General features: G+C 60.4%; 46 protein-coding genes, 7 tRNA genes and 1 riboswitch. Of the genes, 8 read left to right on the top strand and 45 right to left on the bottom strand.

The genetic code is table 11. The annotated features are described in order from the left end of the window. Positions 1-232 precede the first annotated feature (232 nt). From AAAX77_RS08470 to AAAX77_RS08460, 3 genes are all read left to right on the top strand, one after another. Positions 233-1,000, top strand: coding sequence for a mechanosensitive ion channel domain-containing protein (locus tag AAAX77_RS08470; RefSeq protein ID WP_215694680.1), 768 nt, complete (start codon positions 233-235; stop codon positions 998-1,000). 94 nt (positions 1,001-1,094) lie between these two features. Next, complete coding sequence (locus AAAX77_RS08465; RefSeq protein WP_349105814.1) at positions 1,095-3,011, top strand: BMP family ABC transporter substrate-binding protein; 1,917 nt, start codon at positions 1,095-1,097, stop codon at positions 3,009-3,011. Continuing rightward, complete coding sequence (locus tag AAAX77_RS08460; RefSeq protein ID WP_006234987.1) at positions 3,008-3,718, top strand: metallophosphoesterase; 711 nt, start codon at positions 3,008-3,010, stop codon at positions 3,716-3,718. Before AAAX77_RS08465 ends, AAAX77_RS08460 begins: the two co-directional genes overlap by 4 nt. 127 nt (positions 3,719-3,845) lie before the next feature. Here the strand turns inward: AAAX77_RS08460 and rplA are convergent, their stop codons facing one another. The 11 genes from rplA to AAAX77_RS08405 all read right to left on the bottom strand — a co-directional run bounded on the left by rplA (position 3,846) and on the right by AAAX77_RS08405 (position 9,115). After that, positions 3,846-4,553: a 50S ribosomal protein L1 gene (rplA, locus tag AAAX77_RS08455; RefSeq protein ID WP_022093892.1), complete on the bottom strand. Its 708-nt coding sequence runs from the start codon at positions 4,551-4,553 to the stop codon at positions 3,846-3,848. A gap of 117 nt (positions 4,554-4,670) precedes the next feature. After that, positions 4,671-5,099 carry a 50S ribosomal protein L11 gene (gene rplK / locus AAAX77_RS08450; protein ID WP_022093893.1) on the bottom strand — a complete coding sequence of 143 codons (429 nt, stop codon included), beginning with the start codon at positions 5,097-5,099 and terminating at the stop codon, positions 4,671-4,673. A gap of 120 nt (positions 5,100-5,219) precedes the next feature. Next, on the bottom strand, positions 5,220-5,756 hold the full coding sequence (gene nusG / locus AAAX77_RS08445; RefSeq protein ID WP_006234984.1) for a transcription termination/antitermination protein NusG: 537 nt from the start codon (positions 5,754-5,756) through the stop codon (positions 5,220-5,222). 3 nt (positions 5,757-5,759) lie between these two features. Then, positions 5,760-6,098 (bottom strand): preprotein translocase subunit SecE, encoded by a 339-nt coding sequence (gene secE, locus AAAX77_RS08440; RefSeq protein ID WP_022093894.1) that lies wholly within the window; start codon positions 6,096-6,098, stop codon positions 5,760-5,762. Between the two features lie 76 nt (positions 6,099-6,174). After that, positions 6,175-6,250: transfer RNA gene (locus AAAX77_RS08435), tRNA-Trp, on the bottom strand. Positions 6,251-6,263: 13 nt separating this feature from the next. Further along, the gene (gene rpmG, locus AAAX77_RS08430; RefSeq protein WP_022093895.1) at positions 6,264-6,413 is read right to left on the bottom strand and encodes a 50S ribosomal protein L33; all 150 of its coding nucleotides are present in this window, start codon (positions 6,411-6,413) and stop codon (positions 6,264-6,266) included. A 279-nt stretch (positions 6,414-6,692) separates the two neighbouring features. Continuing rightward, entirely contained in the window at positions 6,693-7,883 is a 1,191-nt protein-coding gene (gene tuf / locus AAAX77_RS08425) for an elongation factor Tu (protein WP_035137538.1), read from the bottom strand. Positions 7,884-7,979: 96 nt separating this feature from the next. Further along, positions 7,980-8,056, bottom strand: a tRNA-Met gene (locus AAAX77_RS08420). Between the two features lie 3 nt (positions 8,057-8,059). Next, a tRNA-Thr gene (locus AAAX77_RS08415) sits at positions 8,060-8,135 on the bottom strand. Positions 8,136-8,145: 10 nt separating this feature from the next. Then, a tRNA-Tyr gene (locus AAAX77_RS08410) sits at positions 8,146-8,227 on the bottom strand. Positions 8,228-9,040: 813 nt separating this feature from the next. After that, positions 9,041-9,115: transfer RNA gene (locus AAAX77_RS08405), tRNA-Thr, on the bottom strand. A gap of 224 nt (positions 9,116-9,339) precedes the next feature. On the opposite strand from AAAX77_RS08405, the gene AAAX77_RS08400 reads away from it, so the two are divergent. Beyond that, positions 9,340-10,680 carry a DNA-binding protein gene (locus AAAX77_RS08400; protein ID WP_349105810.1) on the top strand — a complete coding sequence of 447 codons (1,341 nt, stop codon included), beginning with the start codon at positions 9,340-9,342 and terminating at the stop codon, positions 10,678-10,680. Between the two features lie 27 nt (positions 10,681-10,707). Here the strand turns inward: AAAX77_RS08400 and AAAX77_RS08395 are convergent, their stop codons facing one another. The 6 genes from AAAX77_RS08395 to disA all read right to left on the bottom strand — a co-directional run bounded on the left by AAAX77_RS08395 (position 10,708) and on the right by disA (position 16,202). Continuing rightward, positions 10,708-11,385 (bottom strand): NYN domain-containing protein, encoded by a 678-nt coding sequence (locus AAAX77_RS08395; protein WP_055309418.1) that lies wholly within the window; start codon positions 11,383-11,385, stop codon positions 10,708-10,710. A gap of 3 nt (positions 11,386-11,388) precedes the next feature. Further along, the gene (rlmB, locus tag AAAX77_RS08390; RefSeq protein ID WP_349105808.1) at positions 11,389-12,309 is read right to left on the bottom strand and encodes a 23S rRNA (guanosine(2251)-2'-O)-methyltransferase RlmB; all 921 of its coding nucleotides are present in this window, start codon (positions 12,307-12,309) and stop codon (positions 11,389-11,391) included. Between the two features lie 143 nt (positions 12,310-12,452). Beyond that, positions 12,453-13,919 carry a cysteine--tRNA ligase gene (cysS, locus tag AAAX77_RS08385; protein ID WP_349105805.1) on the bottom strand — a complete coding sequence of 489 codons (1,467 nt, stop codon included), beginning with the start codon at positions 13,917-13,919 and terminating at the stop codon, positions 12,453-12,455. Positions 13,920-13,922: 3 nt separating this feature from the next. Continuing rightward, a complete protein-coding gene (ispF, locus tag AAAX77_RS08380) occupies positions 13,923-14,417 on the bottom strand; it encodes a 2-C-methyl-D-erythritol 2,4-cyclodiphosphate synthase (protein ID WP_006234975.1) in 495 nt (164 codons plus the stop codon). Further along, positions 14,407-15,135: a 2-C-methyl-D-erythritol 4-phosphate cytidylyltransferase gene (gene ispD, locus AAAX77_RS08375; RefSeq protein ID WP_349105803.1), complete on the bottom strand. Its 729-nt coding sequence runs from the start codon at positions 15,133-15,135 to the stop codon at positions 14,407-14,409. The genes ispF and ispD overlap by 11 nt, the downstream gene beginning before the upstream one ends. Next, a complete protein-coding gene (gene disA, locus AAAX77_RS08370; protein WP_022093923.1) occupies positions 15,135-16,202 on the bottom strand; it encodes a DNA integrity scanning diadenylate cyclase DisA in 1,068 nt (355 codons plus the stop codon). The genes ispD and disA overlap by 1 nt, the downstream gene beginning before the upstream one ends. A 346-nt stretch (positions 16,203-16,548) precedes the next feature. Between disA and AAAX77_RS08365 the strand changes: the two genes are divergently transcribed. The 3 genes from AAAX77_RS08365 (at position 16,549) to AAAX77_RS08355 (ending at position 18,992) form a co-directional block, all read left to right on the top strand. Beyond that, entirely contained in the window at positions 16,549-17,127 is a 579-nt protein-coding gene (locus AAAX77_RS08365) for a manganese efflux pump MntP family protein (RefSeq protein WP_349105802.1), read from the top strand. A 128-nt stretch (positions 17,128-17,255) separates the two neighbouring features. Continuing rightward, positions 17,256-17,687, top strand: a complete 432-nt coding sequence (locus AAAX77_RS08360; RefSeq protein ID WP_347479544.1) for a helix-turn-helix domain-containing protein — start codon at positions 17,256-17,258, stop codon at positions 17,685-17,687. After that, a complete protein-coding gene (locus tag AAAX77_RS08355) occupies positions 17,688-18,992 on the top strand; it encodes a type II toxin-antitoxin system HipA family toxin (protein WP_349105799.1) in 1,305 nt (434 codons plus the stop codon). A 125-nt stretch (positions 18,993-19,117) separates the two neighbouring features. Here the strand turns inward: AAAX77_RS08355 and AAAX77_RS08350 are convergent, their stop codons facing one another. From AAAX77_RS08350 to asnB, 19 genes are all read right to left on the bottom strand, one after another. After that, positions 19,118-20,575, bottom strand: coding sequence for an aminoacyl-histidine dipeptidase (locus tag AAAX77_RS08350; protein WP_349105797.1), 1,458 nt, complete (start codon positions 20,573-20,575; stop codon positions 19,118-19,120). A 214-nt stretch (positions 20,576-20,789) separates the two neighbouring features. Next, on the bottom strand, positions 20,790-23,432 hold the full coding sequence (locus AAAX77_RS08345; RefSeq protein WP_349105794.1) for an ATP-dependent Clp protease ATP-binding subunit: 2,643 nt from the start codon (positions 23,430-23,432) through the stop codon (positions 20,790-20,792). A gap of 192 nt (positions 23,433-23,624) precedes the next feature. Beyond that, positions 23,625-24,314 carry a TetR/AcrR family transcriptional regulator gene (locus tag AAAX77_RS08340; RefSeq protein ID WP_055309426.1) on the bottom strand — a complete coding sequence of 230 codons (690 nt, stop codon included), beginning with the start codon at positions 24,312-24,314 and terminating at the stop codon, positions 23,625-23,627. Beyond that, on the bottom strand, positions 24,298-28,737 hold the full coding sequence (locus tag AAAX77_RS08335; protein WP_349105793.1) for an acyl-CoA dehydratase activase: 4,440 nt from the start codon (positions 28,735-28,737) through the stop codon (positions 24,298-24,300). The genes AAAX77_RS08340 and AAAX77_RS08335 overlap by 17 nt, the downstream gene beginning before the upstream one ends. A 281-nt stretch (positions 28,738-29,018) precedes the next feature. Further along, complete coding sequence (locus AAAX77_RS08330; protein ID WP_349105790.1) at positions 29,019-29,567, bottom strand: DUF2798 domain-containing protein; 549 nt, start codon at positions 29,565-29,567, stop codon at positions 29,019-29,021. A 311-nt stretch (positions 29,568-29,878) separates the two neighbouring features. Further along, entirely contained in the window at positions 29,879-31,447 is a 1,569-nt protein-coding gene (locus AAAX77_RS08325; protein WP_349105789.1) for a threonine/serine exporter family protein, read from the bottom strand. Between the two features lie 428 nt (positions 31,448-31,875). Further along, positions 31,876-33,840, bottom strand: coding sequence for a lysine--tRNA ligase (gene lysS / locus AAAX77_RS08320; protein WP_349105787.1), 1,965 nt, complete (start codon positions 33,838-33,840; stop codon positions 31,876-31,878). A gap of 79 nt (positions 33,841-33,919) precedes the next feature. Continuing rightward, positions 33,920-34,390: a transcription elongation factor GreA gene (greA, locus tag AAAX77_RS08315; RefSeq protein WP_006234960.1), complete on the bottom strand. Its 471-nt coding sequence runs from the start codon at positions 34,388-34,390 to the stop codon at positions 33,920-33,922. Positions 34,391-34,496: 106 nt separating this feature from the next. After that, positions 34,497-34,772 (bottom strand): twin-arginine translocase TatA/TatE family subunit, encoded by a 276-nt coding sequence (tatA, locus tag AAAX77_RS08310; RefSeq protein WP_022094895.1) that lies wholly within the window; start codon positions 34,770-34,772, stop codon positions 34,497-34,499. A 112-nt stretch (positions 34,773-34,884) separates the two neighbouring features. After that, a tRNA-Pro gene (locus AAAX77_RS08305) sits at positions 34,885-34,961 on the bottom strand. Positions 34,962-35,010: 49 nt separating this feature from the next. Continuing rightward, complete coding sequence (gene ispE / locus AAAX77_RS08300) at positions 35,011-35,907, bottom strand: 4-(cytidine 5'-diphospho)-2-C-methyl-D-erythritol kinase (RefSeq protein ID WP_349105786.1); 897 nt, start codon at positions 35,905-35,907, stop codon at positions 35,011-35,013. 2 nt (positions 35,908-35,909) lie between these two features. Continuing rightward, positions 35,910-36,206 carry a Veg family protein gene (locus AAAX77_RS08295; protein ID WP_006234957.1) on the bottom strand — a complete coding sequence of 99 codons (297 nt, stop codon included), beginning with the start codon at positions 36,204-36,206 and terminating at the stop codon, positions 35,910-35,912. A 183-nt stretch (positions 36,207-36,389) separates the two neighbouring features. Next, on the bottom strand, positions 36,390-36,836 hold the full coding sequence (dtd, locus tag AAAX77_RS08290) for a D-aminoacyl-tRNA deacylase (protein ID WP_055286755.1): 447 nt from the start codon (positions 36,834-36,836) through the stop codon (positions 36,390-36,392). A 3-nt stretch (positions 36,837-36,839) separates the two neighbouring features. After that, positions 36,840-37,481 carry an RdgB/HAM1 family non-canonical purine NTP pyrophosphatase gene (gene rdgB / locus AAAX77_RS08285; protein ID WP_022094898.1) on the bottom strand — a complete coding sequence of 214 codons (642 nt, stop codon included), beginning with the start codon at positions 37,479-37,481 and terminating at the stop codon, positions 36,840-36,842. A 143-nt stretch (positions 37,482-37,624) separates the two neighbouring features. Further along, positions 37,625-38,350: a ribonuclease PH gene (rph, locus tag AAAX77_RS08280; protein WP_349105785.1), complete on the bottom strand. Its 726-nt coding sequence runs from the start codon at positions 38,348-38,350 to the stop codon at positions 37,625-37,627. A 54-nt stretch (positions 38,351-38,404) separates the two neighbouring features. Beyond that, positions 38,405-39,289: a glutamate racemase gene (murI, locus tag AAAX77_RS08275; RefSeq protein ID WP_035137557.1), complete on the bottom strand. Its 885-nt coding sequence runs from the start codon at positions 39,287-39,289 to the stop codon at positions 38,405-38,407. A gap of 51 nt (positions 39,290-39,340) precedes the next feature. Continuing rightward, on the bottom strand, positions 39,341-40,252 hold the full coding sequence (locus AAAX77_RS08270) for an HAD-IIB family hydrolase (protein ID WP_195569163.1): 912 nt from the start codon (positions 40,250-40,252) through the stop codon (positions 39,341-39,343). Positions 40,253-40,359: 107 nt separating this feature from the next. Next, complete coding sequence (locus AAAX77_RS08265; protein WP_349105784.1) at positions 40,360-41,922, bottom strand: UDP-N-acetylmuramoyl-L-alanyl-D-glutamate--2,6-diaminopimelate ligase; 1,563 nt, start codon at positions 41,920-41,922, stop codon at positions 40,360-40,362. Positions 41,923-42,034: 112 nt separating this feature from the next. After that, positions 42,035-43,915 (bottom strand): asparagine synthase (glutamine-hydrolyzing), encoded by a 1,881-nt coding sequence (gene asnB, locus AAAX77_RS08260; RefSeq protein ID WP_349105783.1) that lies wholly within the window; start codon positions 43,913-43,915, stop codon positions 42,035-42,037. A 187-nt stretch (positions 43,916-44,102) separates the two neighbouring features. Between asnB and AAAX77_RS08255 the strand changes: the two genes are divergently transcribed. After that, positions 44,103-44,178, top strand: a tRNA-Val gene (locus tag AAAX77_RS08255). Positions 44,179-44,793: 615 nt separating this feature from the next. Here AAAX77_RS08255 and AAAX77_RS08250 read toward each other — a convergent pair. The 9 genes from AAAX77_RS08250 to AAAX77_RS08210 all read right to left on the bottom strand — a co-directional run bounded on the left by AAAX77_RS08250 (position 44,794) and on the right by AAAX77_RS08210 (position 54,163). Continuing rightward, positions 44,794-46,077, bottom strand: a complete 1,284-nt coding sequence (locus AAAX77_RS08250) for an aminotransferase class III-fold pyridoxal phosphate-dependent enzyme (RefSeq protein WP_349105781.1) — start codon at positions 46,075-46,077, stop codon at positions 44,794-44,796. 69 nt (positions 46,078-46,146) lie between these two features. Beyond that, positions 46,147-47,127 (bottom strand): acetylglutamate kinase, encoded by a 981-nt coding sequence (gene argB / locus AAAX77_RS08245; protein ID WP_055252306.1) that lies wholly within the window; start codon positions 47,125-47,127, stop codon positions 46,147-46,149. 81 nt (positions 47,128-47,208) lie between these two features. After that, complete coding sequence (argJ, locus tag AAAX77_RS08240) at positions 47,209-48,477, bottom strand: bifunctional glutamate N-acetyltransferase/amino-acid acetyltransferase ArgJ (RefSeq protein WP_349105779.1); 1,269 nt, start codon at positions 48,475-48,477, stop codon at positions 47,209-47,211. 134 nt (positions 48,478-48,611) lie between these two features. Beyond that, the gene (gene argC / locus AAAX77_RS08235; protein WP_349105778.1) at positions 48,612-49,682 is read right to left on the bottom strand and encodes an N-acetyl-gamma-glutamyl-phosphate reductase; all 1,071 of its coding nucleotides are present in this window, start codon (positions 49,680-49,682) and stop codon (positions 48,612-48,614) included. Between the two features lie 257 nt (positions 49,683-49,939). Further along, entirely contained in the window at positions 49,940-50,350 is a 411-nt protein-coding gene (locus AAAX77_RS08230) for a pyridoxamine 5'-phosphate oxidase family protein (RefSeq protein WP_099432117.1), read from the bottom strand. A 44-nt stretch (positions 50,351-50,394) separates the two neighbouring features. Further along, positions 50,395-50,841: a pyridoxamine 5'-phosphate oxidase family protein gene (locus AAAX77_RS08225; RefSeq protein WP_117648255.1), complete on the bottom strand. Its 447-nt coding sequence runs from the start codon at positions 50,839-50,841 to the stop codon at positions 50,395-50,397. Positions 50,842-50,871: 30 nt separating this feature from the next. Further along, positions 50,872-51,672, bottom strand: a complete 801-nt coding sequence (locus AAAX77_RS08220) for an energy-coupling factor transporter transmembrane component T (protein WP_349105776.1) — start codon at positions 51,670-51,672, stop codon at positions 50,872-50,874. After that, complete coding sequence (locus AAAX77_RS08215) at positions 51,672-53,576, bottom strand: energy-coupling factor transporter ATPase (protein ID WP_349105773.1); 1,905 nt, start codon at positions 53,574-53,576, stop codon at positions 51,672-51,674. The genes AAAX77_RS08220 and AAAX77_RS08215 overlap by 1 nt, the downstream gene beginning before the upstream one ends. Next, positions 53,573-54,163: an ECF transporter S component gene (locus tag AAAX77_RS08210; protein WP_349105772.1), complete on the bottom strand. Its 591-nt coding sequence runs from the start codon at positions 54,161-54,163 to the stop codon at positions 53,573-53,575. Before AAAX77_RS08210 ends, AAAX77_RS08215 begins: the two co-directional genes overlap by 4 nt. A gap of 5 nt (positions 54,164-54,168) precedes the next feature. Next, a riboswitch (FMN riboswitch) is annotated at positions 54,169-54,361 on the bottom strand. Positions 54,362-54,723: the final 362 nt, after the last annotated feature.

Here is a 54,723-nt window from a genome sequence, read left to right as displayed (position 1 = left end):
CATAGAGCTCTATTACAATAGGGTGCGCATGCATTCCACCCTGGGCTACATGTCTCCAGTGGAATACGAGCGGCAATACGCTTGAGGATCCTTAAAAGAAAGTCCAGTTTATCCTTCCCACTCCAAAAGCCTCCCATTTCTCATGTCCAAGAAATGGGAGGCAGTTCAATTTGATCGGACGGGCTTCTTGGTGGGTATCATGGTTGGACGATCATTAGGAGGTTTTCCCTACATGGAATTGTTTGAGCCGATTCTTCATTTCTTTGAGCAACGGTGGGTCCACAACATCATCTGGGCCGTCATCTTGGCGATAGGCACCGCCGTCGCCGCCAAGGTCGTATCCAAGACCCTGAACCATCTGCTTAACCGAGACGATAACCCGCTTCCGGCATCGAGTATCTTCATCAACATCGCGCGCGCCGTCATCTGGATGATTGGCGGCAGCTTTATCCTCGACAACTGCTTTGGCATTAACGCAAACGCGCTCGTCGCCGCTCTTGGCGTCGGCGGCATCGCCATCTCGCTCGGCTTTCAGGACACGCTTTCAAACCTTATCGGTGGCATGCAGGTGACCTTTATGGGCATCATCAAGCCCGGCGATAATATCGAGGTCGGCGGCGTGTCAGGCGTGGTCCAAGACATCACCTGGCGCCATACGACCATCGAGGACGCCTGTGGGCAGACCATCATTGTCCCCAACTCCAACATCTCCAAGAACACGCTCGTGCATTTGATGCCCTTTGGGCGCGTAGCCGTCCCCGTCGCGGTGAAGGACACGTCCAAGTGGGCCTCACTCGACGCACTGGCAGATGAGCTCACCGACGCCACCAAGGCCGCCGTGCTTCCCATCTCGGGCTTTGACAAGGAGCCCTACGTGCTCTTTAGCGAGATCGGCGACTTTGGCATCAAGGGCAAGATCATCTTTATCGTCAGTGACGACAGCACCACCTTTACGGCAGCCGACGCCTGCATCCGCGCCATCGCCCCCATCATCGCCTAAAACCACCACAAAGGGGACAGGCACCTTTGTGGTGGTTCCGCATCGTGGTACCATGGTTCATATCGTTGTTTAAACGACTAAGGGAGCAGACACCATGGAAGAGGCCTATCGTCAAGCACGCAAGCGCGGCGAGCAAGGACGTCGACGCGCCATTAGCCAAAGCGAGCATCCATACCTTACGGACCTCGATAGCTTGGTTGCTCAGCTCCCCTTAGGTCAGCGAGAGAATGTCGGCCTGCGGGATATTCCGCTCGAAATGGTCGTCGGCACGGTCACCAAGGGCCGTCAGTCCGCCTTTTCGTGTAACTTTATGCCCCTGCTTCCGTTTAGCACCGAGTTCGCCCGCAAGTGGTCCAACCTCTACGACATCCAGGTGACCGAGGGCTATCGCGACCCCGTCATCGTCACCGAGTTCATGCATCGGTTCTATGTCCAAGAAGGCAACAAACGCGTCAGTGTCCTCAAATTCCTAGACGCCCCGACGGTTTCGGCCAAGGTCACCCGTCTCTACCCCGGCACATGGGATTCCGTCGAAAGCCGCCTGTACGGCGAGTTCTGCGCGTTTTGGCGCGTCTGCCCCCTATACGAGATTGAGTTCTCGCGTGAGGGAAGCTACGAAACGCTCGCGAAGATGCTCGGTCAGAACCTTATCGAAAAATGGCCGCAGAAAAAGGTCGACTACCTGCGCCACACTTTCCTGCTCTTTAAGCGTGCCTACCTTCGCGCAGGCGGCGATCACCTGGACATTACGCCCGCCGACGCCATGCTCGTCTACCTCAATGTGTACAACCAGGACCGCCTGCTGGATACGCCGACGGATATCGTCGTAAACCGCCTGTGCAAGATCTGGCGCGAGCTGGTCATTGCCGGCAAAAATGACGAGGACAAGGTCGATCTTGTCGAAGCGCCGAGCGTCGACGAGGAGGAGACGCCCGCCAAGTCCACCTCTGGCGTGCTCAACTTCTTTATGGGCAAGACCGTCTACTCGACGGCCAACCCCCTGCGCATCGCCTTTATCCATGAGTTCCCCTGTGCGACGTCGAGCTGGGACAGCCTGCACGACCAAGGGCGTCAGTATCTCGATGAGCACTTTGACGGTATCGTGCACACCGAGGCGTTCGAGGACTGTCACGATCCGGACGTGTTCTACGCCGCCGTGGAAACGGCTGTCAAACATGGGGAAAACGTCATCTTCTCGACCTCGCACCGCCTGATGGAATACACGCTCAGGGCTGCCGTTGAGTATCCCCAGGTTCGGTTCCTCAACTGCTCTATCGGCCTTCCCCATCAAAGCGTCCGTTCGTACTTTGGCAAGATGTACGAGGCCAAGTTCCTCCTGGGCGCCCTTGCCGCCAGCATGGCGGACAACCACCGCATCGGCTACCACGCGTCGGTCTTCGCCTCGGGCGCGCTCAGCGAGATCAACGCCTTTGCGATTGGCGCCTCGCTGCTCGACCCCCGTGCGCAAATTATCCTGACTTGGGGCGATGTGCCCGCCGGAGGCCTTGCCGAGGCCATGTGCCGCGAAGGTGTAAGCGTCATGACCGGCGCCGACATGTCAAAGTCGCTCGAAGACCCTACGGCCTACGGACTCCACCGCCTGGTCGATGGCAAGGTTTCCGGCATCGCCATGCCGGTATGGAACTGGGGCCGTTACTACGAGCTCATCGTTCGCAGCCTTCTGCACGGCACGTGGGACGAGACCAGCGATGACAACCAAGTGCGCGCCGTCAACTACTGGTACGGCATGAGCTCCGGCGTTATCGACATCCGTTACGCTCCGGGCCTACCCTACCAGACGCGCAAACTCGTGCAGTTGCTCCGCAACGGCATTGTCGAGGGATCCATCAACCCCTTTGGCGGCGAGCTCCACAGCCAGAACGGCGTGGTACAGATCGAAGGCTTCCCTCCGCTGCCGAGCACGCAGATTGTCGAGATGAATTGGCTGGCGGATAACGTGGTAGGCACCATTCCGCAGCTCGACGATGAGCCGAAAGTCCCTGCCCTATGAAAATCCTTGCCATAGCCGATACCGAAGAACGATGCCTTTGGGAGTGCTTTCGCAAGGAACGCTTTGAGGGAGTCGACCTGATTTTGTCCGCCGGCGATCTGGACCCGGACTATCTTGAGTTTTTGGTTACGGTCATCAACAAACCGCTCATCTACGTGCGCGGCAATCACGATGACCGCTACGCACGTCATGCACCGGGCGGATGTATCTGCGTAGAAGACAGCGTGTACACGTACCGAGGGATTCGCATTGCGGGCCTTGGCGGGTCCATGCGTTATCGCGACGGCGCCAACATGTACACCGAACGCGAGATGTCCAAGCGCATGCGTAAGTTGTCGCGTAAGGTTAGGATGGTCGGCGGGTGCGACATTCTGCTTACCCATGCGCCCGCCGCCGGTATGGGTGATCTGGACGATCTACCGCATCGAGGGTTTGAGTGCTTTAACACGGCGCTTGAGTCCTGGGGGGCCGACTACATGGTGCATGGGCATGTACACCAAAGCTACGGTTACGATTTTCAGCGCGAGCGGCAGCATGTGTGTGGAACGACGATCATCAACGCCTGCGGCTATACGCAGTTTGAGCTCGACCAGACGCGCTACCCCATCCGTGGCTGGCAGGCAGCCTGGCTCAACTCGCAAACCATGCGCCGCGAGCTCAAACGCCACGATGCTATCGAGTCCTCAACAGCCAGAACACCCTGGTAACCACCTCAAAGGGGACGCTGTCCCCTTTGAGGTGGTTTTGGCACGCGATAGCAAGAAACCCGGTCCTGCACGAGGCAGAACCGGGTTTCTTTAGCAATGCTTGCTTTGCTCAGGCATTAACTAGCAGTTACTCAGCCAGGAAGTCACGCTGGACAGCGGGATCGACCTTGACGCCAGGGCCCATGGTGGAAGACACGGAGATGGACTTGACGTACTTGCCCTTAGCAGAAGAGGGCTTGACGCGCAGGATCTCGGTGTACAGGGCAGCGTAGTTCTCGACGAGCTGCTGCTCAGAGAAGGACTTCTTGCCCAGGGGCACGTGGCAGATGCCGTAGCGGTCGGCGCGGTACTCAACGCGGCCAGCCTTGAGCTCGGAGACCATCTTGGCGACGTCCATGGTCACGGTGCCGAGCTTGGGGTTCGGCATGAGACCACGGGGACCAAGGATCTTACCGATGCGGCCAACCTTGGCCATCATGTTCGGCGTAGCGATAGCGGCGTCGAAGTTGATCTCGCCCTTCTGGATCTGGGCGACGAGCTCGTCGGAACCGATGATGTCGGCGCCGGCAGCCTCGGCCTCGCGGGCCTTCTCGCCCTCGGCGAAGACGGCAACACGAACGGTCTTGCCGGTGCCGTGGGGCAGAGAGATGGAACCACGGATGTTCTGGTCAGCCTTACGAGTATCGATGCCCAAACGGAAGTGGGCCTCGACGGTCTCGTCGAACTTGGCGGTGTCGAGCTCCTTGATGAGCTTGGCAGCCTGAAGGGGGGTGTAGAGCGTGGCGCGGTCGATCTTCTCGGCAGCGGCGTTATAGCTCTTACCATGCTTAGCCATGTGCATTACCTCCTGTGGTTAAACGGGCGTGAGCCCTCCCACATCGTATCGTGTGCCCTATTGCACACATTTAACGGGCACCCCGGTCGGAGCACCCGTCGTTACCATAAGAAATCGCTACTCAGCGATGGTGACGCCCATGGAACGGGCGGTACCGGCGATGATCTTCTTGGCGGCGTCAATGTCGTTGGCATTGAGGTCCGGCATCTTGATCTCGGCGATCTTGGTGAGCTGCTCCTGGGAGAGCTGACCAACCTTGTCGGCCTGGGGCTTAGCGGAACCAGACTTGAGGTTCAGCTCCTTCTTGATGAGGTGAGCCGCCGGCGGGGTCTTGGTGATGAAGGAGAAGGACTTATCCTCGTAGACAGAGATCTCAACGGGGATAATGTCGCCCTTCTTGTCCTGCGTCTCGGCGTTAAAGGCCTGGCAGAACTGCATGATGTTCACGCCAGCAGCGCCCAGGGCGGGGCCGACGGGAGGAGCGGGGTTAGCTGCACCAGCAGGAATCTGGAGCTTAATGACGTTGGCAACCTTCTTCTCAGCCATGGTCATTCCTTTCGAATCACGAGTGTGAAGTACTTGCTATATCGTAAGCACGCACGTGTTAGAAGCACTCCTGAGATGAGCAGTCACAGAAGAAGCACGCTCGCGCGAACGGACGAAAACTTAAGCGATGACAGCGACCTGGTTAAAGTCGAGCTCGACCGGCGTCTCGCGACCAAAGATCATCAGTGTGACCTTGAGCTTGCCGGCCTCGGTGTTAACCTCGGAGACCTTGCCATCAAAGTCGGTAAGCGGGCCATCGGTGACGCGGACGGACGTGCCGACCTGAATATCAACCGAGGTGCGCTTGGGCGAATCGCCCTTACCGGGACGACGAGTCATCTTGTTGTACTCGTCACGGGAAAGCGGAGCGGGCTTACCGTTGCCGCCCAGGAAACCGGTGACGCCGGGCGTGTTGCGAACACACGTCCAAGCATCGTCATCCATCTCCATGCGGACCAGGACATAACCCGGGAAGATCTTGGAATCTTTGGTCTCACGCTTGCCACCCTCTTTAATCTCGGTGACGCGCTCCATAGGAATCTCGATATCAAAGATACGGTCCTGCATGCCCATGGTCTCGATACGATGCTCGAGATCGGACTTTACGCGGTTCTCGTATCCGGAGTAAGTGTGAACGACGTACCAACGCTTAGACATGGTTTAGCCCCTCAATCCAGAGAACAGAGCAAGAGCCTCGCCAAAGCCAGCATCGAGCAGAGCGATGACGACGCCGACGACGACCAGAGAAGCGCAAACGACGACCGAGTAGTTCACGAGCTCCTTCTTATCGGGCCACGTGACACGCTTCATCTCGGACTTGACCGAAGCGAAATACTTCTTGGTGCGGGCGAAGAAACCAGGCTTCTCGTTCTTCTTGGACTTCGCAGCCTTCTCGTTCTTCTTGGCAACGGCCTTCTTGGCCTCAACCTTGGAGTTGGCGGCAGCGCTGTTGGCAGGTGCCGGCTGCTGAGCCTTCTTCTTGTTCTTCTTGTTGGCCATTTGGGTTACCTCCGCGCAATGCGCTTATACATGAGTAAACCGTAAGCCCCCAAGTGGGAGCTTACGGAATAATGACTGGCACGCCAGGAAGGACTCGAACCCTCAACACTCGGTTTTGGAGACCGATGCTCTACCAATTGAACTACTGGCGTATGTGACTAGAGACTAGCGAGTCTCTTTGTGCAGCGTGTGGTGACGGCACCAGGGGCAATACTTCTTGATCTCCATACGATCAGGCATGGTCGACTTGTTCTTGGTGGTCGTATAGTTGCGGCGCTTGCACTCAGTGCACGCAAGAGTAACTAGAGTACGCATGTATCCTGAACCTTTCATTTCCGCCCCGTACGGGCACGAGTTGTTACTTTATCAGCTCCACGTAAGTGCTGTCAATGAAAACCTCGAGTCAATTGGTTCTCGGTGGATCCATTCATATTTGGAACACATCAATGAAGCCATCGAGAGCTAATCGACGGTGCATCCAGGACCATTATCGATCCTCTCGACACCAGCAACGGCTCAATATCCATTGCAGAAAAGAACCCGGCACCCATATAAGTGCCGGGTTCTCTAAGTCAGCTATATCAAAGAGCTAATTTACTCAATGATCGTGGAGACGATGCCCGAACCGACGGTGTGGCCACCCTCGCGGATAGCGAAGCGCAGGCCCTCCTCCATGGCAATCGGGTGGATGAGGTCGCCCTCGATGGTGATGTGGTCACCAGGCATAGCCATCTCGGTGCCCTCGGGGAGCTTGACCGTACCGGTAACGTCGGTGGTACGGAAGTAGAACTGAGGACGATAACCATCGAAGAACGGGGTGTGACGGCCGCCCTCCTCCTTGGTCAGAACGTAGATCTCGCCGGTGAACTTGGTGTGCGGGGTAACCGAACCGGGCTTGCAGAGAACCTGGCCGCGCTCGATGTCCTCGCGCTTGATGCCGCGGAGCAGCAGACCGACGTTGTCGCCAGCCTCGCAGAAGTCCATGGACTTACGGAACATCTCGATACCGGTAACGACGGTGTTCTGGGTATCCTTGATGCCGACGATCTCGACGGGCTCGTTGAGCTTGAGCTCACCGCGCTCGACACGGCCGGTAGCAACGGTACCACGGCCGGAGATGGTCATAACGTCCTCAACGGCCATCAGGAACGGGAGGTCGTTGTTACGAGCAGGCGTCGGGATGTACTCGTCGACGGCCTTCATGAGCTCACGGATAGCGTCCATCCACTTGGCGTCGCCCTCGAGAGCGCCCAGAGCGGAACCACGGATGACGGGGATGTCGTCGCCGGGGAAATCGTACTCGGAGAGGAGCTCACGGGTCTCCATCTCGACGAGGTCGATGAGCTCGTCATCGTCAACCATGTCGCACTTGTTCAGGAAGACGACGATGTAGGGAACGCCGACCTGACGGGCGAGCAGGATGTGCTCGCGAGTCTGAGCCATGGGGCCGTCGGTAGCGGCGATGACCAGGATGGCGCCGTCCATCTGAGCAGCACCGGAGATCATGTTCTTGACGTAGTCAGCGTGGCCCGGGCAGTCAACGTGAGCGTAGTGACGGGCAGCAGTCTCGTACTCGACGTGGGAGACGGAGATCGTAATGCCGCGCTCGCGCTCCTCGGGAGCCTTGTCGATGTTCTCGAACGCAGTGAAGTCAGCCTTGCAGCCCTCGGTCTCGGAGAGAACCTTGGTGATGGCAGCGGTCAGCGTGGTCTTGCCGTGGTCGACGTGACCAATGGTGCCGATGTTAACATGCGGCTTAGTGCGCTCAAACTTCTCTTTGGCCATAAAGCCCTCCTCTAAACAGGTCGTCCCCGGACGGGACTTTGCCTTTATACCATAGTGGCCTCTCAACATACTATTGAGAAGCCACCGTGTTACCTATGGTAGCGGTGACTGGATTCGAACCAGTGACGCCACGGGTATGAACCGTGTGCTCTAACCAACTGAGCTACACCGCCGGATGGAGCCTGCAACCAGACTTGAACTGGTGACCTCTTCGTTACCAACGAAGTGCTCTACCGACTGAGCTATACAGGCACTTGACGGGTGGGAGCTATAGGATTCGAACCTATGTAGGCAGAGCCAACGGGTTTACAGCCCGTCCCCATTAACCACTCGGGCAAACTCCCAATCGTTCAAGTATCCGCAGGTCCTTTGGTCTTTTGGACCGCCGCCCCCGCGAACGAAAAAGATAATACGATGCAACCTTGTGGGCTGTCAACGAAAACCTCTAGATACACGGCCCCGGGCGTATCTATATACCTTTGACCTGCGGTTTTGTTGAGTTTGGATATGAAGGACGGTGGATTTGGATACTGAGCTGACGTTTCCCGAGGTAATACTTTGGTGTAGTAGAGTACACCTTCAGGATCGAACTTCGATAACGGCTTATTTGCACTTATATATAGGTCGAGATCGGGGCTGCCCAGACAGAAGATTGCTCTTCCCAGGCAAAATCGAGCGTGGATTTTCTTCCGTTTGAAATCGAGCGTGGATAATCTCCCACTTTGCCGTGCCATCGAATCCAAAGCGGCAGATTATCCACGCTCATTCACTAGGCGGAAGATTTTCCACGCTCGTGTGTCCGATAATCCACGCTCGATGACGATGACCAACTTCGCCCCGGCCTATGTCTCGACTTGTAACAGTAAGAGGGTTATTCCTCCCCTATCTGTTACAGATCGGGATATTTCGCAGAGACCCCCGCTTACGTCTCATTCTGTAACAGTAAGAACGGTTTTCAGCCTCTTCGTGTTACGGATCGAGATGTTATCGGCCTTCCCTTGGCAATGTCTCGATCTGTAACTATAAGGAGGGTCTTCAGCCCACTCGTGTTACGGATCGAGACAAACCTGATGCTCGGTTGGCGCCAAACACGCTGACTTATCGACATAAATAGAAACGGGCCCTGTCCCACAAGGGAACAGAGCCCGAAACTCTCATGGAGCCAGTGACAGGAATCGAACCTGCAACCCACTGATTACAAATCAGTTGCGCTACCGTTGCGCCACACTGGCACACTTGGCGCTTTCACGCGAAGCCAGTTAAGAATAAAGGAATTGCGGACGGGGCGCAACAGGCCGCACGGCGTTATACAAATATGCAAAATCCAGCAACAACGCGTACCAGGCCCGTTCATTTCTGTCAGTGCGCCCTCAATCTTAAAACCATTCGCCAGAACGAATAGTTTTAATTACAATTGCTATATATAAAACTATTCGTTCTAGCGAAGGGTTTCGTGATGCTTACTACCAAAGAAGCCGCCGAGCTGCTCGGCATCACTCCGCGCAGGGTGCAGGAGCTCATAAAAAACGGAGCACTTGAGGCCCGCAAGGCTTCTGGTGTATGGCTCATCGACAAAGACAGCGTCGACACGCGACTCCGCTCTGTGACCAAAACGGGGGGACGTCCCCGCCGCGGCCACGGTAAGAGCGAGATCGCGTTCACCCTCATGAACCGCACGTACGAAGTCGCTCAGCTGGTCTACAGCACATCGCGAAAAGACTTTACCCACATCGGTGCCGACATCGATTACGCCCACGCCCCTATTGGAGTATTTGGCCCTAATAGCCCCATATCGCTAGACTCCTTCCGCATCTGGTGGCGCGGCCGCGGTATCCCGCTCGCACGCATTGGGCTAGCCTCCCTGCTTGCAGAAGCCGCAGTCGATGTTCCCGATGAACTCGTCCAGCGAAATCTCGGCCTCTCCTTATCCGACCAGTATTGGATTAGGCCCCAAGGTTCCGGTCTCACCTGGGAGGATATCAACTTCTTCAATAACGCCTTTGATGACGTCTCACTGTCCATTGCGCCCTTTGCCCCAGAGGGAAAAGCGGCTGCTGCAAAGCCCGATAACACGTCGGACGGCAATCTTCAAAAGTACTGGACGTGCGAGGGCGAGCGTCGAATTCTGCATAAGGCAGGAGCGCACCTGAACCAGGAACCTTATAACGAGCTGGTGGCGACTGCACTTCACCGTCGCATCCTAAACGCCTGCGATTATGTGCCTTACTCGCTCGAGGGCACGGGCACTTCCGCCCTGAGCATATGCGATGTCTTCTTAACTGATGAAGAAGAGTATGTCCCTGCGTTCTATGTAAACCAGTACGCGAACGCAGATGAACGGCTAACCGACTACGAGCGATATGTAGCAAACTGCGAGGAGCTCGGGGTGACAGGCGTCAAGGATGCCCTTGACCGCGTGATCGTATGCGACGACATCATCGCCAACTATGACCGCCATTGGCGTAACTTTGGCCTCGTGCGAAACGTCAACTCACTGGTCTGCAGACCAGCCCCCATCTTCGATTCAGGCTCATCACTCTGGTGCAACATATCACTAGAGGAGCTTAGGGCGGGAGAGCACAGTTTTACCAGCGCACAATTTCATTCAAGCCCCGCCAAACAAATGTTGCTCGTCGAGGACATGGGCTGGTTTGACGGCGACAAACTCGAAGGCTTCGTTGACGAGGCAATCGAGATTCTTTCCAGAAACGACGCGCTCACGGCAAGGCTGCCATATCTAAAAGAGGCGCTAACGTGGCGCCTCGAAAGAATGATCGACATCGCTGAATGGAGTTAGCGAGGCAGCATTGCCCCGCCAACTTCCCTACCTCCCGCGCAGGGCCTTGAGCTTGGCCAGGGCATCGGGGCTCAGGCGACTGCCCAGAGTCATCTTGATCTGCGGAGCTTCCTCTGCCTCGTGAACGTCGTTGTCGATCTGTTTGATCTCGTCCACCAGCATACGGCTCGAGATGCGCGTAACGCCCTTGCCCATGACGACAGCCTGGATCGTGCCGTCGCTCGATACCACGGAGCACGCACGGCCCTCCTCGCGCGCCTCGATGCAGAGCTTTTGCACCACGGTATCGGCCGATACGCCCGTCGGCGAAAACTCGATACGCACGCCGCGAGCAGGCAGGTTGGGGCGCTCGTTGGAGATATTGCCCGCGCCGTCAAACACGATTACGGCCTCGTAGCGGCCCTGAGCAAAGGCGGCGACGTCGTTGATGAGGGCGGTGCGCGCCATATCGTGGACGTCGCTGGAATACGGATCGTCGGAATGGTCGTACACGAGCTTTTCGTAGCGCGGCGTGCAGTGGATCACGTTGTAACCGTCGACCACCAGCAGCTCGGGCTTGTTGGAGTGCACCGTCGAGACCGGGTCGGCGATGGCCTGCGCAAACGCATTGCCGCCCACGCCGTAGGTCGCGGCCGAAACGATCGGCTTGGCCGAGCCCTCGCCAAAGCGCTTGGCCTTGGACTTGGCACGGTTCTTTTTGGACATGCGCTACTCCTCCCCCATGAGCTCGCCGGCGTTGCGGCGCAGCCACTCAAAGCAGAGGGCCGTAGTCGCCTGTGCCACGTTGAGACTCTCGGTCATGCCGCGCTGGGGAAGCTTGGTCAAGAAGTCGCATTTCTCGAGCACCAGGCGCGAGATGCCGTCGCCCTCGGAGCCCATGACGAGCGCCACGCGGCCCTCGAAGGGAGCATCCCAGCAGCTGCCCTCGACGTGCTCGGAGGCACCGCCCACCCAAAAGCCAGCGGCCTTGAGGTCGTCGAGTGCACGGGCGATATTGGGAACCTGCGCGATAGGCAGATGCATGACGGCGCCGGCGGAAGTCTTGTAGCTGCCAACGGTCACGCCGGCAGCGCGCTTGTTGGCAATGATGACACCGGCCGCGCCCACAACCTCGGCGGAGCGCACGATGGCGCCAAAGTTGCCGTCGTCGGTCACATGGTCGAGCACGATGACGAGCGCCGGACCGTCGCCCGCACGGTCGAGGATATCGGCAACATCGGCATAGGGGAAGTTGCCAACCTCGAGCGCAATGCCCTGGTGAGCGCCATGACTCGACAGCGCATCGAGCTGCGCGCGCGGCACATACTTAATGCGGACGCCCGCGGCGTTGAGGTCGTCGACCAGGCGCGACAAGGCGGCATCGCGCTCGCCGCCCTCGGCGATGAGCGCGCACTTGACGGGAAAGCCGGTACGCAGCGCCTCGGCGGCAGCACGGCGGCCTTCGATAAACTCGCCCTTGGAGACCTGAACGTTGTCGCGGTTGCGATCTCGCTGCGGACGTGCAGCCTGGGCTTGGGAGCGCTCGCGCTGGCCCTTGGGAGCGGCAGCACGGTCGTTGCGGCGACCCGGACGCGAGCCAGAAGCAGCCTGTTTGCCGCCACGAGGCGCACGCTTGCGATTGTCGGCCATAAAGCGGCCTCCTTAAATAGATAACGAACAAGAATCGACCGTCCGAGCCACGGCACCTTGCCTTTCAATCGTCGGGCATGACCACCAGGTCTATGCCCTCCTCTTTCAAGGCAATCTGCCGCACCTCGAACGGTCAACAAATACTAGAGAGTCTTAATACGGGTGCCGGCGGTCGTATCCTCGATGGTGAGGCCCAGGTCCTTGAGCTGGTCGCGAATGGCGTCGGCCAGATCCCAGTTCTTGGCGGCGCGGGCCTCGGCGCGGGCCTCGAGAATCTTGGCAGCAGCCTCGTCCACGTCGTCGCCCGTGTAGGCGACCAGGCCGGCGGCAACGCCTAGCAGACCCAGCGGCAGCTCGACCTTGGGCTCGGGGAGCTCGACGCCAAGCGTATCGAGCAGCTCGGCCAGTGTGTCGGCGGCGGCAAGCGCGGCGGCCTTGTCGGCAGCGTCGCCCGCCTGCTCCAGGTACTGGTTGCACTCGGTCACAAAGCCAAAGACGGCACCCATGGCACCAGCGGTGTTAAAGTCGTCGTCCATGCACTCCTTAAAGGCGGCACGAGTCTCGGCGGCCTTGGCGGCAAACGCCTCGGCGGCAGCCGCATCGGCATCGGCCGTCGCATGGTTCGCGGCCCAGCGCAGGTTCTCGACCGTACCGGTGATACGCGTGAGCGAGTTCTCGGCACCCTCCAGGCGCTCCCAAGAAAAGTCGAGCGGCGAGCGATAGCTCGTCTGCAGCATCAGCAGGCGCAGGGCGGCAGCGGAGTGCTGCTCGAGCACCTCGGCCAGCGTAAAGAAGTTTCCGAGCGACTTGGACATCTTCTCGCCGTCAACCAGCAGCATGCCCGTGTGCATCCAGGTGTTGGAGAAGCCCTGGTGCCAGGCGCAGGTGGCCTGGGCGCACTCGTTCTCGTGATGCGGGAAGGCAAGGTCGGAGCCGCCGCCGTGGATGTCGATCGGGGTGCCCAGGTAGCGATGCACCATGGCAGCGCACTCGGTGTGCCAACCGGGACGGCCCTCGCCCCAGGGACTCGGCCAGCTGGGCTCGCCGGGCTTGGCGGCCTTCCACAGGGCAAAGTCGAGCGGGTCGTTCTTGTCCTCGTTCTCCTCGATACGCGCACCAACCATAAGGTCATCGATGTTGCGGCCCGAGACCTGGCCATAGTTGGGATCGCTGCGCACAGCAAAGTACACGTCGCCGTTATCGGCGGCGTAAGCATGGCCCTGCTCGATGAGCGTCTTGATCATGGCGATCATGGGGCCGATTTCCTTGGTGGCGCGGGGGCGCACATCGGGATCGAGCACGTTGGCGGCGCGCATGACGCCGATGAACTTGTCCGAGAACTCCGTCGCGACCTCGGCGGCCGTGCGGCCCTGCTCGTTGGCGCGCTTGATGATCTTGTCATCGACATCGGTGAGGTTCTGGGCAAACGTGACCTCGTAGCCGCTCGCGATGAGCCAGCGACGAATCACGTCAAAGCTGATGAACGTGCGGGCATTGCCGATGTGGATGTTGTCGTAGACCGTGGGGCCGCACACGTACATGCGGACCTTGCCGGACTCGATGGGCTGGAACTCTTCCTTTTTATGGGTAGCGCTGTTATAGATACGCATTCGTTACTCCTTAACGGTTTTCTGTAGCAGGCAGACGGCCCAGGCGCCGATTCCCTCGCCCTGACCTTCCCAACCGAGCTTTTCGGTCGTAGTGGCGGCGACGCCCACGTTTTCGACGTCAACGCCCAGGGCATGGGCAAGGTTGGCGCGCATGGCATCGCGGTGCGGGGTGATCTTAGGCTGCTGGCAGGCAATGGTGCAATCGGCATCGACAAACTCAAAGCCCAGCTCGCGCGCATAGTCCATCACGCGAGCGAGCAGCACCATCGAATCGGCACCCTCGTAGGCGGGATCGGTATCGGGGAATAGCTTGCCGATGTCTCCCCCGCGGCAGGCGCCCAGAATGGCGTCGGCCAAGGCGTGCGCGAGCACATCGGCATCTGAGTGGCCCAGCAGGCCGCGCTCGTAGGGAATGTCGACCCCGCCGATGATACATCGACGCCCCTCCACCAAACGGTGGACGTCGTAGCCGTGGCCAATGCGCAGGTTACTGAACATGGGGAAGGTCCTCTCCCTCGGCCATGCGGCCAAGCAGAATCGCGGTTACGGGACGCAAGTCCTCGGGCACCGTCACCTTAAGGTTATCGCGCGGGCTCTGGACGCAGCGGACGCGCCCACCCATGCGCTCGACCAGCGACGAATCATCGGTGCCGATAAAGCCCTCGGCAATCGCCGCGGCATGGGCGCGCTTCATGGCGTCGACACTAAAGATCTGCGGAGTCTGCGCAGCCCAATAAAGCTCACGCGGCGGCGTCTCGACGATATTGTCGCCATCGACGATCTTGAGCGTGTCGATCGCGGGCTGGCCGCACACGACACCGTCGAGCGAGCGGTCGCCCACAAGCACGTCGATCGCATAATCGATGGCCTCGGTCGTAATGAGCGGACGAGCGCCATCGTGGATGGCGACATATTCGAAACCCGCCGGCACCGCATGCACGCCGGCACGGGTGGAATCCTGACGGGTATCGCCGGCATCGGCAAAGCTGATGGGCGTGTCATAGTCAAACGGGTCGATGGCCAGGCGGCGCATCTCGGCACGGCGCTCGGCAGGACACACCACCACAATGTGGCCGACCTTGTCGCTACGATCGAACGCGCGGATGGACCAGCTCATGAGCGGACGGCCCGCCACGTTAATGAGCTGCTTGCCGCCGGGATTTCCAAAGCGCTGGCCGCTGCCACCGGCAACGACCACGGCGCATACGGGCGCCATTATGCGTTCCCCTGTTTGGTGCCCTTCATGCGGTACAGCGAGTCCGCAAGAATGGCAGGGTTGTTGACGCCAAAGTCGCCCAGGCGCTCCGGATCCTCGCTAATGTCGTCCATGAGCTCCTGCAGCGAGCCGTACTCGTCGACGATCTTCTCGGCCACGCCGTCGCGCACGACGGACACACGCGAAAGCGTGCGCAGGCCCAGCGGCGTCATGACGGAGTCCTCGTCCAGGTCGTCATAGCCCAGAACTGCCGCCACGTGCTGCGGGTCAGACAGGTCCTTAGGCGTCATGCGGCTCAGCTCGGCGCGGATCTTCTCGGCGTTGGCCTCAGAGGAATCGCTTGCGTAGTCGCGGATCATCAAGTCGTATTCGGTATCCATGCTGGAGCCCGCGAGCTGCTCGAGCTGCATCTGCACGAGCTTGCCCTGGTTGCCCAGCTTGACGATGCAATCCTTAAGCTCGGTCTTTGCCTGTTGCATGATCTCGAAACTCGAGAAGATGCCGGTGATGTCGGCGAGCGTAACGTAGTCGTCGAGCTCAAGGGCCGTCAGGCGCAGCAGGGAGCGATCGAGCGACTGACGGGTGGTCTGAAGCGTGGCGACGAGCTGGTTGACCGAGCTCATGATGGTGGTGACGGGCTGGATCTCGTAGCTCTTGCCGTGAACGTACACGTTAACGACGGCACGACGGGCCGAGACCGAGATCACGATGGCATCGGTGAGCACCGACATGCGAGCGGCGGTGCGGTGACGCATGCCCGTCTCGCTCGTGGCAAGCGAGGGATCGGGATTGAGGTGGAAGTTGGCGCGCAGGATCTGGGTGAGGTCGCCGTCGATGACGATGGCACCGTCCATCTTGGAGAGCTCGAACAGACGGTTCGAGGTGAACGAAATGTTGAGCGGGAAGCCGTCGTTACCGGCAGCGAGCACGTTTTCGGTGTCGCCGACGCAGATAAGGGCGCCCAGGTGACCGGCGATGATCATGTCGAGGGCGGTGCGGATCGGCTGACCAGGTGCCGTCAGGCGGATGGCCTGTTCCATACGCTTTTGCAGCTCGTTCTTATCCAAGGCATCGCTCCCATCGTATACGCTCCATAAACGCTAAATAGTTTCTCACGGTTTGTCCCCGCGGCGCTTGCGAAATACGATGCTTACAGAATGAGCGAACACAGCTGAGAGCCCAACCCAAATGGGCTGCTTATGTGGTAGCATCGGGATTCGCATAAATGAGGGAGTAGTCGCGTGACCGGGTTCGCCTCCGGTGGCGCGGCAAGTCAACATACTGGCCGATGCGGCCTGGCTTGCCTTAATGAACGAGACTCGTGGTTGTGCGCGCAACGCGTACGCCACGGGTCTTTTTTGTTATTCCCCCAAGAGGTACACGCGGGCCCGCCCGCAGAGAGGGAGCCAGACTATGGAACTCGCAGAGCTCGTGTTGCTCGCCGTTGGCCTTTCGATGGACGCCTTTGCCGTTTCCATCTGCAAGGGCCTTGGCATGAAAAAGATCAACCTTAAAGTCGCCGTGGTGCTCGGCCTGTTCTTTGGCGGCTTCCAGGCCGGCATGCCCGTAATCGGATGGGCGCTCGGCAGCCAGTTTATGGGCATCATCGGCCCCATCGACCACTGGATCGCCTTTATCCTGCTCGCCTTCATCGGCAGCAAAATGCTGTGGGAGGCCTTTACCGAGGACGAGGATGAAGGCGACGGCAAGGATGCCGAAAAGATTGACCTGGGCGAGTACCTGATCCTCGCCATCGCCACCTCAATCGACGCCTTAGCCGTGGGCATCTCATTTGCCGCGCTCTCGGTTGACATCGTTCCCGCTGTATCGCTTATCGGCGTCATAACGTTTATCTTCTCCGTCGCCGGCGTAGCGATCGGCCACACCTTTGGCGCGCGCTACGAAAAACCCGCCACCATCGTGGGTGGCGTCGTGCTCATCCTCATTGGGCTTAAGATTTTGCTTGAGCATCTGGGGATTTTGGCGCTGTAACGCCAAACACAATCGCTCAAAACTCAACGCCAGCACAAGGTCTCATGCAGAGTTTTGCATGAGACCTTTTCGTGCAGACTTTTGCATGTCATACTGATATGCAAAAGTCTGCACGTTAGGAGATCGCCGTGGATACCCTTCCCATCACCACACCGCGCCAAGCTGGCATCTACGTGCGCCAGTCACGCGAGTCGCAGGGAATCACCCGTGCGACCCTCGCTAAAAAGGCCGGTGTTTCGGAGCGCCTGCTCGCATCGCTCGAGCTGGGCGACGCCACCGGCATTCGACTCGACAAGTTGCTGACCGTCTTTAACGCACTCGGCATAGGTCTCTTCGCGCAAAGCGATAACGACTCCATCGCATCGCCCTCCGAACATCCGACGACGATAGTGAACCTCCCTATCGCGAACTCGAATACCCTGCCAAAGCCAAGCGTAGGCAGACGACCCACTCGCCAAGGAACGCCATCTTCCTATGGTGCCTTGCTGGCCCAAATCGCAGCCGAGCAAGGCCTTTCCGGCACTTCAAACCTCTCCTTTGGCTGCAAGGTTGTGAAATAAATGGCAGAGATGGAACTCGCGACCCTCATTTGTGGCGAAATCGCCGGCACTCTCCGGCAAGACGAGCATGGACTCTGCAGCTTTGCATACGCCCCAACCTATCGCGGAGCACCGTTATCGCTAACAATGCCGCTTTCCAATCGCACGTATGGCCATAACATCGTCCGCCCGTTCCTATTTGGCCTTTTGCCCGACAGTCAAGAGCAGCGTCGCGCTATTGCCACCGAGCATGATGTTGCATCCAACAACCCCGTCGCCCTCTTGTGCCATATCGGTCTTGACTGCGCGGGGGCCGTTCAGTTTTGTCGAGCCGATCAATTAGACGCCGCCCGCGGCAGGGTCTCGGCATACCGCCCGCTTACCAATACTCAAATCGCTCACAAGCTCAAAGCAATTCGCGATGACGAAAGAGAGACATGGATGGGCTCCAACGAAAGCTGGTCCCTGGGCGGCAATCAAGGCAAATTTGCACTAGCTTGGCATGATGGCCAATGGTGCGAATGTCTAGGATCATCCCCCACTACCCATATCTTCAAAAATGGTGTCGTTGGGTTCAAACATCAGGCCTTAAACGAATTCGTCTGCATGAAAACGGCTCGGCGTGTTGGCATTCCAGCTGCCAACGTCTCCTATTGCACATTTGAAGACGAAGCCGCGCTCGTCGTTGAACGGTACGACAGAATGGTCAATAGCAGCGGAAATATCGAAAGGCTGCATCAGGAGGACTTTTGCCAGGCGCTCGGTGTATTGCCAAGCCAGAAATACACCGCCGACGGAGGACCAACTACACGAGACATCCAAGAACGACTGATTAACACAGTCCCCCACCACATGAATCTTGTGCTTTTTACCTATATGTTGTTCTATAACGCCATTATCGGAGCGCCTGACGCACACGCTAAAAACTACTCGCTCATCCTTGGCAAAGGCACAAACGCGGCGCTCGCACCCATGTACGATGTCGCGTCGGGTTTGGCGTATGAGCGCATGCGCCGCCGGGCGCGCCTTGCCATGGGCGTTGGCGGCGAGAACCGTGTGGGGCGCATCGGACCCAACGCAATTCGCCGATACCACGGTATGGGCGACCCCGCGCTGGAGGCGGCGCTCACCGATGCCGGGCTATCCGAGAAGTTTTGCTTTGCGACCATGATGGACCTCGCCTACGAGGTACCCATTTGCATGGAAGAGGTCATGGACGAATACGCCGACCTGCCCGGCATGGCGGACCTGCGCGAGCATATGCTCGGCCCCGTCCGCGAAAACTGCCAGCGCACCCTCGACCTCATCAAGGCGGATATGGGCTAGACGCCCGCAATTTCCCATTTCCCAAAAGAAGAGAGGGGGCACCTGTCGCAAAGACCGGGTGCCCCCTCTCGTAATGTCATTTGCAATCCGCTAGCACGTGGCTCGAACTGCTGCTAGCGCGACCTTTACGCAGTGAGGCGCTTGAGAACGTCGATGAGCAGCTCGTAGAAGCGCTCGGCAGAAGCGAGCTCCATGCTCTCGTCCGGGGTGTGGACATCGGAGAGCGTCGGGCCCACGGCGATGGCGTCCAGGCCGTGCAGAGCCTCGGCAAACAGGCCGCACTCAAGGCCGGCGTGAATGGACTCGATGCGCAGCTCGGAGCCAAAGAGCTCTCGATAGCTCTCGACAAAGACTTCGCGGACCGGCGAATGCTCGGCATAGCTCCAGCCGGGATACTCAAACTCAAACTTGGCGTCGAAGCCCAGGACATCGGCCAGCGTCTGCAGACGGTCCTTGAACTCGTTCTGCAGCGAGGTGATCGAAGAGCGCGGGGACAGCATAATCTTGACCTCGTCATCGGAGGTGGCGACCACGCCGATGTTGGAGGAAACCTCGACGGAGCCGTCGGTGGCGACGTTACGGCGAATCACGCCGTTAGGGGCAAGGCGCAGGGCGCGGATGAGGGCAAGCGCGGACTTCTGGTCCATGGCCTCAACCTCGGCGTCGTCGGCAATCTCGACGGTGCAAGTAAAGCCGGGGTCGAAGACCTCGAGCTCGGCAGTGACGTCGGCGATGATGCCCTTTGCGATCTGGGCCGCGGCCTCGGCGGCAGCGTGGTCGGCGTAGACCAGAACAGCCTTGCACTCACGGTTGATGGCGTTGTCCTTGGTGCCGCCGTTAAAGCTGACGATGGCGGGCTCGCCGGCGACCATCAGGCGGTCGATGATGCGGGCCATGATAAGGTTGCCGTTGCCGCGCTCCAGGTTGATGTCGGAGCCGGAGTGACCGCCCAGCAGGCCGGAGATGTCGAGCGTGAGGGTGCTACCGGTCTTGTGCTCGCGCGCGATCGGGCACGTGTAGGTAACGACGACGCCGCCGGCGCAGCTGACGGTGGCAACGCCCTCTTCCTCGGAGTCAAGGTTAATCATGGTGCGGGCGCTAATCTGGGACTTGTCGAGCGTCTCGGCGCCGACCAGGCCGGTCTCCTCGTCGGTGGTGAATACGCACTCGAGGGCGGGGTGAGCGATCGAATCGTCATCGAGAACAGTGAGCATCAGAGCAACGGCAATACCGTTGTCGGCGCCCAGAGTGGTGCCGTTAGCGGTGAGGACGCCGTCCTTGACGACCAGGTCGATACCATCAGTCGTAAAGTCGTGCTCAACGGAGCCCAGCTTGTCGCACACCATGTCGATGTGGCCCTGCAGCATCACGGTCGGGGCATTCTCGGCGCCGGCAGATGCGGGCTTGCGAATGATGACGTTGTAGACCTCGTCCTGATACACATCGAGGCCGCGCTCCTTGGCAAACGCAACCAGGAAATCGCTGATGCCCTTCTCGTTGCCAGACCCACGGGGGATCGCGCTGACCTCCTCAAAGAAATGGAACAGCTGGGCGGGCTCGTAGCCGGTAATCTTGTAGTCCATGGTGCCTCCTTGGCGCAACTGGTTAGACAGTAAGACATGCGACTTGTATATTCCCAGACTTTGCGTGCATAAACCAGTCGAAAACGCCGAGCGCCCTTGCATCATCGGCTAACGGTGGACCGTATAGCGTAACGGTCACAACTTCCGCAGCTCTACAAATCGAGGCGCCCTTTTCGGAGCGCCTCGATTGCGCGTATCAAATTGTCGCCACGCCCTACAGCGCGCCGGAACCGGCTTGCATCATGCCGCCGGGGCCCGAGGTCACGCCGCCGCTCACGGGCGCGGCGTTGCCGGTGTGCGGTGCCGCCGGGGCGGTATCGCCACCGAGCGTGCCCGCCGGACGCGGTGCCGGGATCTCGCCCGTGCCGTGGCTAAAGACAAACTTGCCATCGGCCACGTCGCACAGGACGGTATCGCCCTCGCCCCACTCGCCGGCCAGGAGCTCCTCGGACAGCGGGTCCTCGATGAGCTTTTGAATAGCACGGCGCAGCGGACGCGCACCGTTGGTGAGGTCGGTGCCCTCGGCCACGATCTTGTCATAGGCCGCATCGGTGAGCTTGATGTTCATGCCGTTTGCGATCAGGCGCTGGCGCAGGTCGTCCACCAGCAGGTGCGCGATCTTGGTCAGGTTCTCGCCCGAGAGCTTCTGGAACACCACAATATCGTCGATACGGTTGAGCAGCTCAGGGCGGAACAGGCGCTTGAGCTCGCCCATCGCACGGCCCTTGATCTCGCTCGACGTGAGACCCTGCTCACCGGTGGTGCCAAAACCGACGCTCGCATCCTGCGCGATCTCGCGGGCGCCCACGTTGGACGTCATGATGATCACGGTATTGCGGAAGTCGACCGTCTTGCCCTGACTATCAGTCAGGCGGCCCTCCTCCAGCACCTGCAGCAGGATGTTGAAGATGTCGGGGTGCGCCTTCTCGATCTCGTCGAACAGCACGACCGAATACGGGTGACGACGAACGGCCTTGGTAAGCTGACCGCCCTCGTCGTGACCCACGTAACCCGGAGGGCTACCGATGAGCTTGGAGACCTCGAACTCGCTGCCGAACTCCGACATGTCGAAGCTGATGAGCGCGTCCTTGCTGCCAAAGAGGTACTCGGCGAGCGTCTTGGCGAGCTCGGTCTTGCCTGTGCCGGTGGGACCCAGGAAGATAAAGCTGCCGCCGGGGCGACGCGGGTCCTTGAGCGGCGAGCGACTGCGGCGCACGGCCTTGGCAACGGCCTCGACAGCCTCGTCCTGACCGATGATGCGCGTCTTGAGCACGCTTTCGGCTTGCAGCAGGCGACGGCTCTCGCTCTCGGTAAGCGAAGACACCGGCACGCCCGAAGTCACGGACACGATGTCGGCGATCTGGGAGACATCGATGGTGAGCGGGCTGGCGTCGAGCTCGGCGGTCCAGGCGGCCTTGGCCTCGGCGAGCTCAATCTCGGCGGCCTTCTGCTGCTCGGTGATCTCGGCGGCCTTGTTCATGTCGTCGCTCTCGGTGGCCTCCTGCGCGGCGGCCTTAAGCTCCTCCACGCGATGCTCGGCCTCGCGCACCGGCTCGGGCGCGCGGTTGGCGGCGATGCGGGCGCGGGCGCCGGCCTCGTCAATGAGGTCGATGGCCTTATCGGGCAGGAAGCGATCCTGGATGTAGCGGTCGGAGAGGTTCGCGGCGGCCTCGATAGCACCCTGCGTATAGCGCACATGGTGGTGCTCCTCGTAGCGCGGCTTGAGCGCGGTCAGGATCTTGACCGTGTCCTCGACGCTCGGCTCCTCGACATCGATGGTCTGGAAGCGACGCTCGAAGGCCGGGTCCTTGGTGAGGTACTTGCGGAATTCCTCGGCCGTGGTGGCGCCGATAATCTGGAAGGCACCGCGCGCGAGCACGGGCTTGAGCATGGAGCTCGCGTCGATGGAGCCCTCGGCAGAGCCGGCACCGATGATGGTGTGCATCTCGTCAATAAACAGGATGACGTCGTCAGCTTCGGTGGCCTCCTGGATCACGTTCTTGAGGCGCTCCTCAAACTCACCGCGATACTTGGCGCCCGCAACGAGGCCCGGCAGGTCGAGCGTCCAGATGTTCTGGTTCATAAGGTTCTCGGGCACGTTGCCAGCTGCAATCTGCTGAGCCAGGCCCTCGACGATGGCCGTCTTGCCCACGCCGGGGTCGCCCAAGATAAGCGGATTGTTCTTGGTGCGACGCGAAAGGATCTCCATCATACGCTGGACTTCCTTTTCGCGACCAATTACAGGGTCGAGCTCGCCGTCGCGCGCCTTCTGCGTAAGGTTGGTGGCGAACTGCTTAAGCGTATCGGTGCCGCTCCCCTTTTGCTGCGACGCGTCCGAGCCGCTAAAGAACGGCAGGCCCGCACCGGGACGCCCGGCACCGGCGCCGGCGAGCGGACGCTTCTTGTCCTGGTCCTTGGCGGTAAGTTTCTCGATAGCCTTTTTGATGGAGGCGGACGACACACCCAGGCGCATGAGGATGTCCATGGCCATGCCGTTACCCTCTTCGACGATGCCAATCAGCAAGTGCTCGGTCGACACGTAGGTCTGGTTGTTCTCACGTGCCACGCGGAAGGAGCGCTCCATCACGCTAATGACGAGCGGCGTAAAGGCAAGCTTGGCAGCCTCGGTCTCCTCGCTGGGCTCGGGAACCGTGGTCTGGACCTCCTTGAGGGTGTCCATGATGTCGTCGTAGGAGATATCAAGCGAGCGCAGCGCCTCGGCAGCGATGCCCTCGTCCTCCTTGGCGAGTGCGAGCAGCAGGTGCTCGGTGCCCACCTTATTTGAGTGCAGATCGAGCGCCTCCTGTTTGGCCATCGACATGACCTTGCGCGCTCGATCGGTAAATCTATCTAACATGCTCGTTTCCTTACATGAGTTCATCGAAATCAAAACGCCCGCCCGTCGGCGGCGCTTTTGTCTCTTTACCCACAGGTTGTCTATGTTAACAGCTGGAGGAATATCTATAAACCCGGCTCACATGAATGCAGGTTATGACCGCATCGCGGGACTCACCGCGCGATGCGCGACAGGCGCCCCGCAAGAGAAACCCTAGGCGTCTTTCACCACGTCGGGACTCGTCGCACGCGATGCGCGATAGGCATCGGCCTCCTTGGAGACGCGTTCGAGCAGCTCGGATGTATCGACGCCCTCGACTTGCGCGACCGTTTCCACCGTCTGCATGGCGACCGCCCTCAGGTACGCGCACGCGCTGTCCCCCGGCTGCTCGAGGTCTATCTCCTCGCCGCCCTCCCGGGCAAAGCCGACCGCCATCACAAAGCCCATGATGCCCGAGACCAGAAAGCCCACCGCAAAGCTCGAATCTGCCTTGAGCTCTTCTCCGTCGGGGTGGACGATCTCTCTCACGCGGTCGATGATGATCGTATGGATGCCCTGCACGACCTGCTCGGCGGCACCCGCCCTCATGGTGATGACGATGCGCCGCAGCAGGCAGCGGACGTCGCGCCGGTCGAACGCCGAAAGGTCGCCCTCGCTCGAAAAATGCCAGAGGGCATCGGTGATGAGCTCGTTATCCTGCAGCAGCTGGGCTATGGCGATGGCGACGAGTTCATCGAAATCGTGAAAATAGTAGTAAAACGTTCCGCGATTGCACTGGGCGGCGCGGGTCACCTCGCCAACCGACAGCTCGAAGATGCTGTTGTTCTCGATGAGCTCCCAAAACGCCTCGATGATACGGGTGCGTGCATCGGGCGCATCGGCGTCCTTACGCGGTCTCGCCATGCGCCTCACCGCACCCCTGCGCCTTGGCGTTCATGATGAGCATCTGAAGACGGTTCTCCACGTTGGCGAAGCTCACGTCGGGATCGTAGTCGAGCGGCAGGAACTGCGCCGTGGGATACTGCTCCTTGAGCGCATGGATGAGCCCGCGCCCCACGACATGGTTGGGCAGACACCCGAACGGCTGCAGGATCACGAAGTTGCGGCAGCCGCGCTTGGCGTGCTCGAGAATCTCCGCCGGAATCAGCACGCCCTCGCCCGCATCGAACGTATGGTGCAGGATCTTATCGCTCGCGCGCACGAGCTCGGGCATGCGCGTCGGCGGCTCGTAGAGCGGGCTCGCCGCGCCCAGGCGGTCGCAACGGTCGTGCGCGAGCTCGAACAGGTTGTCCGCCGTGGCGTACCAGGCCTTTTCGGGCAGCGACAGGTCGACGTGGAACTCGCGCGACTGCGCATGCTTGTAGAAATAGGTCTTGCGGATCACGTCGGTCATGCGCGCCTCGATGACCTCGAGCCCGTTGTCCTCGAGGTAGCGCTCGATCTCGTGGTTGGCGCCGAGATGGAAATTGAGCAGGTACTCGCCCACGATGAGAACGGTCGGATGCGGGTTCGAGCGGTCGTACGGAACGGCGTCCATGATCGCAAGCGCGCGTTTGAAGCCCGTCGCCTGGCCTCTCAGCCCGGAGCGCTCCATGCCCTCGATAACCTCATCGAGCGCGCGGTCGAACGCAGCGTCCGCCGCGCCCTTCTCGAGCTCGTAGGGACGGATGCGCCTAAGCATGGCCTCGAGGGCATCGATCATGGGAAGACCGTAGGCGATCTGGATGCTCGGGCCAAGGCCGAGCTTGAAGCCCGGATGCGCATTGTGGGCATCGACGTCGTCGTTGGTGAGCACCGGGACATAGTCGTATCCCGCGTCGTCGAGCGCGCGGCGCAGCAGGGGCATGTAGTGCGTCAGGCGGCAGTCGCCGATATACTTGCCAGTCACCACGGCGACGTCGTGCGGGTCGTACTTACCGCTCTCGAGTGCCGCGAGCGCCTCGCCGATCACGATTTGCGCGGGGAAGCAGATGTCGTTGTGCACATAGCGTTTGCCCAGGCGGATGGCATCCTCGCGCCCGATATCAAGGGCCTCGGCGCGCACGCCCTGATTGCGCATCGCCGCGGTCATGAGCCTGCAGAACGCATGGGAGGTGTTGGGGACCAGCGCGATCTTGTCGTGCCGGTCGCGCTTGGTGTACTTGACCTTATACGGGTCGTCGAGCGGATGGACCGCGTGCACCCGGGCGCCCTCGGCACGCTCCTCCGCGCGACGACGGTTGACCGACTCGATAAACGAACGCACGCGAATGCCCATGGGACCGGCGACGTCGCTCTCATCGAGCTTGATCATCATCGGAACCTTGGAGCCCATCTCGCCCATCATGCGCGCGATCTCGTCGGTGAGATACGCATCGTGGCCGCAGCCGAAGCTGCCCATCTGCACGAGCTCGAGCTCGGGCGTCGATGCGACGATGACCGCGCACGACAGCATGCGCGCATGGTAGTTGTTCACGATGTCGATGCGGCTGTTGGAAAGATCGACGTTGCAGACCCCCGGCACCGCATCGGGCGTCAGCACGGGGATGCCGCGCTCAGAGAAGAGCTTGGGCAGCCCGTGGTTGACCAGCGGGTCGTTGTGGTACGGGCGCGAAGCGATCACCACCGCGTAGCCGCCGTCCTCGCGCACGTTCTCGAGCACCTGCCTGCCGCGCAGCTGCAGCTGGTTCTCAAACGTCTCCTGCGCGCGGTCCGCCTGCTCGGTCGCCTTGGCAACCAGGTCGGCATCGATATCGAAGGTCTCCTTGCACCACGCCTTGAGCTGGCGGTTTCGGTCGCCCTCGTCGTACCAGTGGAACAGCGGCGTATCGAACGGAACGCCGAAACGCTCCTCCGGGTTATCGGAATTGCGCATCACGTAGGGGTATCCCTTTACGACGGCGCACATCCACTCGCTGGTAGAGGCGGTGTTTTCGGTGGGCACCGTCGTGATGATGGGCATGAAGATGCGGTCGACGCCGGCGTCGACGAGATTGCGGATGTGCCCGTGGACGAGCTTGGCCGGGAAGCACACGGTGTCGGATGTGACGTGCGCCAGACCGCGCTCGTACATCGCCTTGGTGCTGCGTCCCGAGACGCGCACCTTAAAGCCGAGCGTGCTGAAGAACGTCGACCAGAACGGCATGGTGTCCCAGAACTCGAGCACACGGGGAATGCCGATCGTGACATCGCGCCCCCCGCAGACGGGAACCGTGGGGTACGACTCGAACAGCAGCTCCTCGCGGTCGACAAAGAGATTGGGGGCAGCCGCGGTCCGGTCGCGCCCCGTGCCGGGTGCCTGTGCCTCGCAAGCACCCTGCGGACGCAGCTCCTCCGCCGCGGGAACCTCGCGCACGAGCTCATCCCATGAGATGGCGCCGCCGCGCGGGCAGCGATTGCCCGTGACGTAAAGCGAGCCGTCGCCAAATGCCACGACCGCGCGCTGGCAGCGGTTGTTGCACCGACGGCAGGTAACGCCGCCGAACTCGCGATGCTCGAAGCGCTCCACGGCATCGAGCCCGATAAACGACGTGTCGGCGTCGCCCTTGCGGCATTCCTCGCGCGCGAGCAGGGCGATACCGATAGCGCCCATCAGCCCCGGGTGGGGCGCACGCGTGACGGGTTTGCCCAGATACTGCTCGAATGCGCGCAGCACCGCGTCGTTTCGGAACGTGCCGCCCTGGACGACGACTTTGTCGCCCAGACGGTTGAGATTTGAAACGCGAATGACCTTGGTGAACACGTTCTCGATAATCGAACGGCAGAGACCGGCCATGATGTCGCCCGGACCCTTACCGCGCCGCTGCTCGGAAACGACGCTGCTGTTCATGAACACCGTGCAGCGGCTGCCGAGAACGGCGGGGGCTTTGGACGAAAATGCCTCGGTCGCGATATCCTCAACGGCTATTCCGAGGTTTTTGGCAAAACCCTCGAGGAACGAGCCGCAGCCCGCAGAGCACGCCTCGTTGACGACGATATCGGTCAGCACGCCGTGGTTGAGCCAGATGGCCTTCATATCCTGTCCGCCGATGTCGAGCACGAAGGTCGCATCGGGAACGCATGCGCACGCGGCGCGGGCGTGCGCGACCGTCTCGACCGTATGGTAGTCGGCGTGGAACGCGCGCGCGAAAAGCTCCTCGCCGTATCCCGTGGTGCCCACGGCATCGATCGCAAGCGTGACTCCCGCTGTCTCCCAGCGGTTCTTCAAGCTGACAAGACCCTGTTGGGCGACGTCGAGCGGTCTGCCGTTATTAGACGCGTAGAACGAATCGACAAACTCACCCGCCTCATCGACCAGGGCGAACTTGGTCGTCGTGCTCCCCGAATCGATACCGAGCGCCACACGCACCGTCTCTCCGGGCGCATACGCATCCGGACCCTTTGCCGGCGTCTCTTTGCCATGGCGTGCCGTAAAATCCGCCTGCTCGGCAGGTGTGGCAAAAAAGGGCTGGGCAAGACGTCCCTCCCCGCTTGCGGGCGCGACCGTCTCGAGCTTATCCAGCCGGACAAAAGCGTCGGGAAGGTCGATCGGTTGGGACGATGCGAACATGTCGGTCAGCGACAGGGCGGCACCGCGCGCGACCATGATCTGCGGATCGCGCGGGACGATAACCTGATCGTCCGATAGATTCAGTTGCTCCCGGAACACGCGGACCAGCGTGGGGTTGTAGGCGAGCGTACCGCCCTCGAAGATTACCGGCGGCTCGATGTCGATACCCTGGGCCAGACCGCCGATCGTTTGGCGGGCGACCGCGTGAAGCGCCGAAAGCGCCAGGTCGGTGGTAGGAATGCCCTCGTTGAGCAGCGGCTGGATATCGGTCTTTGCGTACACGCCGCAGCGGCCCGAGACCTCGTGGACGGTCGTTCCCCGGCTTGCGAGCTGCTCGAACTCGCCCGATTCGGTGCCGACCCCCATGAGCTTTGCCATCTCGTCGATAAATGCACCGGTACCGCCTGCGCACGAGCCGTTCATGCGCATGTCGGCAACCTCGATGTCTCCCTTATCGTTGGTGCGGAAGAAGATTATCTTGGCGTCTTGGCCGCCCAGCTCGATGGCGCAGCGCGTCTGCGGATAGAACCTGCTGATCGCGAGCGCGTTGGCGACCACCTCCTGAACGTACGAGGCGCCCAGCGCGGTCGCGATATCGCGCGCACCCGAGCCGGTCACCGCAACGCGCAGCGACTCATGGGGAAAGCGCTCGGCGAGCTCGCCGAGCATGGCGCGCACGCTCGCTGTCTGACACGCCCCGTGGCGGCGATATCCCCACCACGCCTCGGTCATATCCTCGTGCATCGCGTAAACTTTGGTCGTCGTCGACCCTACGTCCAGTCCTACTAGCAACGCCATAATGCTCCGTCTCTCGCATTTTTCCTGCTAGAGATATACCACTCTACGTAATACAACAGACTGTTGTATTTAAACTCCGTATAAAAAGCGGCTGCCGAAACGCTTCAGCAGCCGCCGAATGCACCAACAGATTGTTCTGCGCGCTAGCACGTCGGGCAACGGAGCAGCACGGGCCCTCCGGTCATGCGCACCGCTCACGCCCGCAATGTCGCCGAGAGAGCTATCCACGCTTAGGGCTCCAACCAAGCAAGTCGCCCGCGCTCAGCAGATCCCTAAGCGAGCTACTCGCACTCAGAAGCCATAGCCTGCTCCAAGAGCTCGGCATGCTCCTCCTCGAAAACCGTCCCCACAGGGAAGGCGCGACGGAAGACGAAGTGGGAAATCGGACCGGCTACCAAAAGGTTCCACGGCAGCGCCATCACAAAATTATGCGGGATGTTGATCATCCAGATCGCGGGCACGGAATACAGGTTCGCAAGGATGCCGCCGGGCATGTGCGTCAGACCCTCGCAGGCACCGTACAGCGACATGATGATGACCATGGGAACGACCATGCAGGAGCTGACGGCGAGCGTCATGGCGAGCGGCGAGCTCTTGCCCGGCGCGACCAAGTACTTAAAGGCGAAACCCTTGGCGAGCGGGCTGGCGACGAACCAGTCGCAGCACATGGCAAAAATGTAGGCAACGGGGAAGCCGAGCCACGCAGCGGCAACGACCTCGCCGTTGATGGCCCCGTGCTGCAGGGCAACGTTGTAGATGCTCATCCAGAGCACCATGCAAAAGCACATGATAAAGGTGAACAGCAGGCTCTCTCGTTTGTTGATAGGCATAAAGGGCAGATTCCTCTCTGTGTTGTGCCGCGGCGCCACGCAACAAAAACGGGCGGGCAAGATGGAGCTGTTGGAACTTCATCTCGCCCGCCCGTGGTACGCGCGTCTGCGACTACTTATGTGGTGGAACCAGCCTAGCACGAACGGCGCGCGCTTCGTAAGCGTTGAGTTTGTGGAGATGCAGGGCACCAAAACCCCCGACCCCATAAGTTGCGGTGGAATACGGACTGTTTTGACCCTTTAAGCAACAATTCAGTCCCTATTTCACCGCAACTCATTTGGTGCAAAGTAACCTGTCCCCCTTGCACCAATTAGCTGGTATGGCGCCAGCGAGGGTCGGTGAGGGTTCTCGCCACGCCCAAGCCAACGGGCAGAAACGCCACGATGAGCACTGCGCGCACAAACCAGCCGAGCATGTTGACCGTGTCGAAGGTGCACATGTAATACATAGAGCGATAGAGATACAGACCGGGCACCATAATGACAATCGAAGGCACCGTGAGGGCGATGCGCGGGTAGGTGAGCTTGACTTCGGCCAAGCTTGCCAGCAGACCCGATACCAGCGCGCCGATAAACGCTGCTGCCTCGGGAGGCATTCCCGTGCTGAGGCCCAGGAAGGGAATCATCGTCGGCGCATCGACAAGGGTCAGACGCAGGGTATTGGACACGGCGCCGATCAACCCAGCTGCCGCGGCCATCTTTACCGGGCTGTTGAACATCACCGAGAAGCCGAATACGCCAACGAAGCTCATCACCACGCGCAGGAGCGTAAGGGCAAGCGGCGAAAGGCCCAGTGGGGCAAAGTCGTCCGGCGCCAGGCCAACACACTCGGCAACCATCCAACCTACGAGCGTCGCCATCACAATAATCGATACGGCATATGAAAGGCGCTCGATACCGCTTCGCATGTCGAGCTTGGCGATGTCGAGGCCCGCCGTAATGAGCGGAAAGCCGGGAATCACAAAGAGCATGGCGCCGATATAGCCTTCTTGGTGCGACATTGCCCCCGGTATGACCTGGCCAAGGCCGAGCAATGCCAGCAGATACGAAACGCAAGCGAGCGCAACGCCGGTCGTCAGCGCGCTGAACTGACCAAGGCCTTGCTTGAGAATATGGGAGCGGGCAAAGTTGCCGACACCCGCGCCCACAAACGCGCAGGCCATCTCGATAGGGCCGCCGCCGAGCAAAAAGACGAAGGCGCCGCAAGCACAAGCTGCCGCAAGGCCCTGTTGCCAGGGAGAGTAATCGGGTTTTGAACTCTCAACGGTCTTGAGCATCTCGTGGTATTCGTGCACGGTAAACCGGCGCCCATACGTCTCGATTTCATTTAAGAAGCTCTCCATCATCCAAATGCGATGGGTATTGACTCCCGTTGTGGGCAGGCTGACAACCTCGTTAAAGCAGTGGCCATCTTCGATGCAGGTGCACTCAAACGACAGAAGACTTAAGTCAACGTGGATGGTGACACCGAGTACGGCGGCAACACGATTCATGGTATCGCGCACGCGCCAGGCACCCGTTCCGCTTGCCAGCATAAGCATGCCGGTGCGGCAGATGATGGATGATTTATCGGTGAGCGGCGCATCGACGGCAAGCTCATCGCCTGCCGTCACGATCTGGTGCCAGTCAGTTTTCATATGGAGCGCGCCGGCACGGACACCGTGGTGCATGGGGGCTCTCGAAAGCAGCGAGTCAAGGCGCGAAGGCTGTGAGGGCTCCGCCGATTCGCCCTCGTCCTCGTCGGGCTCTTCATCGACCAGATCAAAGGAATCAAGCGGCGCTGGCTCGCGACGGTCGATCAGCTCCTCGTCCTCATCATCAAAGTAATTGAACTGATCGAGCATGTCCTCTTCGATTGAACGCTCGCTCGCGTCGTCCATATAGACGCTCCCTTCCTACCGACTAACCCCCATCCTAGGCAGCAACGGCTAAAGGAAACATAAAAGAGACGGCTGTCATGCGAGCCATGTGCTCAACAGCCGTTGGGCAGTCGTTTAAGAACGTCCCCAATGACTACATCGATGTTCTAAGTGTCAACCAAGTCAACGCCGCAGGTAGAGGACGGACAGCGAGCGACGTCCAGGGCGACAATTTGTCATTCAAAAGGCAAGGCATAGACCTTCTGGTCATGCCTTGCCTTTTGAATGACAAATTGTCGCCCTGGGCGGCGCGCAGCGTCAACTGGTTACGCGGGTTGGTAAACCCGCGTAACCACCTAGGTCGCGCCCTTGAAGTTGAACGTCAGATTGCCCAAATGCGGACCGCGCAGCGTCGAGCCGTTACGCGGTTCGTAGAACCGCGTAACAAGTTAGTACATCTTTGCGCCGGCGGGGATGGAGGCGTCGAGCTGGATCAGGTTGAGGCGCTCCTCGCCCTCCTCCTCGTGGACAGCGCTGATCAGCATGCCGCAGCTGGGAATACCCATCATCTTGCGCGGAGGCAGGTTGGTGATGGCGAGCAAGGTCTTGCCAACCAGGTCCTCGGGCTCGTAATAAGCGTGAATACCGGAGAGGATGGTGCGGTCGGTGCCGGTGCCGTCGTCGAGCGTAAAGTTCAGCAGCTTCTTGGACTTCTTGACGGCCTCGCATGCCTTGACCTTCACAGCGCGGAAGTCGCTCTTGGAGAAGGTATCAAAGTCGACGAACTCCTCAAACAGCGGCTCAACGGCGATCTTGGAGTAATCGAGCGTGGGCTTAAGCGACTTAACGAATGGGCTCGCGGCGTTGCCGGCCTCGGCAGCCTTGGCGGCAGCGGCACCGGACTGGAAACCTTTCTCGGGCTTCATGTGCGGGAACAGCAGCACGTCGCGGATAGAAGCCTGGTTGGTAAGCAGCATGACCACGCGGTCGATACCAATGCCAATACCGCCCGCGGGAGGCATACCGTACTCGAGGGCGCGCACGTAGTCCTCGTCATACTCCATGGCCTCATCGTCGCCGCCGGCCTTCTCGGCCATCTGGGCGGCAAAGCGCTCGGCCTGGTCGACCGGGTCGTTGAGCTCGGAGAACGCGTTGGCGTACTCGTGGCCGGCAATAACCAGCTCAAAGCGGTGCGTCAGGCGCGGGTCGTCCTCAAAACGCTTGGCAAGCGGGCTGACCTCGATGGGGTAATCGCACACGAAGGTCGGGTTGACGATGGTGTCCTCGCCCAGCTCATCGTAGATCTCGGCGATAATCTTGCCGGCGGTCCACTCGGGCTTAATCTCCAGGCCCTTCTCGCGCGCGGCGGAAGCAAGCTCCTCGACCGGCGTGTCGATGGTGACCTGCTTGCCGAGCACATCGGAGACGATGTCGGTCATGGGACGGCTGGCCCACTCACCAGAAAGGTCGATGGTCTGGCCCTGGTACTCGATGACCTCGGGGTTGCCGATGGCCTTGTTGGCAGCCTTGATGACACCCTGGGCGAGTGCCTTCATGCCCTCGAGGTCGGAGAAGGCACGGTAGGCCTCCATCGTGGTGAACTCGGGGTTGTGGGTAAGGTCCATGCCCTCGTTACGGAAGATGCGGCCGATCTCGAACACGCGCTCAAAACCACCGACAATGCAGCGCTTGAGGTGCAGCTCGGTGGCAATACGCAGGTAGCACTCCTGATCGAGCGCGTTGAAGTGGGTAATGAACGGCTTGGCAGTAGCGCCGCCCTGGATGGTCTGCAGGATGGGGGTCTCGACCTCCATGTAGCCGTCGGACTCCATAAAGCGACGGAAGGTGGAGAGAATCTGCGAACGCTTACGGAAGGTCTCGCGAACGTCGTCGTTGGCGATCAGGTCGACATAGCGCTGGCGATAGCGGGTCTCCTTGTCGGAAAGACCGTGGAACTTCTCGGGCAGCGGACGAACGGCCTTGGCAAGCAGGGTCGCGCTCTTAGGAGCAACGGAAAGCTGGCCGCGCTGGGTGCGCACGACCACGCCGGTCACGCCCAGGATGTCGCCCAGGTCGAGGGCCTTGAGCGTATTCCAGGCAGCCTCGTCCATGTCGTTGATGCGGCAGAACAGTTGAATCTCGGCAGTCGCATCGCGCACGACGATGAACATGATCTTGCCCTGACCGCGCTTGGCGACCACACGGCCGGCGATCTTCACGACATCCTCGGTGTCCTCACCATCGGCAAGATCGGCGTACTTAGTCTCGATATCGGCGACGTAGTCCTCAAGCTCAGAGTGCTCGGGATAGGGGTTCTGGCCCGCCTCGAACAGGGCGGCGCGCTTGGCCAGGCGGGTGGCGCGCTCGTCGTTGAGCGTCGATGCCTGATCGGCGGCGTTCTGGTTCTCTGCCATAAGTTAGCTCCTCAAACTAAAACGCTCCCCAGGATTCGGTCCCAGGGAGCGAAAACACACCTTTACGCGGGACCGTGGTCTAGCGTGCGATCTTGGCGATGGTGTAGACGCGAGTCTTGCCGGAAGGCGTAACGACCTCGACGGAGTCGCCCTCGCCGTGACCGATGATGGCGTGACCGACCGGAGACTCGTTGGAAATCTTGTGCTCGAGCGAGTTGGTCTCGGTGGTACCAACGAGCGTGACTTCCATGACCTCGCCGTTGGGATCAATCAGCGAAACGGTGGAACCGATGGAGACGGTCAGGTCGCCCGTGGTGGCAGCAACCTGAGCGTTGGCGAGGATGGCCTGGATCTCGGCAATACGAGCGGCGTTCTGGGCCTGCTTGTCCTTAGCGGCGTCGTACTCGGAGTTCTCCGAAAGGTCGCCGAACGCGCGGGCTTCCTTGATGTCCTCGACGATCTCCTTGGCGTAATCGCCCTCACGCCAAGCGAGCTCCTCGACGAGCTTCTGGCGGCCCTCAGCGGTCAGTACGATCTGGCTTGCGTCCATACGGATATCTCCCCAACTCTGATCAAACAATCAACTGTCAACAAAACGAAAAAGACCGGCTAGCCTGCGGGCAAGCCGGTCAGGTGCTCACCCCAAAGGGATGGGACTACTCTGCGTCCGCGTCGCTGTCCTCTGCCTGCTTCTTCTTGGCAGCAGCGAGCTTGGCCTCGAGCTCAGCGATCTCCTTGTCCTCCTCGGACTGCTCGACCACGACCTCCTCGGCCTGCTTGGTCTCGGCCTTATCGTCGCCCTCCATACCCTCACGGATATTCTTGACGGTAGAGCCGAGGGACTTGCCGAGCTTCGGCAGGTTCTTGGGCCCGAAGATAATCAGGACAACGACGAGAATAATGATGAGCTCAGGAGCCCTCAGTCCAAACATGTAGACCTCCACAATACAGCGAGACAAGCTCGAATGAGTATACCGCGGGTATCGCGGTATCACAACACTAGCTAAAAAAAGGGACCGCAAGAAGCGGTCCCTCCTCATGCTCTGGTCGGGTTGACTGGATTTGAACCAGCGACCCCTGCGTCCCGAACGCAGTGCTCTACCAAACTGAGCCACAACCCGTTATCTCGACTATAGTAACAAAGATTTTCGCCGCGTGCTAGAGAAATTTTTATTTCTTTGAAGCGTCGATTTGAACCGTGTTGGGAATAAGCTCCGTCGCGCAGGCCCACCAGCCTTTTTGCTGGGCAGCGTCCGCAAGCCTTTCGGCCGTGGCGGCAGTGTCGCAAATGGCAAACGAACAGGCGCCCGATCCGCACACATCTACAGCAACGGTGCCGTCCTGTTTACGCAGCCAATCGAGAACCGTTTGAATCTGCGGCTCCATCTGTGCGGAAATGACACCTAGGTTGTTATGGATGAGCGCATATGCCGTCTCGGCATCACCAGCACGCAAGGCAGAAGCTATCGCGCCGGGCTTGTCCGCAGGCACCGGGGCCTCGTCAAAACGTCGATAGGCTTCAATTGTCGAAACGCTCGCCTCCCGCGGCTTAACCAGCACAACGGGCGTCGTGGGCAGCACGGAGTACTCAGTTGCCAGCACGTCTCCCCCGCCTACGTAGAACGCAGGGCTCGCGTGCAAAAAGAACGGGACGTCAGCACCAATGCCCCGCGCAATATCGTCGAGCGCTGGGTCGGTGCGATCAATGCCCCAGAGCTCCGCCAAGGCGACAATGACCGCGGCCGCATCCGTCGAGGGGCCGCCCAAGCCGGCGCACAATGGAATGCGCTTCTCAATCGTCACGCAGATGTTTGCCTCGCGACCATAATGCTCGGCCATAGCAACCGCAGCCCGATACGCCGTATTCTTTTGCATGGGAAAATCTGATGCCGGAACCGTCTGGACGGTCAGCGCCTGCACCGGCGTGACCGTCACGGTATCGGAAAGACCGACGGCTGCCATCAGGGAATCGACCCTGTGGTAGCCGCGGTCATCGCGCTCGGTATGAACCCCCAGGTAGAGGTTGATCTTTGCCGGCGCGGAAAGAGTCAGGGACCAATCGGTCACCGTTAATGCTCCTCGAGCTGATTGCCGAGCGGGGTAAAGATATGCTCGCCGCTCTCGGGGTCGAACAGCTCGACCTGGCCGGTGAGGACATCGATGTACTGGTAGGACTGACGCGACTTGCGGCCGCGACGCTCGTCAACCTCGACAATGAAGACGGCCGGGTGGACGCTCTTGATGGTGCCCATGCGCTCGACGACGCGGGTACGGCCCATGTTGGCCTTAACCTTGACGCGATCGCCCACCATATCGGTCAGCTTCTCGTGGATGTCGTCGACGTGATTGACTTCCATCTCTTCCATGAACAGGGCCTCCAGAAGGTGCAATTCAAAAAGGGGATAATACCCCTAAGATAGACAAAACTCTAATACTATAGCACCCTGTTGTGGCCATACGCAAGTAGCTAAATAAGCCCGGTCCCAAATACGTACCAGACGACAATCTCGTATGACCAGTTGTTACGCGGTTTGGTAAAACCGCGTAACCTAAAGGTTGTCGGTGTCCAAGACGATGGTGAATGGACCGTCGTTGACCAAGTCGACTTTCATATCGGCGCCAAAAATGCCGTGCGCCACGTGTTCGACATCTTGGCGAACGAGCGTCAGGAAGTACTCGTAGAGCTCGTTGGCAACATCGGGTGCGCCGGCATCCGTAAACGACGGACGGCGACCGTGGCGGCAGTCGGCGAACAGCGTGAACTGCGACACCACGAGCACCTCGCCGTCGACATCGGCAAGCGCCAAGTTGGTCTTGCCGTTCTCGTCCTCGTTGATGCGCAGCCCGCGGAGCTTGCCCCACAGCTTGTCGGCCTCGGCACGCGTATCGCCATGGCCCACACCCAGCAGCACCAGGTAGCCGCGTCCAATGCGGCCCACGCACTCGCCGTCGACCGTCACGCCGGCGTTGAGCACGCGCTGCACCACCGCACGCACGGTCTACTCCTCGCCCGTCAGCTTGGCGGACAGATGCTCGAGCGCGTGGAAACGATGGCTGATGGCGTTCTTCTCGTCAGCCGTCAGCTCGGCCATGGTCTTGCCCGGCGTGTCGACCGGCAGGAACAGCGGGTCGTAGCCAAAGCCGTGATCGCCGCGGCCCTCGTGCGCGATAACGCCCTCGCAGGCGCCCTCGCCATAGGTAACCAGACCATCCGTGTCGATGAGCGCGACGACGCTCATAAAGCGCGCGGTGCGGTCCTCATCTGCCACGCCTTCCAGGTTAACGAGAAGCTTGGCGTTGTTGGCGGCATCGTCGCCGTGCACGCCCGCATAGCGCGCGCTATACACACCGGGCTCACCGTCCAGCGCGTCGACGACCAAGCCCGAATCGTCGGCAATGGCCATAAGGCCCGTCTCCTCAACCGCGGCTTGGGCCTTGATGATGGCGTTCTCCAAAAACGTCGTGCCGTTTTCCTCGGGATCCTCAAAATCACCCAGCTGGCCGAGCGCCACAAAGCGCACCTCGGGCATGACCTTGCCCAAAATGGCCTCGATCTCGGTGAGCTTATGGGCGTTGCCCGTTGCCACGACGATGGTCGCCGCCGGGTCGAGGGTGTCGATGTCAATCTTCTCAAGTGCCATGACTGGCCTCCTTGTCTCTAAAGCAATGCCGAGCCGAGGGCGACGAGGGACTCCGCCTCTCCCCTCTCAATCAACGGCAGTCTTGTGTCCAGACGTCTCCACAGGTAAAACCTACCAAAATAAACCTGTCCCTTTTTGGCAGGTTAGGCGATGGCTTGGCGCTGAAGCTCGATGAGCTCGGCGATACCCTTGTCGCCCAGGTCGAGCAGGGCGTTGAGGCGTTTGCGGTCAAAGGGCGCCTGCTCGCCGGTGCCCTGGAGCTCGATCATCTCGCCGGTGTCGGTGGCGACGAGGTTCATGTCGACCTCGGCATGGCTGTCCTCGGAATAATCGAGGTCAAGCAGCGTATTGCCGTCGACAACGCCCATGGAGATGGCAGCCACCTGGCCGATAAGCGGGATGCGCTCGATCTTGCCCGCCTCGACCCACATGGCGAGGGCGTCGCGCAGCGCCACCCAGGCGCCGGTGATGCTCGCTGTACGCGTGCCGCCATCGGCCTGAATCACATCGCAGTCAACGGTGACGGTGTACTCGCCGAGCGCCTTCATGTTGACGACGGTACGCAGGCTGCGGCCAATGAGGCGCTCGATCTCCATAGAGCGGCCCTTGCGGTTGGCGTGCTCGCGCTTGCAGCGCTTGCCGGTCGACGCCGGCAGCATGGCGTATTCCGCGGTCACCCAGCCGGCCTTAGCTCCCTTTCGCCAGCCCGGCACGCCCTCCTCGATAGTGGCGGCGCACAGCACGCGCGTGTCACCGAACTCGGCCAAACACGAGCCGTGGGCGTGCTTCATGACGCCACGGGTGAGCTTAACGGGGCGCAACTCGTTGGCGGCGCGACCGTTAGCGCGGTTGACCTGCATGTACTCCATAGAAATATCCTTTCGGCAAAATATATGGCGAAGGCTTTGGCGGCTGCCTTACATCTATTTCAGCTCATCGATATCGATATGTTCGATGCTCTTGAGCGGCTGACCAAAGATAAAGCTGCCCGCCACCGCAAACTCGGCAATGTTATCGGCCGTCGTGGCAAAACGATGCTGCGGCTCGGCGGCGTCGCCCGCCAGCTGCTCGCGGCGCGTGAGGATATCGGTCAGCTCGCGCGTGGTCTCCTCGGCGGAACTCACGACGCGCACCCCAGGCCCCAGCGCATGGCGGATAGGTCCCACCAACAGCGGGAAATGCGTACAGCCGAGCACCACGGTATCGATACCGTGGTCGCGCAGCGGCTCAACCGTGGCACCCACCAGCGCACGCACGGCAGGCGTATCGAAGATGTCCTCGTTCTCAAGCCACTGTTCCTGCAGATGTGCACCCGAGGCGAGCTCGTGTTCGACAACCTCGACAAAGCTCGAGGCAGGACAGCCGTATACATCGACGCCGGCATCCAGGTCCTGAATGGCGCGCGTGTAGGCGCCCGAGCGAATAGTGAGGTTGGTGGCGAGCACGCCCACGCGACGCGTACGCGTGCTGTTGATTGCCGCACGGGCACCCGGCGCGATCACACCGATCACGGGAACGTCGAGCACCTGCTGGGCCAGACGCAAGGCCGCAGCGGTCGCCGTGTTGCAGGCGATGACCATAATCTTGACGTCGTGCTTCGAAAGCCAACGACCCGCCTGCAACGCAAACGAGCGCACCTCATCCTCGGTGCGGGTGCCGTAGGGGCAGCGCTTGGTGTCGCCAAAGTAGTAGACGGACTCGTGCGGCAGCGCCGTCGCGATGGCGCGCGCAACCGTCAGACCGCCCAAACCAGAATCGAACACGCCAATCGGGCGCGTGTCGCCTGCCGGATTCTCGATATCGGACATTACCTCACCAGTCTCTCTCGAAAAGACATGTCCACGTGCGGCGGCGGCGCGCTACGAACGCGCCGCGACCAGCAGCTCTGCCGTCGCCGCCCAACCGTCGATAATTTTGCCACGCGTAACGAAAGCGTTCTCGCAAGCAGCCAGGAACTCAGGCGCGCCGGCGCTCGTCAGGCCATTCTCGACCAGGCAGAACGTGCCCACGTGATCGGCCATGTAGAAGTCGGACTCGGAATCGCCGAGCGCGAGCGTCTCCTCGCGCTCGATCCCCAGGTGCTCGCAGAAGCGCGCGATGGCAACGCCCTTGTTGAGACCCGCGGGGTTGATGTTGAATGCGCGACCGTCCTCGACGCGATCGAGCTCGAGCGTCGTCGGCTTGGACAGGTGAGTCAGATGGCCGTTGCAAGCCCAGATCAGACCGCAGCCGGCCTCGTCCAGGATGGCCTGAACCTCATCGTCGGGCACATCGCCGCGCATGCCGACGGTGACCTCGCGGTATTTGTAGCCGGTCGACATGTCGTTGTGATACTCGATCTTGTGCGGCCAGCGGGCGAGGATCTTCTCGCACACGCCGGTCTGCTCGATCACCTGGTGCGGCGTGAGGCCGCAAGAGGAGTCGTAGGGCATGTCGCCGGTCAGATACTCCCAATCGTTGGCTTTGAGGTCGTACATGACCAGGCCGCCCATCTCGCCGATGTAGGAGTTGAGACCGAGCACGCGCGCGTCCTCGTGGATCATGGTACGGTTGCGGCCCGAGGTGGGAACCACCTGAATACCAGCGCGAGCGAGCGCCACGACGGCCTCGACGAGTTTGGTCGAGGGGTTGCCGTCGTTGTCGCGTAGCACGCACGAGCCGGGTGCGAGCATCGTGGCATCCAGGTCGGTAAAGACGTACTTGACCTTGGCCAAGCGCTCGCGCATCTCGCCCGAAAGCTCAGCGACGGTCGGCAGGGTATTGTGGGACATGGTTACTCCGTTTACGTAGAAGGGTTTGGACTTGGACGGCATGTTTTGATTGAGGGAACACGCTTATGGCGACAGCGCACTCAGGGCGCCGCCGCCATCATGGTTCATTAGTCAAACTGGGTAACATCGATTAGGCGATTGGCCAACGAAAGGTCGCTCTCGATGGGCACGAACTCGTCACCCACGTGCATGAGCTCCTCGTCACCCTTTGCCAGCAGCAAGACAATGGTGGGAGCATCGGGGTTGACGTACTCCTCGCGCGCCGCCTTGAACGCCGCATGCACAGCGGCTTCGCGATCGAGGATGATCTTGTTCGGCGTATCGTCGGGAACATGTTCAGCAAGCTCGCGACAGACCTTCATCGGGTCCTCGTGAGCCGGGTCCTCGTTGGCAAAGATCATCAGGTCGGAATATGGTGCGGCCTCGCGCGGAAGCTGCTCGCGGCGCTCCTGCGCCTTGCCGCCGGCAGCGCCAAACACTGCGATGACCGGGCTGGCGGGAAACGCGCGCTTGACCGACGAGAAAAGCGAACGGAACGAAAGCTGGTTGTGCGCATAGTCGACGACGCAGATCACGCGACCGTCCTTCGACTCCACGACCTCCATACGGCCCGGCACACGCAGTTTGGAGAGGCCCTTCTTGATGGCATCGGTACCGATGCCGATCTCGCGCGCAGCGGCGATAGCGACCAGCGCGTTTTCCACGTTAAAGTCTCCCGCGATACCCAGCAGGACCTTCTCCCCCGCCTCGGACTCGTCGGCACACAGGCCATGCAAGTTGAACTCGATGCTAAAGCCGACCATGCGTACGTCGCTCGCCCACAGGCTTGCCTCGGGATGCTCGACCCCAACGGTCACCAAGCGATCGGCCGTCGACGCTGCCTCCAGCACACGGTCGACCTCTTCGGTGCCCAGATTCACCACGGCGGTCTTTGCCTGGTCAAAGATCCTGAGTTTGCTCTCAAAATAATCCTCAAACGTGGGGTGTTCGATCGGCGAGATGTGGTCGCGACCGATGTTGAGGAAGCACGCCACGTCAAACGGCAGATTCTCGACGCGTTGGTACTTGAGCGCCTGGCTCGAGACCTCCATGACCATGGACTGGCGACCGGACGTGCGACAGTTGGCGATATGGCGCCAGATCTCGGGGGCCTCGGGCGTAGTATTGGTGCTCTCGTAGCACTCGATGCCATCGTCGGTACTCACCGAGCCGATCATGCCGCAGGACTCGCCCGCCGCTTTGATAATCGACTGGAGCATAAAAGCGGCCGTGGTCTTTCCCTTGGTGCCGGTGATGCCCACGATCTTGACGTCGTGGTCGGGACGGTCGTAGACCTCCGGCGGCAGCAGGGCCATGGCCGTGCGAACACTATCAACAACCAGCATCGCAGCACCGCTCTCCTGCGCCAGCGGCTCCAGAGACTCGACCAGTGACTCCTCGCACACAAATGCGACGGCGCCCGCATCGAACGCCATGCTCAAAAACGCGGGCTTAAAGGCAGCACCTTTACAGAAGAACACGTCACCTGCCGAGACCGCGCGCGAATCAAACGAGCAACCGGTCACGGCACGCTCGTCAACCTGCTCTGATGCGCGCAGCTCGCCGCACACATCGAGAAGCTTGGCAAGCGTATCGACCGTGGTCACGGTCGCGGAATCCGAATGGTGCATCTTTCACCTTTCTCAGCCATTTGGCAGGGACGGTTTTCATAGTAACTGAAACGTGCTCGCGCAAAAACGGCTCCCGGAGGAGCCGTTACGCGCAGGCATTCGTAAGCCGAGACTAGGCAGCCTGAACAGAAGGCTGGCCCTCGTCGATAAAGAAGCGCTTGTACCACACTAGGAACACGAGCGGCGTATAGATCTTGCGCTGGAAATCGCCCTTGCCCGCAAAGTGCAGATCGAGCAGGTGCATGAGCTCGTCGGTATTGAAGAACTCGCTTGCCCACGGCGCGGTGAAGTACTCCTTGACATAGTCGTACCACTTTTGCTCGCGCAGCCAGTAGACAATCGGCACCGGGAAGCCCACCTTGGGACGGGTGGCCCACTCATCGGGCAGCGACTTGTTGGCAGCGTGGCGGAGTACCTGTTTGTTGCCGTTCTCGTTGATGCGGTAGCGGTCGGGAATGTGCTCGGCGAACTCCATGACTTTGCGGTCCAGGAAGGGCACGCGCAGCTCCAGCGAGTGCGCCATGCACATCTTGTCGGCCTTGAGCAGAATGTCGCCCGGGAGCCACATGTTCATGTCCAGGTACTGCTTCTTGACCAGCTCGGGCTGATCCTTCACGCGTGCGTAGATGGGTGCAGCGAGCTCGAAGGCGCCGTCGCCGGTGTTGTACTCGGGCTTGAGCACGCCGTCGACCTCGCGCTCCGGCCATACCAGAGCCTGTCCCAGGAACGACTTCTCGGGGATCTCGGCACCCTTGACCAGGAAGTTATGTCCCTTGAAGTACGGCATATGCAGCGCCAGGTTACCGAGCGCGCGACGGACGGGCAGCGGCACCATCTTTTTGTACTTGCGCACCGGGACCGTATCCTCGTAGTAGGCGTAGCCGCCAAAGAGTTCGTCGGCGCCTTCGCCCGAAAGCACCACGGTGACGTCCTTGCGGGCCATCTCGGCCAAGAACCACAGCGGCACGGAAGACAGGTTGGACTGCGGCTCGTCCATGTGATACTGGATGTCCTCGAGCGCACCGAAGAACTCGTCGGCGGTAATCATCTTGCGAACGTTTTCGACGCCGAGCTTATCGGAAAGCTCCTTGGCGTAGTTGGTCTCGTTAAAGTTCTTGTAGTCAAAGCCCACCGAGAAGGTCTTGTCGGGCATGAGGCAAGCGGCGATGTAGCTGGAGTCGACGCCACCGGAGAGGAACGACGCGACCTTGACGTCGGCGATACGATGGGCCTCGACACTCTCGTGCACGACCTTGTCCAGCTCATCGACATACTCTTCGAACGGCTTCTCGACGGCAGAGTAATCGCAATCCCAGTAGCGCTCGATGTTCATCTTGCCGGTCGGGATATCGACGGTAAAGTAGTGCGCCGGCGGCAGCTTGTAGACACCCTCGAAGAAGGTCTCCTCGGTTGCCGAATACTGCAGCGTCATGTACGGACGCAGGGCCTTTTTGTTGACCGCCTTGTGGAAGTGCGGGTAGTCCAGGAAGCTCTTGATCTCGGAACCAAAGAGCACGCCCGGAGCGCCGTCGCCCGCATCGGCCATGGGATAGTAGTAGAGCGGCTTGATGCCAAAGATGTCGCGGGCGCCAAAAAGCTTGTTCTTCTTTTTGTCCCAGATGACGAAGGCGTACATACCGCGCAGGCGATCGAGGACGGCCTCGCCCCACTCCTCGTAGCCGTGCAGGAGGCTCTCGGTGTCGGCGCCGCAGTGGAACTTGTAGCCCTTGGCCTCGAGCTCGGAACGGAGTTCTTGGAAGTTGTAGATCTCGCCGTTGAAGACAATGACGACGCTACCGTCCTCGTTGGCCATGGGTTGGGCGCCAGCCTCGGTCAGGTCGAGGATCGACAGGCGGCGGAAGCCGAGGGCAACGCGGCCGTCGATAAACTGACCGCCCATGTCGGGACCGCGATGGACGATGCGGTCCATCATCTTGGTGAGCACCTCGGATTGGTTATCCGTCCCACCGACAAAACCGACAAAACCGCACATATACTATCCCCTCTGCTGTTGCTGGGCATCAAATCGAATCAGTAGCTTTTGAGTATACCCGAGGGCGTAAAGAGGGGCGGAATGTTCAGGCAATCTCAACTGAATCAGCTCCGCTGTGACACGCGCGAGTTACCTTTAATGGATATGAGGTGAATGAGGCGATTGTTTTGCTATACTCTCTCCGCACGGGCGATTGGCGCAACGGTTAGCGCAGGTGCTTTACACGCACAAGGCTGGGGGTTCGAATCCCTCATCGCCCACCACTGAATTGGAAACGGTCCTCGCAAGGGGACCGTTTTTTGTTTGGGCCCAGCGCATGGGATTCGAACCCGACAGGGTGCGGAGCTGAGGAAACGCGAAGCGTTTTCCAGCGCAGCACGCGAGGAGCGAAGCGACGAAGCGGGGCGCGGGCGGCGCCAGCCGCACACGGACATCCCTCATCGCCAACCACTGAATTGTTAGGCCTCCAGCGATGGAGGCCTTTCCTTTTTCGGGCCCATCGCAGAGGGATTCGAACCCGCCAGCACGTCTGTCACAAAGGCTGTGGCCAAAAAATGGCAAAAATGAGTACTGTTACTAATTTTGTAGCAGCGATTTTTGGGTTTCACTGGGTAAATCTAGCCCTGAATCAGCGATTTGAAGCCTTTGCTAGCTGTTTTCCCATTAACATAACTGAACATGTGTGGTCTAACTAATCCTAGATAGTCGGTTTCATATGAGATTCAACTGGTAACAGTACTCATATTTGATGTTTTTTGACCAGCAGGTCTCCCTGCCTTAGCAAATCTAAGGCAAAACGGGCTCCAGACCGCTGAATCATGCCACATAGGGCACGCCCGCAGTCCAGAACCCGGTCCAAATTGAGTTATTGCGCCGCGTTAGACCAAGACACCCGACAGGATCTCGATCAGACTGTCCACGTCGGCTTCCTCGCAGACGAGCGGCGGCAGGAAACGCAGCGTATGGGCACCCGTAGCGTTAATCACGGCACCGGCGGCCAGCGCGCGGGCAACAATATCATGCGCATCGCCCGCAGCATCATCCAAATCACAGCCGAGCATCAAGCCGCGGCCACGCACCTCGGTCACGTGCGGCAGCTTAGCGAGCTTTGCCTCCATATAGGCGCCTACCTTGGCAGCATGGTCGGCATAATCGCCGCGCACGAGCGCGGAGAGCGTCGCGGCACACGCCGTGATGGCCAGGCAGCTACCGCCAAAGGTCGAACCATGATCGCCGGGCTTAAAGACGTCGGCGATTTCCTTCTTTGCCACCACGGCACCCATGGGCACGCCGTCGGCAATGCCCTTGGCAAGGCTCATGATGTCAGGCTCCACGCCATAGGTTTGGAATGCAAACGGCTTGCCGGAGCGGAAGATGCCGCACTGGACCTCGTCGGCGATAAGCACGGCGCCCACTTCGTGTGCCAGGTCGCGCGCCGCCGCCATAAACTCCTCGGTCATGGGGTGCACGCCACTCTCACCTTGGATCGGCTCGAGCATCACGGCGCAAATTTCACTGCCCAGCTGCTTAAAGATCGCACGCAGTTCATCGACATCGTTGGGCGTGCAGGCCACAAAGCCACCCGGCAGTGGGCGGAAGCTGTCCTGCAGCCAATCCTGCATGGTGGCGGCAATGGTCTCGAGCGTACGGCCGTGGAACCCGCCGCGCATGCACACGATGGTGTTGCCGCCATTACCGGCACGCTTGGCGTACAGGCGCGCGAGCTTCATCGAGCCCTCGTTGGCCTCGGCGCCAGAGTTGGCAAAGAAGGTCTCCCAAACCTGCTCATCCGCAGCCGGGGCACCAAGAGCAGCTGCCGTGGTCTCATCGCCGGCGACAACGGCATCGACAAGCACGCGCGCACCATCTACGTCGTCGTTAGCAAGCTTGGACAGCAGCGCCGCGACCTGTCCGCGCTGCTCGATGTAGAAGTAATTGGAGACATGCATGAGCTTTTTGGTCTGTGCCTCGAGCGCCGAGAGCACAGCCGGGTCGCCATGACCTAGGCTGCACACGCCGATGCCGGCAAGAAAGTCGAGGTACTCACGGCCATCGTCGCCGGTGAGCTTCATGCCGTGACCCTCGACAAACTCGACCGGAGAGCGGCCAAAGGTATGCATAACGTAATGGGATTCAAGCGATTGCTGAGCTGCAAGTGACATGGGATGCCTTTCGTTGGGCGCCAGACGGCGCGGGGCTATGGGTGCAGGAATGGGGCGGCTGCGGGTCAGCTAGACCGTCTGAAGCTTCTCGACCTCGTCAAGGTTCTCGGTCAGACGCGCAGCAAACGTCGAAAGCGGATGCGGATGCGTATCGAACTCGTAAGCCGTCTCGGTGGAATGGATCACGGTGCCGACGCCGGCATCGGTCAGCAGCTCCAGGAGCAGCGAATGCGGCGTGGTACCGTTAATGATGTGGGCACGAAATACGCCGCCGGTAAGCGCATCGACGGCCGCACGCAGCTTGGGAATCATGCCCTTATCGACCTCGCCGCCGTAGAGCATTTCGTTGACCTCGTCGAGCGTTAGGTTGGAGATAAGCGAGTCCTTGTCGCTAAAGTCCTTGTACAGGCCATCGACGTCGGTCAAAAAGATTGCCTTATGCGCGTGGAGCGCCGCGGCAACGGCACCGGCGGCGGTATCGGCGTTGATGTTGAAGAAACCGCCGTCCTCCCCCGCCGCGACGGTAGCGATGACGGGGATGTACTCGCTATCGAGTAAGCGCTCGATATAGTCGGTGTTGACGTGCGTCACTTTGCCCACGCGACCGAGCTCGGGGTCGAGCGGCTCGGCGATGAGCGTGCCGGCATCGCTGCCCGACACGCCCACGGCCAGGTTGCCGTGGTGGTTGATGGCAGCAACCAGCTCCTGGTTAACCTTGCCGCCCAGCACCTCGCGCACGATATCCATAGTCGCCGGCGTGGTCACGCGCTGGCCGTTCTTAAACTCGACGGGAATATCGTAATGGCTCAGCGCCTCGTTGATAGCCTTGCCGCCGCCATGCACGATGACGGGGCGCATACCGATGATCTTGAGCAAAACGATATCGCTCATCACGTCGCGGCGCAGCTGCTCATCAACCATGGCGGCTCCGCCATATTTGATAACAACCGTCTTGCCGGTCAGGTTCTTAATCCACGGCAGCGCTTCGAACAGCAGCTGCGCGGTTGCTTCGTTGGATTCGCTCGAACGACAATCGCGTGCGAATTTCATAATCTGCCTCGTCTTTCGTATCGTTATCGCGCCGTGCTCCGCTGTCCGCAATCGCGGCAAGATGCGCAGCGTGCCCGGAATCTAGGAACGGTAGTCGCCGTTGATGGAGATGTACTCATGCGTGAGGTCGCAGGTCCACACGGTCGTTGCCGCGTCGCCTGCGCCCAGGTCGGCCGAGATCACGATCTCGGGCGCCTCGAAACGTCGTAGAACCTCGTCCTCATCAAAGGGAACAGTCAGACCGCCGCGACAGACAGGCATGCCCATCATGTCGATGGAAACGTCTTCCTGATTAAACTTCACGCCGCACTTGCCAAGCGCCATGGCAACACGGCCCCAGTTGCAGTCGTGGCCGGCGATGCAGGTCTTAACGAGCGGCGAGTTGGCAACGGCACGGGCGGCGATATCGGCCTCCTCGTCGTTCACGGCGCCGGTAACGTTGACCGTAACAAGCTTGGATGCGCCCTCACCATCGGCGGCGATATTGCGCGCCAGGCTCTCGCACACCTCGTGCACGGCAAATGCCAACTCGTCGAAGGCATCGGAGCCCTCGACGATAGGCTCGGCATCTGCGGCAGCGGCGCCGGAGGCAAGCATGATGCAGGTGTCGTTGGTCGAGGTGTCGGAATCGACCGTTACCTTGTTAAAGGTCTGCTTGACGGTGGAGAGCAACAGGGCGTGGAGCGCCGCCGGCTCGACGGGGGCATCGGTAGTGATGACCGCGATCATGGTGGCCATGTTGGGCATGATCATGCCCGAGCCCTTGCACATACCGCCCACCGTATAGGCATTGCCTGTGTGTCCCGCAGCCTCGCTGACGTAGGACACGGCGTACTCCTTGGAGTGCGTGTCGGTCGTCATGATGGCGCGAGCGGCATCGGCGCCACCGTGGGCGGAAAGTGCCTCGTAGGCAGCAGGAATGGCGGTCTCAAACGTGTCGATCGGCAGAATCTGGCCAATCACACCCGTGGAGGCAACCAGAATCTGCTGGGGCTCGCAGCCGATGACCTGCGATGCGATGCTGCATGTCTCACGCGCGCATGCAAGGCCGGTCTCACCCGTGGCGGCGTTGGCATTGCCAGAGTTGATCGAAACGCCGGCGATGATACCGTAGCCCTTGTCCGCACCGCCCAGGTTGGCACGGCTCACCTGCACGGGCGCCGCGCAAAAGCGATTGGTAGTAAACACGCCGGCACCGGGACAGGGCTTATCGGGCACAACGAGCGCGTAATCCAGACGCTCGGGATTCTTCCGAAATCCCGCATGGATGCCTGCGGCCTTAAAGCCGGCCGCTGCCGTAACGCCACCCTCGACGGCGCGAATCTTGATATCAAACAGCTCGGTATTCATCGTCTTTATGACTCCTTATGTCAAACAAAAAACGGACATCGGTTGGTGCGCCATGCCAGTCGTAATCATGAGACCAGCTTAAGAGTGGCGCCCCACTCGATGCCCGACTACCAAATCGTTAACAATCGAATGTGCTACACCGGGCACGCCACTGTGGGCAAGCCTCGTCGCTCGTCAAAGCCAAAGACGATATTGGCGCACTGGACCGCTTGGCCCGCAGCGCCCTTGCACAGATTGTCGATGGCGCCCGTCGCCACCAGCACGCCCGCGCGCTTGTTGAGCGCGAGGCCGATCTGGGCGGCGTTGGTGCCGACGACCGAAGCCGTCTTGGGCTGCTGGCCGGCGTCGAGTACGCACACGAAAGTGCGACCAGCGTAGAACTGCTTGTAATAGTCGACAACGTCCTCAAGGGTCAAGGTATCGATAGCCTGCGGCGTAAGCGGCAGCGTCACCGTGGAGAGCAGACCACGCTTGAGCGGTGCCAGGTGCGGGGTAAAGACGACGCGATCGGTCAGGCCAAGGATTTGCTCAATCTCGGGCGTGTGGCGATGCTTGCCCACGCCGTAGGCCTCCAAATTCTCATCGGCGCTGCAAAAATGCGTACGAGCGTTGCAGGACTTACCGGCGCCCGTCACGCCGCTAATGGCATCGACAATCACGGGGCCGTTCTCTGCCACCCAGCCCGCACGCACGGCAGGAGCGGCAGCAAGGCTCGTTGCGGTGGGATAGCAGCCGGCGCAGGCGACCAAAACGGGCTTTCCGGCGGCGTGGCTGGAAGCAGCGGTCTCCAAGTCCTGGCAGAACAGCTCGGGCAGGCCGAAGGCACGTGTCTTGAGTAGCTCGGGGCTCGTGTGCTCGGCGGCATACCATGCCTCAAACACGGCCGGATCGCTCAGGCGGTAATCGGCCGAAAGATCGAAGCAGGAAACGCCTGCGGCAAGGAGCGCGGGCACCTGTGCCATGGCAGCCGTGTGCGGCACGGCAAGAAAAACCGCATCGCAGCTCTTGAGCTCGGGCGCGTCATGCGTGGTGAAAACCAGATCGCTCGCGCCAGCAAAGCTCGGATACACCGCGGACAGCGGCTGGCCGGCATCGGCGTTGGACGTAATGGCAACAAGTTCAAACTCGGGATGGCCGAGCACGAGGCGAATGAGCTCGGCGCCGGCATATCCAGCCGCGCCGACGATTCCAACCTTCAAAGACATATCAGACTCCTTGTCTGCGATTTATGCACCGATGCGCATTTCGCAGCGGTCGTTATGAAGTGGGTTGAAACTTTAGCACCAAAAGATGCATGAACACGTAAATGGCTTGCATATTCATGCATTGAAACATTCCCGACACATTCGCTTGAAGGAATTGACAAATGGAGCGGGCCCCGTATTGACCGGCGCTCCTAACGGCGCCGGGCAATACGGGGCCCGCCCATGCGAAAACCAAGTTGTTAGGATGAGCCAGCTGGCTAGAGCTCGACCGGCACCCATTCGTCGTGATTGCAGATAAAAGCCTCGGGATCCTCGACGCTAAAGAAGACGAGCGTGGGGTCGTTAGGTCCCTCATAGTGCTCGCCCAGGCGCTCTAGATGCTTCCACCCGGCTTCGCGCATTTCGTCTAAAGCCCGGTCATCCAAGCCGGCACGCCCGCGCAAGATGAGCCAGCCATGGCCCGGCCACCAACTCGTGGCCTCAAAGCGCTGATTTTGCAGCAGCTCCTGCCACACATCTTTGGTGCGCGCCGTTACGAACCACAGTTTGCCGTCCTGAATCTGTGCAAACGAGAACGGACGCACATGTGGCTGTCCGTCCACGCTCGTCGCCAGATACCACGCCGGCACCGACGTCAGATACTCCAACACCGTATTCAATCCGTCCACGTTTCCTCCTGTACTAGCTAGTTTGGGAACCTGGTTTGTGCGAGCTAGAGCTCCAGGCGCTCCTCGCTGCCGTCGATATCACAGAAGCGCGCGGCAATATTGCGGACCGAAAAGAAAGCAAGGCGGCCGTCGTTGGCACTCTCGTGTTCCTCGCCAATGCCCACCATGTGCTTAAAACCCGCTTGACGCACCTTGTCGCTCGCAACTGCGTCGTCCTCAAGTGCGGCTTCGCCGGTCAACACGATCCAACATTCCCCCGGCTTCCAGCCCGAGAGCTCAAACTTGGGATTCGCACTCAGCTCCGCCCACACATCCTTGTCGCGCGACGTGCAAAACCACAACTTACCGTCATCGACCATGGCAAACGAAAACGGCCTCACGCGAGGCTGATGCCCGTCGGCCACATCGGTCGTGGCCAGATACCACGCCGGAATGCGCCTGAGATATGAACAGGCGCGCTCAAGCTGAGCCGTGCGGTCGTTGTCGGTCATAGGGACCCCTTTCTTGCGCTCGAATCGCGCCTAAACAAGTTGAAGATTGATGACGATGACACACGCGAGCAGCAGCGCTGTCACCACCGCAGCCAGCGCATCCCCGCGGCGAAATGCAAGCGCATGCAGACGTGTGCGGCCCTGCTCGCCATGATAGCAACGGGCATCCATGGCGGCAGACAGCGTCTCGGCATGGCGGAACACGCCCGTGAACAGCGGAATCGCCACACTGCCGAGCATACGCACGCCGCCGAGCGGGCCTCCCGTCACGCGCGCGCCGCGGCTTGCCTGTGCATCGGCCGTCTGTTTCATCTCAGTGGCAAACTGCGGCATAAAGCGTAGCGCGATACCCATGATCATGCCGAGCTCGTGCGCAGGAAGTCCCACACGCGCAAACGGTGCGAGCAGGCGCTCAAAGCCCGCGGTGAGGTCGAGCGTCGGCGTGGTGAGCGTGATAGCGCTCATACCGGCCATCATCAAGGTCAGGCGGCACGCCATAAAGGCGGCGGAATGCAGCGAGCCCTCGCTTATCTGCAAAAAGCCGAGCTGCCACAGAATGCGCCCGCTCTGGTCGGTAAACAAGTTGAGCACCGCGACCACGACGACGATTGCCAGCAGCGGCGCCATCGACGACAGAACGCGACGAACCGGCACCTGAGACACGGCATAGATCAGCACAACGAAAATTGCGACCGGGGCCAGTCCGCGGAAGCTGCTGACTGTGAGCGTCGTGATCAGAAACACAAAGCCCAAGAGCAACTTAGTTCGCGGGTCCAGGCGGTGGATCGCACTATCGCCGGGATAGTAGCTGCCAAACGAAAACGCCTCCATTAGCAGCCCTCCTCTCGCGCGACCGTCTTGGAATTAGCAGTGTCCGCGACGTTAGAAGGACCGCCCGAGCGACCGATTAGCAGGTCCATCAACTCGTCTGCCAGCGACTCAACCGTATAGAGGCCGTCAAAGCGCAGCGGCACGCCCGCCTCCGTAAGCGCCAGCGCCATACGCTGGGCGGCGGGAACGCCCAGGCCGATCGACTTGAGCTCATCGGCTTGCGCAAACACCTGCACGGGGGCTCCCTCGGCAAACACCGCGCCTTCGTTCATTACGACGATGCGGTCACAGCAATTGGCCAGGTCATCCATACTATGCGAAACCATGACAACGGTCAGGCCATCGCGGTGAAGTCGACCGATGAGCCCTAGGAAATCCTTGCGCGCAGCCGGATCGAGCCCCGCCATGGGCTCATCGAGCACCAGGACCTCGGGCTCCATGGCGAGCACGCCGGCGAATGCCACGCGCCGTTGCTGACCGCCCGAAAGCTCAAAGGGGCTCTTGTCGCCGACCGTGGAAAGGTCGAGGCCCACGCGTGAGAGCGATGACTCGACACGACGGTCGACTTCATCTTGCGGCAAGCCAAGGTTATGCGGACCAAACGCCACGTCCTGCGCCACGGTTTCGGCAAACAGCTGACGCTCAGGATATTGAAACACCACGCCGACCTTGGCCTTAACCGCAGCGGCGTCTTTCTTGTTTGACAGATCGAGCTCCAGCGCGCGAACGGATCCCTCCTGGGGGCGAATCAAACCGTTGAGATGCTGGACCAGCGTCGACTTACCCGAACCGGTATGACCTGCCAAGCCCAGGAACTCGCCGCGACGCACCGTCAGCGATACATCGCGCAGCGCCCACGGGCTGCTGGGGTCGTTTCCCCAGAGAGCCTGTTTGCTCGATTTGCCCGCAGTGGCCGAGCGCTTATGCCAGCGGCGGCGCTCGCGCGGACTGAGCGAATAACTGTACGAAACATGGGATAGTTCGATGACGGGCTCCGACGCGTTGCCCTCGTTGTCTACCGGAACAGTGCCGTCAGCGATTTCCAACTGGGATACGAAAGACTGCCCCGCGATGCCTGCTCCACTTCGCTCGGCATAAGCCTGCACAATCTCAGCGACCATATCCACCTCGCGCACCTGCGCATGAACAGGCACGCCCTTCGCACGAAGCGCCATGCCCAAACGGCACGACTCTGGCATGTCAAGGTTGAGCTGAGCGAGTTCATTCGCCCGCGTCAGAATCTCCTCGGGCGTGCCCAGCATGGCAACTCGTCCCGTCTGAAACACGGCGACACGATCGGCCTCGGCGGCCTCCTCCATAAAGTGCGTAATCATCACGATAGTCATGCCGCGATCGTGAAGCGCATGACAGGCCTTCATAAGGCCCTTGCGTCCGCGCGGATCGAGCATCGAGGAGGCCTCGTCCAAGATAAGCACGCGCGGCTCCATGGCAAGTACGCCGGCAAGCGCCACGCGCTGCTTTTGTCCGCCCGAGAGCGCATGGGTCTCGTGGCGCTCAAAGCCCACCAGGCCCACGCCCTTCAGCGCCTCGCGTACGCGCTGCGCAATTTGCGCCGATGGCACGCCAAGGTTTTCGGGACCGAACGCAACGTCATCTTCGACAAGCGTTGCCACCAGCTGGTCGTCGGGATTCTGGAACACCATGCCCGCGGTCGAACGAATGTCGTAGACCAGCTCGGGGTCGGACGTATCCATGCCGTTGATACGTACCGTGCCCGCATCGGGTTGCAACAGCGCATTCAGATGCTTGGCAAACGTCGACTTGCCCGACCCATTACCACCGAGGATGCAGAAAAACTCGCCGTCCTCGATGTTTAGATCGACGCCGTCGAGCGCCGGTACGGCACCGTCATAGCTAAAGGAAACGCCCCGACACTCAATCATGCGCAGCCTTTGACCTGGTCCTTTTTAGGCGTGATGAGGTTGGAGACCGCCTTGTACACCGCAAGCGTCAATACCGAATTAAGCACGGTCTTGATAAGGTTGAACGGCAGCACGGCAGGAATCATGAGCGGGGCGATCACATCGACCGAGCCATACCAGAACCAAACGCCAATGGTAAGGTTCGCGACCATGGACAGCACCGTAGCGGCAATGACGCCGAGCACCAGACCAATCACGGCACCCTTATAGGTGTGCATCTTCTGGTAGACGATAGCCGCGGGCAGAATGTAGCCCAGCGTGGCAACCAGGTTCATAAGCGCGCCGACCCAGTCACCCGTGGTGAGCGCATGGATAACGATTGCCATAGCGGCAACAGCAGTGCCGGCGCCAGGACCATACGCAAACCCGCACACCATCGCCGGCACCAGCGACGGGTCATACGTCAAAAACGGCGCCGAAGGAAGGATAGGCAGCTGCACGTACATAAACAGGGCACCCAAGGCACACATCAGCGCCATGGTAACGAGCTGTTTGGTGCTCCACCTATTCGTGTTCTCAAAATGGATATGCTGCGACTGTTCAGACATAAGATCACCTGCCTCTTTCATCCGGACTCTAACCGTTGGTACTGGGATCTCACCAGTTCAGCCGGCATGCGAACCAACGCACACACGGGTCGCGGACTCATCGGCTCGGTCGCAGACGCCTCGCCTGCTCCGCGGCACCCCTTTGGCACCGCCCGATTTACCGCCAGTGGGGAATTCCACCCCGCCCTGAAACAGCAATTGCAAGTGTAGCACGAGCAATCGCTCGCGCAAGTATGCCGAGGGTAATTTGTGGCGGGGATCAGCTGCCGCAACAACCACGTTCCCCACCCATCCCAAAGTAACGCGCTTTTCGCGGCAAAGCCGCGAAACAGCGAAAGGGACACGTATCCCCATCAACCACATTCTCCGCCCACGCCGACCTCAAGGCCGTAAACGCAGGGGATCCGGGGGCGTGACGGGGGTTTCTCTCCGGAACATTCCGCACTGATATTTTCTGTATTGAAGACGTCGATGATGCACCCGTATACCATTGACGTCGACACCATCAGATGCGGACCGCGCGGTGACCCCACATTCCGCTGGCGCCCACAGGGCTGCCC

The organism is Collinsella sp. CLA-ER-H6 (assembly GCF_040092305.1).
Classification (GTDB): Bacteria; Actinomycetota; Coriobacteriia; order Coriobacteriales; family Coriobacteriaceae; genus Collinsella.
The sequence above is the reverse complement of the archived record's forward strand: the minus strand, read 5'-3'. Positions and strand labels throughout refer to the sequence as shown.

What these genes read in the sequence shown, in the direction of transcription:
- AAAX77_RS08470 (WP_215694680.1), top strand. Translation starts at nt 233, where the DNA reads ATGGAATTGTTTGAGCCGATTCTTCATTTCTTTGAGCAACGGTGGGTC.
- AAAX77_RS08465 (WP_349105814.1), top strand. Translation starts at nt 1,095, where the DNA reads ATGGAAGAGGCCTATCGTCAAGCACGCAAGCGCGGCGAGCAAGGACGT.
- AAAX77_RS08460 (WP_006234987.1), top strand. Translation starts at nt 3,008, where the DNA reads ATGAAAATCCTTGCCATAGCCGATACCGAAGAACGATGCCTTTGGGAG.
- rplA (WP_022093892.1), bottom strand. Translation starts at nt 4,553, where the DNA reads ATGGCTAAGCATGGTAAGAGCTATAACGCCGCTGCCGAGAAGATCGAC.
- rplK (WP_022093893.1), bottom strand. Translation starts at nt 5,099, where the DNA reads ATGGCTGAGAAGAAGGTTGCCAACGTCATTAAGCTCCAGATTCCTGCT.
- nusG (WP_006234984.1), bottom strand. Translation starts at nt 5,756, where the DNA reads ATGTCTAAGCGTTGGTACGTCGTTCACACTTACTCCGGATACGAGAAC.
- secE (WP_022093894.1), bottom strand. Translation starts at nt 6,098, where the DNA reads ATGGCCAACAAGAAGAACAAGAAGAAGGCTCAGCAGCCGGCACCTGCC.
- rpmG (WP_022093895.1), bottom strand. Translation starts at nt 6,413, where the DNA reads ATGCGTACTCTAGTTACTCTTGCGTGCACTGAGTGCAAGCGCCGCAAC.
- tuf (WP_035137538.1), bottom strand. Translation starts at nt 7,883, where the DNA reads ATGGCCAAAGAGAAGTTTGAGCGCACTAAGCCGCATGTTAACATCGGC.
- AAAX77_RS08400 (WP_349105810.1), top strand. Translation starts at nt 9,340, where the DNA reads ATGCTTACTACCAAAGAAGCCGCCGAGCTGCTCGGCATCACTCCGCGC.
- AAAX77_RS08395 (WP_055309418.1), bottom strand. Translation starts at nt 11,385, where the DNA reads ATGTCCAAAAAGAACCGTGCCAAGTCCAAGGCCAAGCGCTTTGGCGAG.
- rlmB (WP_349105808.1), bottom strand. Translation starts at nt 12,309, where the DNA reads ATGGCCGACAATCGCAAGCGTGCGCCTCGTGGCGGCAAACAGGCTGCT.
- cysS (WP_349105805.1), bottom strand. Translation starts at nt 13,919, where the DNA reads ATGCGTATCTATAACAGCGCTACCCATAAAAAGGAAGAGTTCCAGCCC.
- ispF (WP_006234975.1), bottom strand. Translation starts at nt 14,417, where the DNA reads ATGTTCAGTAACCTGCGCATTGGCCACGGCTACGACGTCCACCGTTTG.
- ispD (WP_349105803.1), bottom strand. Translation starts at nt 15,135, where the DNA reads ATGGCGCCCGTATGCGCCGTGGTCGTTGCCGGTGGCAGCGGCCAGCGC.
- AAAX77_RS08365 (WP_349105802.1), top strand. Translation starts at nt 16,549, where the DNA reads ATGGAACTCGCAGAGCTCGTGTTGCTCGCCGTTGGCCTTTCGATGGAC.
- AAAX77_RS08355 (WP_349105799.1), top strand. Translation starts at nt 17,688, where the DNA reads ATGGCAGAGATGGAACTCGCGACCCTCATTTGTGGCGAAATCGCCGGC.
- AAAX77_RS08350 (WP_349105797.1), bottom strand. Translation starts at nt 20,575, where the DNA reads ATGGACTACAAGATTACCGGCTACGAGCCCGCCCAGCTGTTCCATTTC.
- AAAX77_RS08345 (WP_349105794.1), bottom strand. Translation starts at nt 23,432, where the DNA reads ATGTTAGATAGATTTACCGATCGAGCGCGCAAGGTCATGTCGATGGCC.
- AAAX77_RS08340 (WP_055309426.1), bottom strand. Translation starts at nt 24,314, where the DNA reads ATGGCGAGACCGCGTAAGGACGCCGATGCGCCCGATGCACGCACCCGT.
- AAAX77_RS08335 (WP_349105793.1), bottom strand. Translation starts at nt 28,737, where the DNA reads ATGGCGTTGCTAGTAGGACTGGACGTAGGGTCGACGACGACCAAAGTT.
- AAAX77_RS08330 (WP_349105790.1), bottom strand. Translation starts at nt 29,567, where the DNA reads ATGCCTATCAACAAACGAGAGAGCCTGCTGTTCACCTTTATCATGTGC.
- AAAX77_RS08325 (WP_349105789.1), bottom strand. Translation starts at nt 31,447, where the DNA reads ATGGACGACGCGAGCGAGCGTTCAATCGAAGAGGACATGCTCGATCAG.
- lysS (WP_349105787.1), bottom strand. Translation starts at nt 33,840, where the DNA reads ATGGCAGAGAACCAGAACGCCGCCGATCAGGCATCGACGCTCAACGAC.
- greA (WP_006234960.1), bottom strand. Translation starts at nt 34,390, where the DNA reads ATGGACGCAAGCCAGATCGTACTGACCGCTGAGGGCCGCCAGAAGCTC.
- tatA (WP_022094895.1), bottom strand. Translation starts at nt 34,772, where the DNA reads ATGTTTGGACTGAGGGCTCCTGAGCTCATCATTATTCTCGTCGTTGTC.
- AAAX77_RS08295 (WP_006234957.1), bottom strand. Translation starts at nt 36,206, where the DNA reads ATGGAAGAGATGGAAGTCAATCACGTCGACGACATCCACGAGAAGCTG.
- rdgB (WP_022094898.1), bottom strand. Translation starts at nt 37,481, where the DNA reads ATGGCACTTGAGAAGATTGACATCGACACCCTCGACCCGGCGGCGACC.
- rph (WP_349105785.1), bottom strand. Translation starts at nt 38,350, where the DNA reads ATGGAGTACATGCAGGTCAACCGCGCTAACGGTCGCGCCGCCAACGAG.
- murI (WP_035137557.1), bottom strand. Translation starts at nt 39,289, where the DNA reads ATGTCCGATATCGAGAATCCGGCAGGCGACACGCGCCCGATTGGCGTG.
- AAAX77_RS08270 (WP_195569163.1), bottom strand. Translation starts at nt 40,252, where the DNA reads ATGTCCCACAATACCCTGCCGACCGTCGCTGAGCTTTCGGGCGAGATG.
- AAAX77_RS08265 (WP_349105784.1), bottom strand. Translation starts at nt 41,922, where the DNA reads ATGCACCATTCGGATTCCGCGACCGTGACCACGGTCGATACGCTTGCC.
- asnB (WP_349105783.1), bottom strand. Translation starts at nt 43,915, where the DNA reads ATGTGCGGTTTTGTCGGTTTTGTCGGTGGGACGGATAACCAATCCGAG.
- AAAX77_RS08250 (WP_349105781.1), bottom strand. Translation starts at nt 46,077, where the DNA reads ATGTCACTTGCAGCTCAGCAATCGCTTGAATCCCATTACGTTATGCAT.
- argB (WP_055252306.1), bottom strand. Translation starts at nt 47,127, where the DNA reads ATGAAATTCGCACGCGATTGTCGTTCGAGCGAATCCAACGAAGCAACC.
- argJ (WP_349105779.1), bottom strand. Translation starts at nt 48,477, where the DNA reads ATGAATACCGAGCTGTTTGATATCAAGATTCGCGCCGTCGAGGGTGGC.
- argC (WP_349105778.1), bottom strand. Translation starts at nt 49,682, where the DNA reads ATGTCTTTGAAGGTTGGAATCGTCGGCGCGGCTGGATATGCCGGCGCC.
- AAAX77_RS08225 (WP_117648255.1), bottom strand. Translation starts at nt 50,841, where the DNA reads ATGACCGACAACGACCGCACGGCTCAGCTTGAGCGCGCCTGTTCATAT.
- AAAX77_RS08220 (WP_349105776.1), bottom strand. Translation starts at nt 51,672, where the DNA reads ATGGAGGCGTTTTCGTTTGGCAGCTACTATCCCGGCGATAGTGCGATC.
- AAAX77_RS08215 (WP_349105773.1), bottom strand. Translation starts at nt 53,576, where the DNA reads ATGATTGAGTGTCGGGGCGTTTCCTTTAGCTATGACGGTGCCGTACCG.
- AAAX77_RS08210 (WP_349105772.1), bottom strand. Translation starts at nt 54,163, where the DNA reads ATGTCTGAACAGTCGCAGCATATCCATTTTGAGAACACGAATAGGTGG.